This is a genomic window from Streptomyces vastus (assembly GCF_039532825.1).
Taxonomy (GTDB): domain Bacteria; phylum Actinomycetota; class Actinomycetes; order Streptomycetales; family Streptomycetaceae; genus Streptomyces; species Streptomyces vastus.
On the sequence record NZ_BAAASJ010000022.1, the window covers coordinates 277,016 to 328,686 of the forward strand.

Here is a 51,671-nt window from a genome sequence, read left to right on the forward strand (position 1 = left end):
CGTTCCATTGCTGGTTGTTCTGGCCGTTGCAGTCCCAGATGATGACCGGGGTGCCGTTGGTGGTGCCGCGTCCGCTGGCGTCGAGGCACTTGTCGCCGGAGACGGTCAGTTGTTTGCCGGCGGTGTAGGTCCAGGTCTGGCCGGCCGCGCCGGTGCAGTCCCAGAGTTGGGTCTGGGTGCCGTTGGTGGTGCCGGCGCCGGGGACGGTCAGGCAGCGGCCGGACTGCGCGCCCACGATGGGGGCGCTCTGCCCCGGCTCGATCGGTGCCGCCACCGCGGTGGCGCCGACGGCGACAAGCACCAGGGCGGTGCCCAGCGCGGACAGCCGTCCGTACCGGCGGGGCCGAGGTATCCGAAACCTCATGGGGGTTCCTCACCTGTTCGTAGGGAGGGATGCCCGGCGCGCGACCGCGCCGGGCATCCCGTTCGGACGGGCTATACGGCGGTGAACCGCCACTGTTGGTTGGTGCCGCTGTGGCAGCTCCATTGCAGGAGTCGTGCGCCGTCGGCCGTCGAGCCGCCGTTGACGTCGACGCACAGTCCACTGGGGAGGCTTTTCACCGTGTACACGCCCACCGTGGTGGTCGGTGTGACGAGGAACTTCTGCGGATTGCTGTTGTCGCAGGTGGACTGCTGCAGGAACGCGCCCTGGGCGGTGGACCCGCCTGTGACGGCGAGGCACTTGCCGCTGTGCACCGCCTTCAGGTGGACGGCGCCGCCACCGGCGTCGACGGCCTGCCACTTCTGGTTGTCGCCGCCGGTGGTCGGCCACTGGACGATCTGGGCGCCGTCAGCGGTCGAGGCGTCGCTGACGTCCATGAATTTGCCGCTGTGCTGCGCTGCGACAGACCAGGTCCGACCGGCCACGCCGTCACCGTCGCCGCTGCCCGGTTCGCCGACCCCGTTGCCGCCGAAGGTGAGCGAGTCGAGGTCGAACCAGTTGTTCGAGGTGCCCTTGAACACCAGGTAGAGCCGGTGCGAGCCCGCGAGATCGGCAGTGTTCACCGCCGGCGTGGACTGGTAGTTGTTCCAGCCGCCGGTGCTGGGCACCGGTGTCCTGGCCAGGAGTGTGCCGGTCGGGGAGTCGGCGCGCAGTTCGATCGATCCGCCGCCGCTCGGCGACGACAGGCGGTAGCTCACGCTCGTGATGCCCGACAGGCTCATCGGGTCGAACGCGATCCAGTCGTTGTCGGAGATGTCGCCGACCCGCTTGCCGCTCTCCGCGTCGGCCTGCTCGACGACCCGCACACCCGACTGGTCCGTGTAGAACTCGGCCTGCTTGTGCTTGGGCTGGAGTATCGCGTGAGCGTAGCCGGTGAGCGGGGCCGCACCGCCGGGGCCGCCGTCGTCGGTGTAGCGGGCGTTGAGGACGTAGTACAGGTTGGCGCCGTCAGGGTGCCCGCCGAGCAGCGTCGTGTCGATGGTGCCCGAGCACCCCGGGTAGTCCGTGGTCTCATGCTGGTGGTCGTCGTGGCCGAGGGCGGGGTTGACGAACACCTTGGTGCAGTCGATGGGCGCGCCGCCGGGGTCCGAGACGGACACCTTGTACGGGACGCGGTCGCCGAAGTCCAGCATGCCGCCGTCGGGCGGAATCGTGATGGTGACCTTCGGTGCGGTGTTGCCCACGGTGATCGGCACGTTGGCGAAGGCTGTCTTGCCGGTGTTGTCGGTGACCTTGAGCTGGGCGGTGTAGTTGCCGTTGGCGGTGTAGGTGTGTGACGGATTGGCCGCCGTGGACGTGGTGCCGTCGCCGAAGGTCCAGTGGTAGCTGAGCGTGCTGCCGGGATCCGGGTCCGTGGAGCCCGCGCTGCTGAACTGTACGGTCAGCGGCGCGTTCCCGCTGGTGGGCGTTCCGGTGGCTTTGGCGATCGGCGACCGCCCGCCCTGGTTGTAGTCGATGCGGTAGAGCCCCGAGTCGTTGTTGCCACCGAAGAAGTTGGTACCCCACTCGAGCAGGTACAGCGAGCCGTCCGGCCCGAACTCCATGTCCATCGGCTTGAGGAACTTGCCGGCGGGCATGAAGGCGTTGGTCCGGGTGACCGCGGTCGCGGAGTCGAAGTGGACCTCCTTGATGGTGTGGCGCGACCACTCGTAGAAGAAGTGGACCCCGTCGTAGTAGGGCGGGAACTTCGTCCCGGAGGGGTTCGCGGCGTCGTAGCGGTAGACCGGTCCGCCCATCGGCGCCGAGCCGCCGGAGCCGAGCTCGGGGAAGTCCGGTGAGACGTCGTAGCCGTACCACATGTTCGGCGCGACGATCGGCTTGAGGCTGGTCAGGCCGGTGTTGTTCGGCGAGTTGTTGACCGGCGCGTTGCAGTTGAACTTGGCGCCGACGACGCGGGTGTCCGGGTTGTAGGGCGCGTAGGCCTGGTTGTCGCCGTGGCAGAACGGCCAGCCGTAGTTGCCCGGGGCCTTGATGACATTGAGCTCGACGAGCCCTTCGGGGCCGCGGTTCGTCGCGGGGGCGCCCCGGTCCGGGCCGTAGTCGGCGAGGTAGACCCACCCGTTGTCCGGGTCGATCGAGAAGCGGAACGGGTTGCGGAAGCCCATCGCGTAGACCTCCGGCCGGGTCTTCGCTGTGCCTTGCGGGTAGAGGTTGCCGGCCGGGATGGTGTAGCCGCCGTCGGCCGATGGCCGGATGCGCAGCAGCTTGCCACGCAGGTCGTTGGTGTTGCCGGCGGTGCGGGCGGCGTCGAGGTTGGCCTTGCCCGGCCGCCAGTCAAGCGGGGCGTAGCCCTGCCAGTTGGAGTCGAGGTTCGGTGGGACGTCGTCCCCGGTGCCGATGTAGAGGTTCCCGTCGGGGCCGAACTCGATGTACCCGCCCGTGTGCCCGGGCTCGGCGAACGTGCGGTCCCGGGTCGCGGGGATGTCGATGATCGTCACCTGGCTCGACATGTTCAGGGTGTCGCCGGTGAGCGTGAACCGGGAGACCCGGTTGATGTCGTTCGGGACTCCGGCCGGGGAGTGATACAGGTACACGTAGCCGTTGTCGGCGAAGTCGGGGTCGAGCGCCAGTCCGGTGAGGCCGTCCTCGCCACCGGTGTAGACGCTGAGCGTGCCGGCTGTCACGGTTTTGTTCGTGGTCGGTTTGAAGATCTTCAGCTGCCCGGCCCGCTGGACGTAGAGCACCCGCCCGTCCGGGGCGACCGCGAGGGCCATCGGGTCCGCGGTGTTGTCGTCGAGGGTGCGCTTCTCGAAGTTGCTCCACACGGTGCCGCCGCAGTCGCCGGGCTCCTTGCCGGCCGCCCACTTGACGCCCCCGAGGACATGGTTGCGGAAATGGGTCTCGCTGTAGGCCGCGCTGGTGTGCCCCATGGCGGTGGCCCACACGCGGCCGCCGCCGGTGTTGCGGCACCAGGAGATGGGGTGGTCCGGCCCCATGGCGCGGGAGCCCGGGTTGTACGTGCGCTCGTCCGCGGTGACCAGGACATGGACGTCGCCGCGGGGGTTGCGGTCGAAGTTGTACCACTCCTCGCTACGGTTCCAACGGTCCGGCAGGTTGGCCGTCGACGGGTGCTTCTTGTCCGCGACGACGGCGGTGCCGGGCAGCACGCCGGGGGAGTGCTCCGGCATGTGTGCGCCGCCGTTGATGGTCTGGTCCCACCACGGGTACTCGTTCTCGATGCCCATGTCTGTGGCGTTGTGGATCGCGACGATGCCCTTGCCGCTGGCGAGGTAGCCTTCCACCGCCTGACGTTGGGCCGCCGTGTTCCACACCATTCCCGAGGTCTGGAACATGATGAGCACGTCGAAGGTGGCGAGGTTTGCCGGGGTGAAAACGCTCGAGTCCTCGCTGTGGACCAACTCGAAGTCATTGGCCGCCGCCTGCTCCCGAAGCATGGTGAGGCCGGCGGGGATCGAATCGTGCCGGTAGCCGGCTGTCTTCGTGAAGACCAGGGCTCGGAAGGCCGGCGCCGCTGACGCCGGTTGGGCTACGACGAGCGACAGGAGCACGCTCGCGATCGCCCCGAAAATTAATATGATGCGACGCATGCCGTCTCCTATTTCGGCGGAGCAACAATGGCATGACCACGGGCACGCGTCGGCCGCACCTCCGATGCGCCAAAGTGCCTGAGCGCGTCGTAGGCACGCGTGTGCCGTCAGCTCGTCATCCCGTCGTCCGCCGTGACGGGCCGTCAAGTCCCTACGGAAGAAAGGGGGGCGTCACACCGGATGCGACCGTCTCCCGTGGTCTGCCGGCCAGCATGCAGCGGCGTATCGCAACAGTCAATATGGCTCGGGTGCGGTCGATTCCATAACACTTTTTGCGCATCAAATCGTCGTGGGTTTGGCGCGCGACTGTCGTCGGGCCGATTCCATAACACATTCTGCGCATCAGCCGTCGTGGATTGTCGGGCGACTGTGGACGAACCGATTCGATAACAGATTTTGGCGTATCAATCGCTGTCGACTGTGATGTCCGGTGGTATTGCCAGGCGCTCATCGAGGCATTTACTCTCGGGGCCGCGATGTCGCCATCGCGTCCGGCGAAAGTTCGCGGCTATTCGATGACAGCTCGCGGGCGGGAGCTGTCATTCCATGCCGGCCGTACCCAAAAGATTCAGCTATCGGTGACTCAGTCCTGCTGACGACGCGAATGTAGAGGGTCCCACGATGTCTGCCCTGCCGCCGTCGCCGCTGCTCGCTCTGCGAGGCATCGGCAAGTCGTTCCTCGGCGTGCGGGTGCTCGATGGCGTCGACCTCCAGGTCCGGCCGGGCGAGGTGCACGCGGTCGTCGGCGAGAACGGCGCCGGCAAGTCCACGCTCATGAAGGTGGTGTCCGGCGTCCACCAGCCCGACCAGGGAACGGTTGAGTTCGCCGGCGCACCGCGGACGTTCCGCAGCCCGCGTGAGGCCCAGCAGGCCGGTATCGGCATCGTCTACCAGGAGCTGACCCTGCTGCCCGAGCGCACCGTCGCGGAGAACGTCTGGCTGGGTCGCGAGCCCCTGCGCCGCGGGCTCGTCGACCGCAGGGCGATGCTCAGCCACACCGCGGGGCTCCTCGCCTCGATCGGGGAGGGCTCGTTACCGCCCGACACGCGTGTGGGACGACTCGGCGTGGCGCAACAACAGGTGGTCGAGATCGTCAAGGCGCTCGCCCTCGACGCCCGGCTGCTCATCATGGACGAGCCCACCGCGGCTCTCGCCGACCACGAAGTCGACCAGCTCTACGCGCTCGTACGGCGGCTGCAGGAGCACGGGATAGGCGTGCTGTACGTCTCGCACCGCCTCAAGGAGGTCTTCGACCTGTCCAGCCGGATCACCGTGCTCAAGGACGGCCGGGCGGTGGCCACCCTGGACACCGCGGACACCAGCGCCGATCAGCTGGTGCGCCACATGGTCGGCCGCGAGCTGTCGAGCTACTACCCCGACCCGGCGAAGCCGCAGGAGCTGGGCCCGGTGCGGCTGACTGTCCGGGGCGGAGGCAACCGGAAGCTGCGCGGCATCGACCTGCGGCTGCGCGCCGGCGAGGTGCTCGGCGTCGGCGGCCTGCAGGGCTCCGGCCGCTCGGCGCTGGCCCGCGCGCTGTTCGGTGCCGCACCGTTCAGCACCGGCCAGGTGACCGTCGACGGAGAGCGCGTCCGGCTGCACTCGCCCCGCGCCGCGATACGGGCCGGTATCGCCTACGTCTCCGAGGACCGCAAGGGCGAGGGGATCGTCGCCGAGCAGTCGGTGCTCGACAACGCGCTGCTGGCCGGCCGCGCCGTCCGCCCGGGCCGGCTCGGCCGCGGTGCCCGCACCGCGCGGGTCCGGGAGCTGCTCGCGGCCGTTGAACTTCGCGCCGCGGGGGAGGACCAGGAGATCCGTTTCCTGTCCGGGGGCAACCAGCAGAAGGTCGTGTTGGCCAGGTGGCTCGCGCTCGCCCCGAGGATCCTGCTCTTCGACGAGCCGACCCGGGGCATCGACGTGGGCGCCAAGTCGGCGATCCACGATCTTGTCCGTCGGCTGGCCCGCGACGGCGCCGCCGTGCTGATGGTCTCGTCCGAGCTGCCCGAGCTGCTCGGCATGAGCGACCGGATCATCGTCATGCGCGACGGCCGGATCGCCGGCGAGCTACCCGCCGGCGCGACGGAGGAGGAGGTCGTCGCCCTGGCGGTCGGCACCGTGGGGGAGGCGGCCGGATGAGCGGCGCGCTGTCCCTGCCGGCCCGGCGGACCCCGCCCGGCGTGTTCGTCGCCCTGGTCCTCACCCTGGCGATCGGCTGGCTCATCGTCACGGTCGACGGCGGCCGGCTGTTCAGCCAGCCGACGACGGTGAGCCTGCTGCACGTCGCCGCCGGTCTGGGCCTCGTCGCGGTCGGCCAGACGCTGGTCATCATCGGGGGCTCGCTGGACCTGTCCGTGGCGTACGTGGTCAGCCTGAGCACCCTCGTCGCCGCCGAGACCATGGCCGGTGACGACGGTGCGCTGCTGCCGGCGATCGGCCTGACGCTCGCCGTCAGCGCCACGATCGGCCTCGTCAACGGCCTGCTCGTCACCACAGCGCGGATCAACCCCTTCATCGCGACCGTCGGCGTCGGACTGCTGCTGAAGGGATACCTCGACAACGGATACGACGGCCCGGCCGGCAAGACCGCACCCGCCCTGGTGCAGGGCCTGGGGTACCAGCGCATCGGCCCGGTGCCGCTGTCGTTCCTGCTGCTGCTCGCCGTCGCCGCCGCGGCCTGGTTCGTGCTGGCGCGCACCCGCTTCGGCCACCACCTGATCGCCGTGGGCGGTGACCCGGAGGTCGCCCGGCTCTCCGGCGTACGGGGCAGCCGGGTCCTCGTCACCGCCCATGTGCTGTGCGCCCTCTGCGCCGGCCTCGCCGGGGTCTACCTCGCCAGCCGGCTCGGCGCCGGCGCACCGAGGGTGGGCACCGAGGGACTGTACGACCTGGAGTCGATCGCCGCGGTGGTGCTCGGCGGCACCGCCCTGGCCGGCGGGCGCGGCGGCGTTGCCGGCACGGTCGGCGGCGTGCTGCTGCTCGCGAGCATCGACGCCATCTTCAACCAGCTCGAGGTCGACGTGTTCTTCAAGCAGGTGATCCGTGGCGTGATCATCATCGCGGCGGTCGCCGTCTACGCCCGCCGGGCGATGCGAAAGGCGTCATAGCATGCGGATCGCGCGCCCACTGCGGCTCCTTGATTTCCGCTCCGGCAGTCTCGCCCCGATCATCGTGATCCTGGCGGTGTTGCTGGTTCTGCTGACCGCCCGCCAACCCGACTTCCTCTCGCCGCCGTCGCTGATGTCGTTCCTCGGCCGCTCCGCGCCGGTCGTCCTGCTCGCCGCCGGCCAGTACTTCGTGATCGTCTCCGGCGAGTTGGACCTGTCCGTCGGCTCTCTGGTCACCGCGCAGGTGGTCATCGCCGCCCGGCTGATCGACGGCGATCCGTCGGCCGGCTGGCCTGTCGTCGTGCTCCTGCTCGCGTTCGGCATCGCCGTCGGCCTCGTCAACGGCCTCGTCACCACACGGCTGCGGGTGCCGTCGTTCATCACGACTCTCGGGATGTTCCTGATCCTCGTCGGTGCCGTGTACCTGTGGTCCGACGGTGCCCCGAAGGGCGGCCTCTCCGAGGAGTTCCGCCGGCTCGGCCGGTCGGCGTTCGAGGACGTTCCCGCGCTGGGCCGGATCCCGTACGCCCTGGTCATCCTGCTGGCGGCGGCCGCTCTGGCGCTGGTGCTGACGCGTTCGGACTTCGGCCGCACCCTGGTCGCCGTCGGCGGCAACCCGCGGACCGCCGAGCTGAGCGGCGTGCGCGTGTGGCGCGCCAAGACCATGGCGTTCGTCCTCAGCGGACTCGCCGCCACGCTCGCGGCGGTCCTGATCGGCGGGTACAGCGGAGTGTCGTTCCAGGCCGGTGCCGGCCTCGAGTTCGGCGCGATCACCGCGGCGGTCCTCGGCGGTGTCGCTCTGGGCGGGGGCCGCGGTTCGGTCGTCGGCGCGATGCTGGGCGCGCTGACCCTCGAGACGCTCTTCACGCTCATGAACTTCTACGGCGTCTCCGGCGCCCTCAAACCGACCGTCCAGGGCGCGATCATTCTGTTCGCCGTGGCGGCGTCGTCCTTCCGTTTCCCGTCCAGATAAAGGGGACTCAGTGAGGCATTCCATGACGGTGCTGGCCGTGAGCACCTTACTGGTGCTGGCCGGCTGCGCCACCGACGAGCCCACCACCGGCGCATCGGGTTCGCCCTCGGCGGGCACCGGGTCGGGCACCGGGGAGCAGTCGAAGTTCTTCGTGCAGGCCGACTACGACAAGCAACTCGCGCTCCTGGACGCCGCGCCCACCGGGCCGGCCGGCAAGCCCTGGGAGCAGGCGCTCAACCCGGCGATGGTGGAGACCGCGAAGTTCACGAAGCCCGGACCGTACAAGATCTGCTTCTCCAACGCGGGGCTGAACAATCCCTGGCGCCAGGTCGGTTTCAAGACCATGCAGGCCGAGGTCGACACGCACCGCGGCCGGATCTCCCAGTTCGTCCACGTCGATGCCGAAGGCAAGGATCAGAAACAGATCGCCGACATCAACGACCTGCTCGGCAAGGGCTGCCACGCGCTCATCGTCTCGCCGAACACCACCGCGACGCTCACCCCGGCCGTGGAGGCCGCCTGCCGGAAGGGCCTGCCGGTCATCATCTTCGACCGCGGCGTCGACACGACCTGCCCGGTGACGTTCATCAACCCGATCGGCGGCTACGGATTCGGCCACGTCGCGGCGGAGTTCGTCACCCGGGAGATGAAGCGCGGTGGCAAGGTGCTCGCGCTGCGCATCCTGCCCGGCGTCGACGTGCTGGAGACCCGTTGGTCCGCGGCGAAGGTCGCCTTCGACAAGGCGGGCGTCGACGTCGTCGGCGTCGAGTTCACCGACGGTGATCCGGCCAAGACGAAGAAGATCGTCAACGACTACATCCAGCGGTACGGCACGATCGACGGCGTCTGGATGGACGCCGGGGCGGTCGCCGGCGCGGCGGTCGAGGCGTTCGAGGACGCCGGCAAGCCGGTGCCGCCGATCAACGGCGAGGACCAGCTCGACTTCCTCAAGCTGTGGAAGGACAAGAAGCTCACGGCGATCGCCCCGACCTACCCGACCTACCAGTGGCGCACCCCGATCATCGCCGCGCTGAAGATCCTCGACGGCGAGCAGGTGCCGAACCCGTGGAAGCTGCCACAGCCGACCATCACCCAGGACAACCTGGACGAGTACGTCGACGCCACCATGCCGCCGCTGCACTATGCGATGTGCGGCTGCACCGACCTGCCCGGTTACCCGCGGCGCTGGAAGTAGTCCGGTGTACACCATCGGTGTCAACCCGTGGGTCTGGGCCTCGCCGGTCGACGACGAGGCCATGGCCGAGCTGGTGCCGCGGATCGCCGCGTTCGGTTTCGACGCGGTCGAACTGCCGATCGAGCAACCCGGCGACTGGGACCCGGCCCGCACCCGCGACCTGCTGGCGGCGTACGGCCTGCGCGCGGTCGGCGTCTGTGCGGTCACCTCGCCCGGACGTGACCTCGTGAACGCCCCGCCGGAGGTCGTCGCCTCCACCGTGGCGTACCTGAAAACGTGTGTGGACAGTGCGGTGGCCGTCGGCGCGCCCTGCGTCGGCGGCCCGGTCTACGCCGCGGTGGGGCGGACCTGGCGCATGTCACCGCCTGAGCGCGCGGCCTGCTACGCGGACGTCCGCCGCGCCCTGCGGCCAGTGGCCGACTACGCGGGGGAGCAGGGCGTGAGCATCGGCGTGGAGGCCCTCAACCGCTATGAGACGAGCGTCGTCAACACGGTCGAGCAGGCGGTGGAGCTGATCGACGGCCTGCCCGCGAACGTCGGTCTCATGATCGACACCTATCACATGAACATCGAGGAGGCCGACCCCTACGAGGCGCTCGTCACGGCGGGTCCGCACATCAAGCACGTCCAGGTCAGCGGCACCGACCGCGGCACCCCGGGCGCCGACCACTTCGACTGGCCACGCTTCCTCGCCTGCCTGGCCACGACCGGCTACGGCGGCGCGGTGTGCATCGAGTCGTTCACCGCGCAGAACGAGGCCATCGCTACCGCGGCCTCGATCTGGCGGCCGCTTGCCCCGTCGCAGGACACCCTCGCCCGTGACGGGCTGTCCTACCTCCGAACCGTCCTCCGCGGACTGGAAAGCACTCCTTGACCGGGTGACAGGCCCGGTCGCGCCGTCATCCCCTTCCGCCCGGGAACCGCCATAAGGAGAAAACGTGTTCACAACTCTCACGATACGAAGGCGGCTTCTGGCCGCAGCCGCCACAGTCGGTTTAGCCGCGACCGCCGTGACGGCGTTCCCCGCGCCCGCATCCGCAGCTCCCCGCACCGTGTACGTCTCGCCGTCCGGCACCGGCACTGACTGTTCCAGCGCGCAGCCGTGCTCACTGACAGCCGCGCAGGCGGCGGTGCGATCGCTCAACGACGACATGTCGGACGACATCGTGGTGCAGTTGGCCGACGGTGTGTACCGGCTGGCCCAACCCTTCCGGCTGACGGCGGAGGACTCCGGCTCAGGCGGTCACACGGTCGTGTGGCGGGCCGCCCCGTCGGCGCGTCCGGTGATCACCGGTGCCCGGGCGGTCACCGGCTGGTCGGTGGCCGACGCGGCCAGGAACATCTGGCGGGCCGACGTGCCCGCCGGTCTCGATGCCCGGCAGCTCTATGTCGACGGCGCCGTCGCCACCCGGGCACGCACGCAGGTGAACAGGGCCGATTTCACGGCCTCCAGCGCCGGAATGAGGTTCTCGGGCGGTGCGCTGAGCTATCTGAACAACCTGGCCGACCAGAGCCGGATCGAGGTGGAGAGCGTCAACTCCTTCACCGACCGGTACTCGCCGGTGCAGAGCATCAGCGCGAACTTCATCACGATGCAGCAGCCGGCGTGGAACAACAACAACTTCGGCTACGACACCCTCATGCGGCCACACCGGGCCGGTCCGTTCTACCTGTCCAACGCGTACGAGTTCCTGGACTCGCCCGGCGAGTGGTACCTCAACCCCACGGCCGGAGACTTGTACTACATCCCCCGGGCCGGGCAGAACATGAGCACCGTCAGCGTGGAACTGCCGGCGCTGCAGTCGCTGGTGAACCTCGGGGGCACGTACGGCGAGCCGGCGCACCACATCACGTTCAGCGGGATCACCTTCACCGGTACGAGCTGGCTGGGCCCCAGCAGCAACCAGGGTTACGTAGACCAGCAGACCGGCGCGTACCTCGCCGGCAACCGGAGCTGGCCGGGCTTCGACTCCTGCCACAACGGCTGCGCGCAGTTCGAGGCCGCCCGGCCGCACTGGCTGCAGATGCCGGCCGCCGTGCAGATCTCCGCCGCCAACACCATCACCTTCAGCGACTCCAAGTTCGTCAACCTGGGCCAGACGGCCATCGGTATCGGCAACGACGCCAACGCGCACGCCAGCGGCGTCGGCCTGGGCGCCGGCAACATCACGGTGACCCGGTCGGAGATCGCCCGGAGCTCAGCCGGGGGCATCCTCGTGGGCGGCGTGCGCGCCGACGCCCACCACCCCAGCGACCAGCGCATGGTCAACAGGGACATCACGATCAGCAACAACCGCATCCACGACCTCGGGGCGGACTACCGGGGCAACGTCTCCGTCCTGACCACGTACGTCACCAACAGCACCGTCGCCCAGAACGAGGTCTACAACATGCCGTACTCCGGCATGTCGATCGGGTACGGCTGGGGCGCCAACGACGCGGGCGGCAGCAACCACTATGCCAACCGCGGCCTGTACGACTACCAGCCGCGCTACACGACGCCGACCACCGCGTCCAACAACCGGCTCATCGGCAACTACATCCACGACGTCATGCAGCAGATGAACGACGGTGGCTGCATCTACACGCTCGGATGGAACCCGAGCGCGCAGATCAGCCGGAACCACTGCCTGCGGACCAACGGACACTTCGGGCTGTACTTCGACGAGGGCTCGAAGTACTACACGGCCACCAACAACGTCTTCTCGAACACCGGTACGTGGGCGACGGCCAACTACTGGGGTGGCGAGAACATGGGGAACTGGACCGTCACCAACAACTGGTCGACCAACGGCAGCACGAACGTGACCAACGGGGACCGCGGCAACGTGGTCTCCGGCAATGTCACGGTCACCAATGGCAACTGGCCTGCCGGTGCCCGGGACGTGATGGCGTCCGCCGGGCCGCGGGACACCACCCCACCGCCGCCCAAGCAGCAGATCGTGGGCGCGCAGTCCGGCCGCTGCCTGACCGTCCCCGGCGCCGGCACCACCAACGGCACCCAGACCCAACTCTGGGACTGCACCGGCGCAACCGGCCAGACCTGGACCTACACCGCCGACAAACAACTGACCGTCCACGGCGACAAGTGCCTCGACGCCGACGGACGCGGCACCACCAACGGCACCCCGGTCGTCATCTGGGACTGCAACGGCCAGAACAACCAACAGTGGAACATCAACCCCGACGGCACCATCACCGGCGTCCAGTCCGGACTGTGCCTCGACGCCAACGCCGCCGGCACCGCCAACGGCACCAAGGTCACCCTCTGGTCCTGCCACAACGGCACCAACCAGCAGTGGGCACTGCGATAGCGGAATCGACGCCTGTCCGCTCCTTTGGGACAGGAGCGGATGCTCCTCGCTCGCGGCAGGACCCGTCAGTCGCCTCTAACGCCGCAGCCGGGTCGGCTCGCCCGGCCCGCTGCGGCGCACCACCCACGCTTCGGTGATGTGGGTGAACATCGCCTCGGCCGCACCTTTGGGGTCGTGCGCGGCGATCCGCTCGTAGATGCGCCGATGGCCGTGGTTGGACGCGACGCAGAAGGCGCGGCCGGTTCGGCCCATGTACCGGGCGGAGTTGATGACCTGGCGCTCCAGCGAACGGACCACGGCACGGCCGATGCGGTTCCCAGACGCCTGCATGACGGTGTCGTGGAACGCCCGGTCCTCTTCGTTGTATGAAGCGGGATCGTCGACGAGCTCATCCATCCGCTCCACCAGACTGCGTAGCTGGTCGATCACCTCGGCGTTCGCCAGGCGGGCGGCGACGTTGGCCATATCGGACTCCAGCACGCGGCGGGTCGCTACGAGGTGATCGAGGATGGCCAGGCTCTCGTCCTCGGCGATGGTCGCGCCGAGGACCAGCTCGTCAAGCATGTTCCACATCGCCGGCGGGGTAACCATCGTGCCGGCGCCTTGGCGGACCTGCACCAGCCCCTTCTCCTGAAGAATCTTCACCGCCTCGCGGACCACGGTGCGGCTGACCGAGAAGGTCTCGCAGAGCACGGGCTCGGGAGGCAGCGGCGAACCGGACGGATGAACTCCACGGACGATCCGCTCCACCAGCTCAGCTGTGACCGCTGCGGCAAGGTTCGCCGGGCGTCGGCTCCAGGTGGGGGCCTCGGAGGCCTCTGCGGATGACTGCGGTACTGCGGTCATGACACCCCCCGGGACCCGTGCCGTACCACGGATGCTCGCCAACTATACGGCATCCGGTTGACGTCATACGTCATACGAGTTAGATACGTCATACGAGTTGCGTTCTTCCTCAACCTCAATTGCCGGACAGCCGGCCACCTCAGGAGAGTGGGGCAGCAATGAAGCAGCGAACACTGTGGTCGGCGACCCTGGTTGCCGGGCTCGTTGTCTTAGCCGGCTGCGGAAGCGCCTCCGCCCCGGATTCGGCGTCCGGTGGTTCGAAGGGCAAGCTCGTCGTCTGGGACTGGAAGTCCGGCGACGCCGCAGCGTCCTCATACATCAAGAAGGCCAAGGCCGACTTCGCCGAGCGGCATCCCGGCGTGACGGTCGAGTTCGTCGCGCAGCCGTTCGAGCAGTATTACACCCTGCTCGGGGCCGCCATCCAAGCCGGCAAGGGGCCGGACGTCATGCTCTTCAACGGCGGCGGGCAGATCCGTGACCGGGCGGACTCCCTTCTGCCGTTGGACGATTACGTCCGTGATGACAAGAAGAGGCTGGCCGGGTGGGAGGCCTTCACCAAGGACAGCAAGACCTACGCCGCTCCGGTGACATTGCAGGGTCACCCGATCTACTACAACAAGTCGCTCTACCGGAAGGCAGGACTGGACCCGGAGCAGCCGGCCACCAGCTGGGACGAGTTCGTCGCCAACTGCCGGACCATCGCCAAGGCGACCGGTGCCAGGTGCTTCGCGCAGGGCAACAAGGAAGGCATCGGTATCCAGTTCTTCCTGTCCGGGCTCGGCTCGGGCGTCCTGCCGCCCACGGAGTACGACGACTGGATCGCCGGCCAACGAGACTGGTCTTCGCCGGCGGTCAAGCGGGTCTTCTCGCTCTGGAAGGAGGCCGATGACAAAGGCCTGAACAACGACGGGGCGAACTCGACGGCGATGTTCAACGACGCGTTCGCGGTGTTCCAGTCCAACAAGGCCGCCCACGTCATCGGGTTGATGTCGGACGTCGGGCACTGGAAGGACTTCGCCGAATTCCTCGACGCCGGCGATGTCGGCGTCATGAAGTCACCGGTCGTCACGGCCGGCGCCACGCCGAGCCTTCCCTACGACGGCGGCATCGGCTACGCCGTGGCGAAGTGGACGAAGGACCCCCAGGTCGCCGCCGACCTGGTGCGCTCCCTGACCTCGACCGACGCACTGAAGTCGTTCTACGCCGACGCGGGCGCCATCGCGGCCGACCGCACCGTGGACGTCTCGAGCGGTGGACCGGCCGTCGCCACCATCGTGTCCGCGGTCGACGGTGGCAAGCCCGCCCTCCACGTGGCCCTGTCGTCCAAGACCGTGGACCTGATGGGGCGGCTGTCTCAGCAACTGCTGAGCGGATCGGTCACGGTCGACGCGGCGGTCAAGCAGCTGGCGGCGTCCGACCAGGTGGGCTGAGGCCATGTCACCCGTTGGTTCGTCGGTCCGCGCTGCTCAAGGGGCGCGAGCAGGTGAGGCGGTAGGTGGCCGCGGCCCCGCGTCGAAATCTCCGCGAGTCCCAAAGGGCCGTCGCGCCGAACGCCTCGCCCCCTACGTCCTGGTCGCTCCCGCTGTCCTGATCATCGTGGTGCTCCGGCTGTGGCCGCTGGGGTTGGGAGTCAGCTTCTCCTTCACCGGTGACGGCGAACGCAACGGCAGCACGGTGGGGCTCGACAACTACGCAGAGCTCATCGACGACCCGCTGTTCCGCACCGCGCTTCGCAACGTCGGACTGCTGGTGCTGCTGCTGCCGGTCGCGGTCGCGATCCCGGGACTGCTCGCCACCTTCATCTACCTGCGGGTGCCAGGACACTCGTTCTTCCGGAGCGTCTACTTCTTCCCGGCTGTGCTCTCACCGGTGATCGTCGGCGCGATCTTCAACCTGCTCCTGGCCTACGACGGTCCGCTGAACGCCGTGCTCGGCGGCTCAGGGGTCGGGCCGGTGGACTGGCTCGGCGATCCCGACGTAGCCATCTTCGCCGTCGTCGGCGTGCACATCTGGGCGACGTCAGGGATGGCGCTGGTGGTGTTCCTGGCCGGGTTCGCGACCCTGGACTCCGCACTTCTGGACGCCGCCCGGGTCGACGGCGCCTCGCTCGCGCGAATGATCTGGCACGTCATCATCCCGGGTCTGTCCCGCACCATCCAGTTCGTCGTCGTCACCACGATGATCGGGATGCTGACCTCGATGTTCGGGCTGCTCTACGTCATGACCAGTGGTGGCCCGGAAGGGTCGACCTACCTGCCGGAGTACTACATCTGGGTCCAACAGGGGCAGATGAGCCTCCCGGCGCTCGCGTCGGCCGCGTCCACAGTCCTCTTCCTCATCATGCTGGTCGTGGGCCTGCTGCAGGTCGGCCTGCTGCGCCGGGCGGGGAGGGAGGACTGATGTCCCGCCTGGGGCCGGGCAGATGGCTGGTGGCCGTGCCGATGGTGCTCCTCGCCCTGGCGACGATCTACCCGCTGCTGTTCACCGCCAACGTCGCGATGAAGACCCGCCGGGAGTACATCCTCGACCGGTTCTCCCTGGCGAGCACTCTCCAGTGGGACAACCTCAGCACCGCGTGGAACAGCGTCGGCATGGGACGGTACTTCCTCAACTCCGTGATCGTGGTGGCCTGCGCCGTAGCGCTGTTACTGCTCATCGGGTCCATGGCCGGGTTCGCGCTGGCTCAAGTGCGGTTCCGTGGCTCGTCCGTGCTGGCCCTGGTCTGCCTCGCGGCACTGTTCATCCCGTTCCAGGTGATCATGGTGCCGCTGGCCAGGATGATGGCCGACGGCGGTCTCATCGACACCTATCCGGGGCTGATCCTCGCCTACGTCGCGCAGTTCCTGCCGTTCACCGTCTTCCTGATGACGAGCTACTACCGAGCGGTGCCCACCGAGCTCGTCGACGCCGCACGGATCGACGGAAACACCCTGTACGGCGTCTACCGGCGAATCATGCTGCCGATGGGTGCTCCGGCCCTGCTGTCGGTGGGCATTCTCGACGCGCTGTTCTGCTGGAACGACGTGCTCATCTCGCTGCTGATGATGCCGTCGGCAGAACATCGCACCCTGATGGTGGGCATCACCTCACTGCGCGGCCAGTACTCCGCCGACATCCCCACTTTCGCAGCCGGTGTCCTGATCGCCGGGCTACCCGTGTTGGTGACCTACCTGTTCTTGCAGCGCCAGATCGCCGACGGCGTGACGGCCGGCGCGACGAAGGGCTGACGCATGCGCATCACCGGGTACAGAACCCTGACGACGGTGCAGCAATGGGGTCGACCTGTCGGTGACGCCAACGGCGTCCACCTCGACGGTGTCGTGCCCGTGCCGGTCGTCATCGTCGAGACCGATGAGGGGATCACCGGAGTCGGCCTGGGACCACACGTGGAAGCTGAGATGATTTTCGCCGCCCTCGACGGCCAGGACCCGCGCGCGGTGACCGCCCTCTACGACCGCATGCTGCGGCACACCTTCAAAGCCGGGCATGCCGGCGTGGTGTTCGGCACGATCGGTGCGTTCGACACGGCGTTGTGGGACATCAAGGCACAGGCCGTGGGTGAGCCGCTGTGGCGGTTGCTCGGCGGCGACGACCGCACGGTCCACGCCTACGCCTCCGGCCTGGACATCGGCCTCACCGACGATGAGCTCGTCGCCGCCTACCAGGTCTATGCCGAACGCGGGCTGAGGGCCGCGAAGCTCAAGGGCGGCCTGGACATCGAGCGTGACCGGCACCGGCTGTCGCTCGTACGCGAGGTATTGACCGAGGCCGCGCACGGGACCCGGCCAGGGCTCATGCTGGATGCGAACGAGTCCTGGAGCCGCAAGCAGGCGGTACGCCACGTCGGTGAACTGGAACGCACACTCGACCTGACCTGGATCGAGGAGCCGGTCCGGCGCTGGGACGCCGACGGCCTGGCCGCTGTCAGCCGTGGCGTACGGACGGCGGTCGCCAGTGGCGAGAACCTCACCGGCCTCGAGCAGTTCCGCCCGCTGATCGCGGCGGGAGGCGTCGACATCGTCCAGACGGCCGCGGTCTGGGGAGTCACCCACTTCTTGCGTGTCGCCGCGCTGGCGCACGCCTACGACCTGCCGGTCAGCCCGATCGGCAACACGCCTGTCGCGCTGCTGCACGCCGCGACGTCTGTGCCCAACCACCTCGTCAGCGAACTGCAGGGCCTGCGGCCGCCGATCGGCGTCGTGATGGACCTGCACGTCGAGGACGGCGCCTTTGTGCTCGGCGACACGCCGGGCCTGGGCATCCGGATCGACGAAACGGTGATGACCGCGGCCCGTCAGCGAACGGCACACGCACCCGACGGACCGCACATACGGCCGGAGCGGGCCGGCCGGCGGCTGCTCGCGGTCACCCCTGGACCATGCAGATCCACCGCGGAAGGGACGTCCGACACCATGGGTATGGAGGATCGATGAAAGCGGTTGTCTACCGCGGGGCCCGCACCCTCGAGATCGAGAGCCGGGTCGCCGAGGCGCCGGCCCTGGCGAAGGAGTGGGGCGGGCGCGGCGTCAACGCCATCGCACCGGGCTGCATCGCCACCGACAACACCGAGGCGTTACGCGCGGACCCCCAGCGCGACCAGGCGATCCCTGGCCGGATCCCGGCCGGTCGCTGGAGACGCACCGACGATCTCGCCGGGGCCACGGTTTTCCTCGCCTCCCCGGCGTCGGACCGTGTCGACGGCAATGTTCTTGCCGCTGATGGCGAATGGACGGGGCGATGATGGGCCGCCCAGCATTACCAGCCGGCCGCACCCGAGTCGATCGTACGTGCGAACCCGAGGGTGGCGACGTGCGCGGCACCTGGGGCGGCCCTGCCCGAGGCAACATGTACGGGCTCGTGATGCGAGCCGGCCGACCCGACGAGACGAGCCTGGTCGTCGCCGCGCAGGCCGGCGATCCACGAGCGCTCGACGACCTGGCCGCGACGTACCTGCCGCTGGTGTACGCGATCGTGCGCAGGGCACTGGGTGAGCTCGCGGACGTCGACGACGTGGTGCAGGAGACGATGCTGCGGGCACTTCCCGAGCTGCGCACGTTGCGCGCCCCGGAGTGCTTCCGGCCCTGGCTGGCCACGATCGCGACACGACAGATCAGCACCCATCTGCACCGGCGGCAGGCGGACGCCGAACGGACGGCCCCCCTCGACGAGATGACCGACCCGCCGGACGCCGACGCCGAGAACCTGGCTCTGATCCACGTCGAGCTGTCCGGTCATCGCCGAAAGATCGTATGCGCCAGTCGATGGCTCGACCCGGACGCCCGTGCGCTGCTGTCGCTGTGGTGGCTGGAGACCGCGGGCCGGCTGACGAGGGCGGAGCTCGCGGCGGCGCTGGGAACGAGCGTGGCTCACGCGGGTGTGCGCGTCCAGCGGATGCGCAACCAGCTGGAGCTGAGCCGGTCACTCGTCGCCGCGCTGGAAGCCGGCCCCCGGTGCCCACAGCTGACCGCCGCGCTGGGGGGCTGGGACGGCCTACCGAGCACGCTGTGGCGTAAGCGCATCACCCGGCACACCCGATCCTGCGCGGACTGCTGCCGGGCCGCCGACGAACTGGTACCCCTTGAGCGGCTGATCGTCGCCTTGGCGCTGCTCCCCGTCCCGCCGACGCGGTCGGCCACGGTGCTCGACAAACCTGCGCTCGCCGGGGCGACCGAGAATGCCGTCGTGATGGGAGCCGAGCCGGCCGAGGTCGGCTCCGGGCCGGTTGCCGGCGTCAAGGCTGGGTTACTCGGCCAACTCGTCTGAGGGCTGCTCGAGTCGGCACCCAAGTCTTCGCGTTCGGCGACGGGCCGTGCTTTTCGGCACTACGGCGACTGCGACTGTTCAAGCCGGCCGCCGATAACGAAAACTGCCACGAATTACACGCGTCCGTCACTCTAATTCGCCGCCTGAAATGGTTATGAGAGGTGGCTGTCAATAGTCCCGCTTCTCCGGTTGGTTGCACGACGGCTCAGGCCCACATATATCGACGGTCCCCTCTTGAATGGACCATGACAATCTGTCAATCTTCTAGTCGTCGACGCGTAGCGTTCCCCATTCATGACCTGTGAAAGCGGAAGCCAAAAGCGATCTACGGATTGCCGGCGCCAACACAGTGCGGTGGCTCCGACTTCGAAAGGTGCCGGTGATGAACGAATTCGTGCACATCTCCCTGCCGTGGCGGATGGGGCTACTCACCCAGACCAACTCCACCTGCTGACCGGAGATCCGGGCGAAGCCGGGGAGCGAGGCTTTCCAGGCGCCACGGCAGCGGCATGACGCTGACATGCTCGCTGCGCGAGCGATCTGGGAGGGGGCCGGCGCGGAGAGGGCAAGCTCCGCGCCGGCTCGGCCGGCTGCCGGCAGGCGGCCAACGTCAACAGATCCTGCACAGCGCAGACGTGACCACACCGCCAACCGGGAAGGCACGACCATGCCCCACACCCATCGCCGGCGCTACCTCGCCCGGGCGCTCGCCTGCATCCTGACCGCTCTCAGCGCGGTCGCGGTCGTCGAGCACCCGAGCGCCTCGTTGGCCGCCGCCGACACCGCCCAGTTCCGCGGCGTCAACTGGGCCCGGCTCGGTGACAACTTCCACGGTGGACCGCTGGTCCTGCACGGGTTGAGCGGCTCCGACAGCTACCAGACGGTCGTGGCGAAAGCCAACGCCATCTACACCGGCTTTGAGAACAACCTCGGCGCCAACACCGTTCGGCTCCCGATCAACACCTACACAGTCGGGACGAGCTGGTGGAGCGCGTACACGGGCGCGATAGACGCAGCCACCGCGAAGGGATTCAAGGTCGTCCTCTCCTACTGGGACGACGGGGTGGCCGCCCGCGGCGGTCGCATCGTCAACCCGAGCGCCTTCGACACCATGTGGAACACCGTGCTTGCCCGGTACGGCACCAACAGCCTCGTCCACTTCGAGCCGATGAACGAACCGGGGGGGCACAGCGCCGGTGAGTGGGCGAACGTGGTGAGCAACTGGATCAGCAGCCACCCGTCGATTCCGCGGAACCGCATCTTCGTCAGCGGCGCCGGCCTGAACACCGACATCAGATCCATGTGCGCCGACCGCCGCCTCGACGGGACGTTCCTGTCGCTGCACCACTACACGTTCTTCAGCGGCGCGAAGACCTACGACCAGTGGGTGGCGTACCTGCGGAACGCGATCGGCTCCTGCGCCGACCGCACTGTCGTCGACGAGTTCGGCGCGCCGATGGATACCGGGCTCAACTACCACGACGCCGGCAGCACCGACAACTTCGTGCGCTACTTCCGGGCCACCACTACGGTGCTCCGGGAACTGCGGATCGGCTCCATCTACTGGCCTGGGCTGGGCGGGAAGATACGCGCCGGCCAGGGCGACGACTGGTATGCCATGCAGAAATTGCACGGGACCGGTACCAACCTCACGCTCAGCACCCCCAGCGCCAGCGGCCGCGAGCGCCTCAGATACGGCTGGGGCTTGGATGGCGACGCCCCGGCCCCGACCAGCCTGCTGCGCAACGTCAGCACCGGGCGCTGTCTGGACATCCCCGGCGGGACCACGGCGAACATCCAGGTCCAGGTGTACACCTGCGCCAACACGGCTGGCCGGCAGTGGACCTTGACGGCCGGCGGACAGATCACCGCACTTGGGGGCCAGAGGTGCCTGGATGCGTACAGCAGCGGGACGACGAACGGCACCGTGGTCGGCACGTGGGCGTGTAACGGCGGCGACAACCAGCGTTGGACGGTGGGCGCTGACGGCACCATCCGCAGCGTTCACTCCGGCCTCTGCCTCGACGTGAACACCGCCACCTTCAAGGTGCAGCTGTGGGCGTGCTGGGGCGGCGACAACCAGAGATGGCAGATCCAGAACAGTGACGCGCGACGCGACGCCCGACTCGGCGTACACGGTGGACGGTGACCGCCGGCCGCGGTCGAGCCGATGGCGACAACGACGCCACAGCAGACGGTCTGCCGGCAGCTCAAGGGTCGAACCGGCGTGGGGCCGGTGGTGATCGGATGCCGCTCCCACCTGCCCTGGGCCGACCTGCGGCGGGGATGGGACTTCGGCTCCACCGGCCACGGCGACGTGCCCTGGGAGGACTGCTTCCGCGCGCTGAACGCGATCGGCTACGACGGGCCGACCTCAGCCGAGTGGGAGGACGCCGGCATGGACCGGCCGATCCGAGCGCCCGAGGCGCTGGCGTTCGTTCGGAAGCCGGCGCTCGACGCGCCGGCCGCCCCGCGTTCGACGCCGCATTCGCGAGGAAGGACCGAGGCCGGCGCAGGGCCGGTCACCCAGCCGGTGGCCGGCCTGCGGCTCGTCGCCGAAGACAGCGTACGGCCGTCGCTTTCTCACCGGCGGTTTGTCATCACCAAAGTCACTGATCTGCTCCAGTCCGTGAAGGGAGAACGACATGTCCGAGGTGACACGCAGACGGTTTCTCGCCGCCGGGGCGGCGGCTGGAGCAGGAATCGTGCCGGGTGGGTGGACGGCCATGGCCAGGGCCGGCTCGGCCGCGCCGCCGGAGGTTCTGGCCGCCAACGACCTCGCCCTGTGGTACGACAAGCCGGCCGGCGCGGACTGGCTGCGGGCACTGCCGATCGGCAACGGACGCCTCGGCGCGATGGTGTTCGGCAACGTCGACACCGAACGGTTGCAGCTCAACGAGGACACCGTCTGGGCCGGCGGTCCGTACGACTCCGCCAACACCCGCGGAGCGGCCAACATCGCGGAGATCCGGCGGCGGGTCTTTGCGGATCAGTGGGGGCCGGCGCAGGACCTGATCAATCAGACGATGCTGGGCAGCCCGGCCGGACAGCTGGCCTACCAGCCGGTCGGAAACCTTCTGATCTCCTTTGGCAGCGCTACCGGTGCGTCGCAGTACAACCGGACGCTCGACCTCACCACCGCCACGGCCATCACGACCTACGTGCTGAACGGCGTGCGGTACCAGCGTGAGGTGTTCGCCAGCGCACCCGACCAGGTGATCGTGGTCCGGCTGACGGCCGACCGGGCCAACTCCATCGCCTTCAACGCCACATTCGACAGTCCACAACGGACTACGGTGTCCAGCCCGGACGGGGCCACGATCGCCCTCGACGGCATCTCCGCCGCCATGGAGGGCATCGCCGGGCGGGTCCGGTTCCTCGCCCTGGCCAACGCCGCCGTGACGGGCGGCACGGTCAGCAGCTCGGGCGGTACGCTGCGGGTCTCCGGCGCCACCAGCGTGACGATGCTGGTGTCGATCGGCTCCAGCTACGTCAACTTCCGGAAAGTCGACGGCGACTACCAGGGGATCGCGCGGAGCCGCCTCAACGCTGCCCGCAACGTCGGCATCGACGAACTACGCAGTCGGCATCTCGCCGACTACCAGGCGCTGTTCAACCGGGTGTCGGTCGATCTGGGACGTACGACGGCGGCCGACCAGCCGACCGACGTACGGATCGCACAGCACGCGCAAGTGAACGACCCGCAGTTCTCCGCCCTGTTGTTCCAGTTCGGCCGGTATCTGCTCATCTCGTCCTCGCGGCCGGGCACCCAGCCGGCGAACCTGCAGGGCATCTGGAACGACCAGATGGCTCCGTCCTGGGACTCGAAGTTCACCATCAACGCCAACCTGCCGATGAACTACTGGCCCGCCGACACGACGAACCTGTCCGAATGCTTCCTCCCGGTCTTCGACATGATCAACGACCTGACCGTGACCGGCGCCCGGGTGGCCCAGGCGCAGTACGGCGCCGGCGGCTGGGTGACGCATCACAACACCGACGCGTGGCGGGGCGCCTCGGTCGTCGACGGGGCGCAGTGGGGGATGTGGCAGACCGGCGGCGCATGGCTGGCCACCCTGATCTGGGATCACTATCTGTTCACCGGTGACATCGACTTCCTCCGCTCGAACTATCCGGCCCTGAAGGGCGCCGCCCAGTTCTTCCTCGACACCCTGGTCGCCCACCCGACGCTCGGACACCTGGTCACCAACCCGTCGAACTCTCCCGAGCTCACTCACCATGCGAACGCCACCGTCTGCGCGGGACCCACCATGGACAACCAGATCCTGCGCGACCTTTTCAACAGCGTCGCCCGCGCCGGCGAAATCCTCGGCGTGGACGCCGCCTTCCGCGCTCAGGCAGCGGCGGCCCGGGACCGGCTGGCGCCGATGCGGGTCGGCTCCAGGGGCAATATCCAGGAGTGGCTGGCCGACTGGGTGGAGACCGAGCGGGCTCACCGGCACGTCTCCCACCTGTACGGTCTGCATCCGAGCAACCAGATCACCAAGCGCGGGACACCCCAGTTGCACGAGGCCGCGCGGCGGACGCTGGAGCTGCGCGGTGACGACGGGACGGGATGGTCGCTCGCGTGGAAGATCAACTTCTGGGCACGGATGGAGGACGGTGCCCGGGCCCACAAGCTGGTCCGGGACCTGGTGCGGACGGACCGGCTCGCGCCCAACATGTTCGACCTGCACCCTCCGTTCCAGATCGACGGCAACTTCGGCGCCACCTCGGGCATCGCGGAGATGCTGTTGCAGAGCCACAACGGCGAACTGCACGTGCTGCCGGCGCTGCCGTCCGCCTGGCCCACCGGGCGCGTGAGCGGACTGCGCGGCCGCGGCGGATACACCGTCGGCGCCGAGTGGAGCAGCGGCCGGATCGAGTTCGTCGTCACACCCGACCGAACCGGTGCCGTCCGGGTGCGCAGTCGGATCTTCGCCGGCGACTTCACGCTGCAGGACGATGCCAGCGGCGAGCCGGTCCAGCCGAAGCGGCTCGAGGCCGATCTCATCGAGTTCGCCTGCCAGGCCGGCAACACCTACCGCGCGTCCGCACTCAGGTCGGGGCCGGTGGAGGCCGGCGTGCCCTATCGGCTGGTGGCCCAGCACAGCGGCAAGGCTGCCGACATCAACGGTGCGTCCACGGCCCCCGGTGCGCGGCTGATCCAGTGGCAGATCACCGCCGGTCTCAACCAGCACTTCGAGTTCCTGCCCTCCGACGGCGGGCACTACAAGATCCGGGTCGGGCACAGTGGTCTGGTCCTGCACGTCGCCAGTAGCAGCAGCGGCGCCGACATCACCCAGCAGCCGGATACCGACGCCGCCGGCCAGCAGTGGCGGGCAGTCGACCACGGCGGTGGCGTGATCAGTCTGGTCAACCGGCAGAGCGGCCTCGCCCTGGACGTGTGGGAGGCCTCCACCGCCGACGGAGCCCGCATCTCCCAATGGGCAGCCACTGGTAACACCAACCAGCGATTCCAACCCCACCGCATCTAGGGCCAGGGCGAACTGCGGCCCGACCAACCAGGAAGAGCCATGTCACCGAGCAGCGAGGGAGTCGCATGATGTCGATCCGCAGATTGTTCTTCGGGCGAGCCGTGGTAGCGGCACTGCTCGTTCTCGCCATGGTCGGCGTGGCAGGAGTCAGCGCTGCGGCCGGCACGTCGCCCACCGCCGGGGCCACACTTGCGGGGACTGCCGGATGCGGACGTGCCCCCACACTGACGAACGGTACGCACACGATTCAAAGCAGCGGTAAGAATCGCTCCTTCATCCTGAGCATCCCCGAAAACTACGACAGCACCCGCCAACATCGATTGGTCTTCGGATTCCACTGGTTGGGTGGCACCGCCGGGCAAGTCGCCGGCGGCGGAAGCGATGGCGATGTCTATGCCCACTACGGACTCCGGCGACTGGCGAACAACAGCGCGATCTTCGTTGCTCCGCAGGGCATCAACAACGGCTGGGGCAACTCCGGCGGCGAGGACGTAACCTTCGTCGACGACATGATCAGACGTATCGACAACGACCTCTGCGTCGACACCACGCAGCGCTTCGCCCTCGGGTTCAGCTACGGCGGAGCCATGAGCTACGCACTCGCATGTGCCAGGCCGAACGTCTTCCGTGCGGTCGCCGCGATAGCCGCGCCTGGGGGGATCAGCGGGTGCAGCGGGGGCACCCAGCCCTTCGCGTACATGGGAATCCACGGCATCAATGACAACATCGGCGCCGGTCGCGGGATGCGGGACAGGTTCGTCAGGAACAACGGCTGTACTCCCCAGAACCCGCCGGAGCCCGCGCCGGGCAGCCGCACCCACATCACCACCGCCTACTCGGGCTGCCGAGAGGGGTATCCGGTCGTCTGGGCCGCGTTCGACGGAGGTCACCAGCAAGGCCCCGTGGACGGGTGCGCCGGCTGTGAGAGCGGCGCCCGGAGCTGGGTCAAGGAAGAGATCTGGAGCTTCTTCACGGGTGCTGACCCGACACCGAACCCGACCACATTCCGGCTGCGGAGCCAGTCCGCCGGCCGATGCCTGGACGTCAGCGGTGCCAACTCGTTCAACGGCGCCCAGATGATCACCTGGGACTGCCACACCGGCACCAACCAGCAGTTCACTCGGACCGGACAGACCCTGCGGGTGATGGGTAGATGCCTGGACGTGCCGAGCAACGCCGCCTCCGGCGCCCGAGCACGGATCTGGGACTGCACCGGCGGCGCGAACCAGCAATGGAATGTGAACACCGATGGAACCGTCAGCAACGTCCAGACCGGGCTCTGCCTGGACGTCGACGGCGGCAGCACCGCCAACGGCGCTGCGGTGATCGTGTGGAGCTGCCACACCGGCGTCAACCAACGCTGGGCCCGAGCGTAAGCAGAGGTGTGAAGGCGGCCGCAGTAGTCGCGGCCGCCTTCCTCTCCAGTCGGCCCAGCCTTTCGGAAGTCTGTCTCGGCCTGACCGCACTTTGGGCCCAGCGGGCTCGTTGCCGTCGGCGCCATGGCCGTCATCGAGTCTGACCGCGCCATGCCAATAGCTGGGCGAGCCAGAACGTCACACATCAGGCGAGACGAGTCGGCGGCCCGGCCGGTGTGCAGCACGACGGCCACTGCCACTAGGACGCCGCTGAGCCCGAGCCTGCCCACGGTGAGGTGCCGCGCGGCAGCCGCGCCCTGGCGCTGACTACTCCAGCGGTGGCGGCGCGGCCGACGCCCCAGCCGAGCGGCACCAAGCGCGTTACGTGGGCAGAGTTCGTCGAGGCCGGGTTGCTCAGGCAGTACGGTGCCATTCCCGTCCCTCGCGGATGGCGATGGCGGCTTCGGCGCGTTGTGTGTGGGCGTGCCGGTGCAGCTCCTCGGTGCTGTGGGCGTCGAGGGCGATGGTGCGGCGACTGGGCTCGACCCGGCCGGCACCGGGCCGTCGGCCGGGTCGGCCGGCAGCCGGCCGACCCGGCGGGGTTGACCGCGTTACCCTGCGCCAGCGCTGCACCGACCGGACGCTGACCCGCAGGTCGTGCGCGATGACCGCGTTCTCGTAGCCCTGGGCGAACCGCTCGGCCGCCTCCACCCTCGACTTCTCGCGGAAGGCCCGCCGCTCGTCGGTCAGCCCGCCCCCTTGCGCATACCTCATGCAGTCTGCATACCGCAGGGATCATGAGCCGTCAGCCCTTGCCGACACCACGCGCTGAAACTCAGTAGATGTGTGCCGAGGAGGGCGCCTGAAAAGTGTCCGCCCAGGTCAGGCGCCCTTTCTGCGCCTAGAAGAAGCCCAGCTTCTTCGGCGAGTACGACACCAGCAGGTTCTTCGTCTGCTGGTAGTGCTCCAGCATCATCTTGTGGTTCTCGCGGCCGATGCCGGACTGTTTGTAGCCGCCGAACGCCGCGTGTGCCGGGTACGCGTGGTAGCAGTTCGTCCATACCCGGCCTGCCTGGATCGAACGGCCCGCGCGGTACGCCGTGTTCATGTCCCGCGTCCATACGCCGGCCCCGAGCCCGTACAGCGTGTCGTTGGCGATCTTGATGGCGTCGTCGAAGTCGGCGAACGACGTGACCGAGACGACCGGGCCGAAGATCTCCTCCTGGAAGATCCGCATCCGGTTGTCGCCCTGGAAGATCGTCGGCTGGACGTAGTAGCCGCCGGCAAGCTCGCCGTCGTGCTCGATACGGTGACCGCCCGTCAGTACCTTGGCGCCCTCCTGCTGGCCGATGTCCAGGTAGGAGAGGATCTTCTCCAGCTGGTCGTTGGAGGCCTGGGCGCCGATCATCGTCTCGGTGTCGAGCGGGTGACCGGTCTTGATCTGCTCGGTACGCGCGACGGCCGCGTCGAGGAACTCGCTGTAGTGGCCCTGCTGCACGAGCGCCCGCGAAGGACAGGTGCACACCTCGCCCTGGTTGAGCGCGAACATCGTGAAGCCCTCGAGCGCCTTGTCGCGGAAGTCGTCGTCCTGGGCCCAAACGTCGTCGAAGAAGATGTTCGGGGACTTGCCGCCGAGTTCCAGCGTCACCGGCTTGATGTTCTCGGAGGCGTACTGCATGATCAGCCGCCCCGTCGTGGTCTCCCCGGTGAAGGCGACCTTCGCCACGCGCGGGCTGGACGCGAGCGGCTTGCCCGCCTCGACCCCGAACCCGTTGACGATGTTCACCACGCCCGGCGGCAGCAGATCCGCGATCAGGCTCATCCAGTAGTGGATGGACGCCGGAGTCTGCTCGGCGGGCTTGATGACGACCGCGTTGCCCGCGGCGAGCGCCGGGGCCAGCTTCCACACCGCCATCAGGATCGGGAAGTTCCACGGGATGATCTGCGCGACCACACCCAGCGGCTCATGGAAGTGGTACGCGACGGTGTCGTCGTCCAGCTCGCCGAGCGAGCCCTCCTGGGCACGGATCGCCCCCGCGAAGTAGCGGAAGTGGTCGATGGCGAGGGGGATGTCGGCGGCCAGGGTCTCGCGCACCGGCTTGCCGTTCTCCCAGGTCTCGGCGACCGCCAGCTTCTCCAGGTTCGCCTCCATACGGTCGGCGATCTTGAGGAGGACATCGGCGCGTGCGGTCACCGAACTGCGGCCCCAGGCCGGGGCGGCCGCGTGTGCCGCGTCAAGCGCGCGCTCCACGTCCTCCGCCGTGCCCCGCGCGATCTCCGTGAACGCCTGCCCGTTCACCGGGCTCGGGTTCTCGAAGTACTGCCCGCGGGCCGGCGGCACATATTCGCCGCCGATGAAGTGGTCATAGCGCGCCTGGTAGGAGACGATCGCGCCGTCGGTGCCGGGCGCTGCGTAACGGGTCATGCTCTTCTGCCTCCCGGGGAAGGACCGCCCGCCGTTGGGCGGCTCTCGGCGCGAGGGTAGAAGCGGAGACGTTGCAGATACGTTGCGCGGATCACGAACCGCTGGGGCGGGTCAGTGTCCTGCCCACCCGGGCGGCGCCGACTGCTCGGACTCCAGTTCCTTGAGGCGAGCCCGTACGGGCGCCGTCGGGCGTATCGCGGCGAGCGTCCGCCATACGTCGAGGTCCTCCTCGCCCCACGGGGCGTGCGCCCAGTCCGCCAGCAGGTCCGGATCGCGGCGGGCGACGAGTGCCGCGCGCAGCCCGTCGGCGAGCCTCCGGCGCAGCCGCACCACCTCCGGTGCCTGCGAACCGGGCAGTAGCGGACCCGCGTACGCCCTCGCCGCGGCCGTGACCGCCCCAGTGCCGAGCCCCCGCTCCACGACCGCGATGTCGGACTCCACCGGAACCGCCAGCCGGTACGGCCGTGAGCCGAGCAGCCCCGCGCCGAGGAGCCGCCGCAACCTGGCCAGCTCCGCACGCAAGGTCACCGGCGTCACCGACTCGTCCTCGTACAGCGCGCACAGCAGCTCATCGCCGGTCAGGCCTTCCGGGTGCCGGGACAAGAGCACCACGATCTCACTGTGCCTGCGGCTGAGGCGCAGCTTGCGGCCGCCCGCCATGAGAAGCGCCTCATCACGGCCCAGGGTGGTCAGCCCGAGCGTGTCGGTGGTGGTCGGGGCCGGTGTCAACAGAGCCAGTTGGGACTCCGCTGCCCGTGCCACGGCCTGCACGAAACCCAGGCTGTGAGGATGTGCGAGCCAGTCCCCACCGGTGATGTCGACCGCGCCCAACAGCCGCCCCGTGCGCGGATCGTGCACAGGAGCCGCCGCGCACGTCCACGGCTGCACACGCCGGATGAAGTGCTCGGCCGCGAACACCTGCACCGGCCGGTCGAGAGCGACCGCCGTACCCGGAGCGTTCGTACCGACCGCCGACTCTGCCCAGCGTGCACCCGGTACGAAGTTCATGCCATCCGCCTTCTGGCGGGTCCCCGCGTGGCCCTCGACCCACAGAAGCCTGCCCTGCGCGTCGCACACCGCGAGGAGATGCTCGCCGTCCGACGCGAACGTGCCCATGAGCTCACGGAACAGCGGCATCACCCGGGCCAGTGGGTGCTCCGCACGGTAGGAGCCCAGGTCGCCGTCTGTGAGCTCCACGGATGCGGTGCCGTCCGGTCCCACACCGGCCCGTGCCGAGCGACGCCACGAGTCGGCCACCACGGAACGCACCGGCCGTGGCACCGTGCCGGCCTCCGTGAACGTTTCGTGGGCGCGGCGCAGCACCCGCACCCTCTCGAGGGGATCGGACCCCGGTTCCAGGGCCACCCATGGATCGGACAACTCGGCCTCCCCGGAATGCGATGCGGTCGGGGACATCGTCACTCCGGTGACGAGCGCGGACAAGCGCCACGACCAGGCTTGGTACGGGCGCTGTACGGGCTCGTCCCGGGCCCCGGTTGCCTTCCGGCCTCAAGGGCCCTTCCCTCAGGCGGAGTTGACAAGTCTCATATACCGTGTCCAGTCCCAGTGCGGCCCCGGGTCGGTGTGGTCCGAGCCCGGCACCTCATAGTGCGCGAGGACGTGCGATCGGTCCTTGGGGATGCCGTACTTGGCGCAGATCGCCGCGGTCAGCCTCGCCGACTCCTCATACATGGCGTCGGTGAAGTATCCGGGCTTGTCCACCCAGCCTTCGTGCTCGATGCCGATGCTGCGTGTGTTGTAGTCCCAGTTGCCCGCGTGCCAGGCGGTGTCGCGCTCCCGCACCATCTGCGCGACACGGCCGTCGGCCGACCGCACGACGTAGTGCGCGGACACGTTCTTCTCCCGGTTCTGGAAGATCCGCAGAGCGGTCGTGTAGGACGCCTGCGTCACATGAATGATCACGAAGTCGATGGGATGGCTTCTCGGACGGTCGGAGACCGTGTAGTTGGAGGGGCTCGCCGGGATCCACTCGGCGGGCGGGTAGTCGAACGCCGGGGTCCTGGCGCCCGCCCGTGTGCTGGGCAGTAGCGCGGTGGAGAGTGTGGCGAGGGCGGCTGTCTGCAGGACGCGTCGCCTGCTCGGAAGTGACTTGGGCCAGAAGCCGGCACGGTTCAAGGAAGAACTGCCTTTCGGTGGTCAGTGGTGGTGAGCCGTTTCGCGCAGCCGAGCGTGCAGCCCGCGAGATATCTCGCGTTGAGACAGCCACTCCCTGCGGAGCTTGGCCACGCCCGGGAACTCGCACACCACCGACCCGTTCCGGCACCGCAGCAGCGCTACTCCTGACATGTGAATCCCCGATCCCCCGGTCCTTGGGCACACGGTCCATGGAAATGCCTCCGCCGCCCGGACATCGGGCGCCTCGCGTGAATTACGGTACGGCGCCTGCTGGTTGAGGCGGAAGTGGGTAGGCCGAGTCCGTGGACAACACTCGAATTGTGGATAACTCCCTCACCCACAAGGGGGATTGGGGCAGGAGATACGGCCGGCGGAGGGGGCTGGAACAGGCTCCACACGGGTGATCAGCCCGGTCTATGCCCGGCTCGCCACCGCCGCCGGATCATCGAGCACAGCACGCACCACCGAGTGCGCGGCGCCCAGCAGCGGACCCTCGGGCCCCAGCCTGGAGACGGCCACCGCGCACGCGGGACCGGCCGTGCGGCGCGCCAACTCCCGTTCCAGCGAGGGCAACAGCCACGGCGCGAGTTCGGACAGGGCCCCGCCCAGCACCACGGCTTCGGGATCCAGCAGATTGACCGCGCCGGTCAGCGCGATGCCCAGCGCGGTTCCGGCGTCGTGCAGAGCCCGCCGTACGTCCTGGTCATCCTGCGCGGCGCGCTCGGCCAGCAGCCCGACGCGGTCCTCGCCCGGTTCCAGCCCTGCCGCGCGCAGTACGGCCTCCTCGCCCGCGTACTGCTCGAGACAGCCCCGCCCGCCGCACGCACAGGCCGGCCCGTCGGGACGTACCGGCACATGCCCCAACTCGCCCGCGAACCCGTGCCTGCCGCGCAGCAGCCGGCCGTCCACGACCACCGCTCCACCAATACCGATCTCCGCCGAGACATGCAGAAAGTCGCGCGGGGCGGCCTCGTTGAGCCAGAGTTCGGCGAGCCCGCCGAAGTTCGCCTCGTTGTCGACCGTCAGCGGGAGTTCACCGGGCAGCAGCGCTCCGAGGTCCGTGTCCTGCCAGTCGAGGTTGGGGGCCCGTACCACCGTCCGGGCGTCGCGGGCCACCAGTCCGGGCACGGCGACGGCGAGACCCGCAGGCCACAGGCCTTCCCGGTCCGCGTCGGCGACGACCTGGCGTACCAGTGCGGTCAGGTCACTCAGCACCGGTTCGGGTGACCGGCCCCGGTTGGCGCCGTGGCGCACCGCCCGCGCCCGCACCGCGCCGCGCAGATCCACCGCGCACACGGCGAGATGGTCGACGCCCACCTCGGCGCCGATCCCGGCGGGACCGTGCCCGCTGACGGCCAGCGCCGAGCCTGGCCGCCCCACCCGGCCTGGGCGCTCGGGGCCGAGCTCTTCGAGGAGCGCCGAGCGGATCAGTTCGTCCACGAGGGTGGAGACGGCCGCCCGGGTCAGCCCGATGCGGGAGGCGACGGCGGCACGGGACAGCGGCCCCTCGGCGTTGACGGTGTGCATCACGCGGGAGAGATTGCGGCGGCGCATGCCCTGCTGGGTGTCGGGCAGTCGGCGGCCGGGACTGCTGGGGTGGGCCTCGTGCAGTGGTGCGGTCATGCCTCCGTCAGTCCTCGTCCGTCCGGCCCTGTCAGGGCTGTCCTGGTCAGTGCGGGCCGACGCCCGCGGAGGTGGGTCTCGTCAGCGCTGATCCGGTCGGCGTTCCAGCAGCGGGGCCGCGTCGGAGAGTACCCCGGCGATGCGCGCCAGTGCCGCCTCGTCCCGCTCCACCGCCTCGAGCACCGGTCCGCGCGCGGTGTCCCAGCGTCGGGCCACCGCCGCCGGGTCCTCGCCGGTCAGTACGCCCGCGGCCTGTGCGGCGGCCCCGAGCGCGACCAGCTCCTTGGCCTCGGGCACTTGAACGGGGCGCCCCGACAGACGGCGTACGGTCTGCTGCCATGCTGTTCCGCGCGCGCCCCCGCCGATGAGCAGGATGGGAGCCGAGCGGTCAGCGTCCGCGTCGAGCACCAGGTCGAGGGCGCCGAGCAGCGAGTGGACCGCTCCGTCGTACGCGGCCTGCAGCAGCTGACCGGGCGTCGTGTCGTGGCGCAGTCCGTGCAGCAGCCCCGAGGCGTGTGGCAGGTCGGGGGTCCGTTCGCCGTCCAGGTAGGGGAGCAGGGTCACGCTCGTGCCCGGCTCGACGGCCTCGCGATCGATGCCCAGCAGAGTGGCGACGCGGTCCACGGCGAGCGTGCAGTTGAGGGTGCAGGCCAGCGGCAGCCAGTCGCCGCGCGCGTCGGCGAAGCCCGCCACGGTCCCGGTCGGATCGGTCGGGCGGCGCGTCGAGACCGCGTACACCGTGCCGGACGTGCCGAGGCTGAGCACCGCGGTGCCCGGCCGCAGCCCGAGCCCGAGCGCAGCGGCGGCATTGTCCCCGGTGCCCGGAGCAACCAGCGTGCCCTTGGAGAAGGGCAGGTCACCGCTGTCGCGTACGGTTCCGACCACCTCGCCGGGCCGGACCACCCGGGGCAGCATCGCCGGATCGAGGCCTACGTGGCGGAGGATCTCCTCGTCGTACGCCTCGGTCCCGGACGCCCACCAGCCCGTACCGGACGCATCGCCCCGATCGGTCGTCCCCAGACCAGTGAGGCGCTCGGTGAGGTAGTCGTGGGGCAGCCGCACGGCCGCGGTCGCGCGGAGCGACTCGGGCTCGTTCTCGGCGAGCCACGCCCACTTCGTGATCGTGAAGGAAGGGCCCGGCACGCTGCCCGTGCGCTCGGCCCAGGCCTTCGGGCCGCCCAGTTCTTCCACCAGGCGCCGGGCCTGCGGGGCCGACCGCACATCGTTCCACAACAGAGCAGGACGCACCGGAACGCCCCGGGCGTCCAGCGTGACGAGCCCGTGCTGCTGGCCGCCCACGGACACCGCCGCGGCCTCGTGCGCCGCGTCGCCGCACTGGTGCAGCGCCTCGCACAGCGCCTCCCACCACTGCCCTGGATCACTCTCCCGGCCCGCTCCGGAGGAGACGGTGTGCGGCGCCTGTCCGCTCGCCACCACCTCTCCGGTGGCCGCGTCCACGACCAGCGCTTTGGTGGACTGGGTGGACGTGTCCACGCCGACGACGAGCGGACCCTCGGCTGCTGACATCGGGCTCTCTCCCTCTTTTCCGCGGCTCCGCGGGATACGGCCTGCTTCCGGGCGCCCGGACCGACACAGTCCGGCTTTCACACCTGGTCTCTTCCCAGAGATGCCTCCGCATACTAATTTGTTAAGCGCCATGACGAAATAGTCGGAGCGAGCTAGGAGCCGCGGCATGAACTACCAGCCCACCCCCGAGGACAGGTTCACCTTCGGCCTGTGGACCGTCGGCTGGCAGGGAAGGGACCCGTTCGGCGATGCCACCCGGCGTGCCCTTGACCCGGTCGAGACGGTGCAGCGCCTGTCGGAACTGGGTGCTCACGGAGTGACCTTCCACGACGACGACCTGATCCCCTTCGGGTCCTCGGACACCGAGCGCGAGTCGCACATCAAGCGCTTCCGTCAGGCGCTCGACACGACCGGTATGACCGTGCCGATGGCCACCACGAACCTGTTCACGCACCCCGTCTTCAAGGACGGCGCGTTCACCGCCAACGACCGTGACGTGCGCCGCTACGCACTGCGCAAGACGATCCGCAACATCGACCTCGCGGTCGAGCTGGGCGCCAAGACCTACGTCGCCTGGGGCGGCCGGGAGGGCGCCGAGTCCGGTGGCGCGAAGGACGTACGCCTCGCACTCGACCGCATGAAGGAGGCCTTCGATCTCCTCGGCGAGTACGTGATCTCCCAGGGATACGATCTGCGCTTCGCGATCGAGCCCAAGCCGAACGAGCCCCGCGGCGACATCCTGCTGCCGACGGTCGGCCACGCCCTGGCGTTCATCGAGCGCCTGGAGCGGCCGGAGATGTACGGCGTCAACCCCGAAGTGGGTCACGAGCAGATGGCCGGGCTGAACTTCCCGCACGGCATCGCCCAGGCCCTGTGGGCGGACAAGCTCTTCCACATCGACCTCAACGGCCAGTCCGGCATCAAGTACGACCAGGACCTCCGCTTCGGAGCAGGCGATCTGCGGGCGGCGTTCTGGCTGGTGGACCTCCTGGAGAGCGCCGGTTACGCGGGACCGAGGCACTTCGACTTCAAGCCCCCGCGCACCGAGGACCTCGACGGCGTGTGGGCATCGGCCGCGGGCTGCATGCGCAACTACCTCATCCTGAAGGAGCGTTCGGCCGCCTTCCGTGCCGACCCGGAGGTCCAGGAGGCTCTGCGCGCCTCACGCCTGGACGAACTGGCACAGCCCACCGCCGCGGACGGCATTCAGGCGCTGCTCGCCGACCGCGCGGCCTTCGAGGAGTTCGACGTGGAGGCCGCTGCCTCGCGCGGGATGGCGTTCGAGCGCCTGGACCAGCTGGCCATGGACCATTTGCTGGGCGCGCGGGGCTGATCCGCCTCCGCTGATGTGACCCCTGCGCGGAATTCTGCGGAATCGTGCCATCCATGCCATGAGTCCGTATCAAGTTCCGCGCAGGGCTCGCATGGTGACCGGTTCGAGGCGACTCTTGTCGGTATGGCCATGCCGCCCTTACCGCCCCAGCCGCCGGACGACACGCCGCCTCCAGGCAACGGCGGCTTCGGCCCGCTGCCCGAAGGCTTCGGTCCGCCTCCCGAGGGTTACGGCACGCCTTCCGGGGGCTACGGCACGCCTCCTGGGGGTTACGGGCCGCCGCCCGGCGGCGGTGGCCCGCCATGGCAGGGCGGAGGGGACTGGCAGCAACCGCCGCCCCCTGGCCCGCCCGGCCGTCCGGGAAGGCGCCGCAACACGCTCTTCATCGTTCTCGCCGTGATCGTGGCGATCGGGGCCGTCGCCGCGGTGGTGCTGGTGGCCACCAGCGACGACGGCTCGCCGGGCAAGCAGTCACCTGCGGAGAGCAGCGACACCACAGGGAGTACGCCCACGCCATCGCTGAGCATCCCGTCGGAACTGCCCAGCGAACTGCCCTCCCTGCCCTCCGGAGTGCCCGATCTGCCGACCGACCTGCCCAGCGGCCTGCCCACCGACCTGGAGTCACTGCTCCCGACGCCCGCGGGCAACGAAGTGCCGTACTACATGCTGAAGGCCGGTGACTGCTTCAACGTCGACAACAGCAAACCCGGCCAGGCCGCGAAGCGGTCGTGCCGTACCGCGCATGACGCCGAAGTCGTCAAGGTGACCGAGCTGACAGGCAATTACTCGACCGATGCCGCCCTCAAGAAGGCGGCAACGGACCTGTGCGAGAAGCCCCTGCAGGCCAAGGCGGTCAAGCAGCCGGCCGGGACTGTGCGCGGCACCCTGGTGCAGTATCCGGACTCCACCGGCTTCAAGCTCGGCATCGACAACGTCGCGTGCAGCCTGGCCGCGGACCCTGGCGGGAACCGCAAACTCACCAAGCCGCTGACGTGAGCCACGCGCGCTAGAGCATGAACGTCGGCTACGCGCGCGTAACCGGATGAAAACGCGAGCCGGGCGTTCAGATTCCGCTTCCGCGCGGCAGCCGCAGGTACGTCACTGTCGTCTCGACTCCACTGTCCACCAGGCGTCCCTGGTCGTCGAACGCGCCCTCGCCGTCCGTCATCCCGAAGTCGTTGTCGTTGATCAGGGCGAGCGTGTCGTGATCCACGCGCGCGACGCCCTCGATCTTCCCTGGCACCCCCTCGACCTTGCCGAGGTCGACGACGAGGCGCTTGCGCAGCACCGGAACACCGGAGGCGGCGGGATCGTCGAGCTGCTCCAGGGACGGGGATGTGGTGTCGTCGTCCCACTTGTCAGCGAGGATGTCCGCGCCCCGGCTCAGCTTCACGACCTGCAACCTGGCGGCCTTGTCGGTGCGCTCCTCGACGAGCAGCCGGTCACGGCCGACGGCGACCAAGGAGGAGATCTTCAGCTCGGATGTGTCGTCCTCGCCCGGGTCGACCACGTTCACCGGGTAGAAGCGGTACGCGTACTCGGCGGTGACGGCCCGCTTCTTCGGTGAGAAGCGCAGCAGGCGCGTCGTGAGTGATGCCTCACCCGAGTCCTTGTCCGGTACGGACAGCGGGCTCTGCACGGCCATCACCAGGTCCCCGCCCGGGAGTTGGGCGAGCCCTTCGAAGCCCCGGTTGGCCTTCCGGTGCAGCAGGATCGAGGGCAGTGCCTCGACGACCGGGTAGTCCGTGCCGGTCAGATTCAGCCCCTTCGGCACGTAGCGGGTGAGGACCTTCCCGCGCGCGGAGACATTGATCAGCGAGGGCCCGTACTCGTCCACGAGCCAGAAGCTGCCGTCCTTCGCGCGCACGATGCCCTCGGTGTCCACACCGTTCGGGTTGTACGAGAGCGGCGTCTTCGCGTCGTACGAGTACGGCGCCTCGTCGCGCCCCTTCTGGTTGGACAGACCTGTGACAGGCTTCCCGGAGGAAGTGGTGATCGGGATCGCGTCCAGCACCTTCACGGTGTCCCCGGACACGCAGATCTTCACGATGGCCGGGTCGAAGCCGGGCACGGGGAACGTACGGCGCTTCTTGCCGGCCACCGTGATCTGGCCGTTGGGGCCCCGATCGGTGACCGTCCAGAACTCGCCGTTGCTGCCCGTCGGGTAGATATCGCTGCCGATGCCACCGAGGTCCACACCGCAGTCGTTCTCCACGCTGCCCGGCAGCGACGCGTTGCTGAACGCGCCGAGCGGGATGTCGCCGAGCGTCGCCGTGCGCGTGACCCGCGCGTCCCCAGAGGGGGTGCCGACAGCCGTGCCGGCCGCCACGAGGGTGGCCAGCAGGGCCAGTGGCACGCCCAAGGCGACGGAGCGGTGTACGTGGCGCCGACCGACGGCGTGCGGGGACATCGGGCCTGCTGAGGCACAGGTGCGTGGACAGCGGCCAGATTCCGCCCCCGCATCGAACGCCGTACGGCCGACAGGTGAACGCCGAGCGTCAACCACTCATCCACTGGGCGGTGTTGGGATCATTCGCGGCCTTCCGCCAGAGCGAGGGCCGTCGCCGGATCCTGTGCGGCCGGGCCCACGGGAGCCCATCGTCCCCGTTCCTTGCGATAAGGCCACCAGCGGCCGTCGCGCCCCAGTCGCAGTTGCGCCTGCCCATCGACGACGGTCCAGCGATTGCGGGACGCCCGCAGTCGAGGCCGCTCGTCCTCCTCCCAGGCCGACTCAAGGGCGGCACGCGCGCGTGCGAGCGTTTCCGCCTCCACCGTCCACTCCGCCTCGAGCACGTCGAGCGCCGCCACGCCCCCGTACTCCCAGGCACGGATGCCGAGCTCCAGCCCCTCACGGTCGCGGCCCGACCCTTCGCCGAGCCGAGCGGTGACCGGGAACTCCGGGGATTCGGCGGCGCCCAGGGCCAGCCGCACCGCATCCTGCGCGGCCGTCAACTCCGCCTCCACGGGATGCGCTTCGTGATCGGACCGGAGCGCCTCTGCGAGCAGCCGGTGGGCCTCGCGAGCCGTCTGCGTCGCCAAGAACGCCAGCGCGGTCGGATCGACGTCGGCTGCGGGCCCTGCCTCCGTGTCCAGCGAGGGCGGCTGTCCCGGCTCTCCGGGCAGCACAGGCGCGGCAGGCAGCGGGGGCAGGATGTCCGCCGCCGCATACGCCTCAGCGGCGTCCACGCCCTCGTACGGCTCATCCCGCACGGGGGCCACTTCGGCCCGTGGGACGCTGCGCACCTGCAACTCGTCCAGCAGCTCACGCTCTGCCCGGCCGCGCATCAACAGCAGCACGAACGGGTCCTGGTCCAGCAGCCGTGCCATCTGGTAGCACAGCGCTGCCGTGTGGCCACAGTGGTCCCAGGCACCGCAGTCGCACTCGGGCTCCAGATCGCCCAGCCCCGGCAGGAGTTCGACGCCTGCGGTCTCCGCGTCCTCGACCAGATGCGGCGGCATCTCACGGTCGAGCAGCGCCGCGATATGCCCGGCCCGCTCGACGGCCATGTCCAGGAAACGGTCCCACTGGTCCTCGGACAGTTGCTGAAGCAGGACATCGGCGCGATGCGGAGTACGGTCGCGGCCCTGGACCACCGCGGTGATGCGTCCGGGACGCACCGACACGGCTCCCACGGCTCCCGCGCGCGCGAGCCTGCGGCCCGTCTTCACCTGCTCCGAGTCCAGTGCCGCGTCCTCCAGTGCCTTCAGCCAGGCCTGCCCCCACCACGTCTGTGCGAAGCCCCGTCCGCGCGCGGGCGGCAGCGCGTCGAAGGTGCGTTCCGGGCTGTCTTCGTACGGATCGCTCATCGGGCGCCTCCTCGCAGCTCCACCAGGTCGGCCAGCTCGGTGTCGGTCAGTTCGGTGAGCGCCGCCTCCCCGGCGCCGAGCACCGAGTCCGCCAGCTCCTGCTTGCGCGCCAGCATGTCCGCGATGCGGTCCTCGATCGTCCCCTCGGCGATCAGCCGGTGCACCTGCACGGGCTGGGTCTGACCGATGCGGTACGCGCGGTCGGTCGCCTGTGCCTCGACGGCCGGGTTCCACCAGCGGTCGTAGTGCACGACATGCTCGGCCCGCGTCAGGTTCAGGCCCGTGCCCGCGGCCTTCAACGACAACAAGAAGACCGGCACTTCGCCCTCCTGGAAGCGATGCACCATGGCTTCCCGCTCGGCGACGGGCGTGCCACCGTGCAGGAACTGAGAGGGCACCCCACGCGCTGCCAAGTGGCGTTCGATGAGCCGCGCCATCCGCACGTACTGGGTGAACACCAGAACGGCCGCTCCCTCGGAGAGGATGGTGTCGAGCAGTTCGTCCAGCAGTTCCAGCTTTCCGGAGCGACCCGCGATCTTCGGACTGTCCTCCTTGAGGAACTGCGCCGGGTGATTGCAGACCTGCTTCAACCCGGTCAGCAGCTTCACGATCAGGCCGCGCCGAGCCATGCTGTCGGCACTCGAAATCTCCGCCAGAGTCTCGCGGACCACCGCCTCGTACAGGCCTGCCTGCTCCTTGGTGAGCGACACGGCACGGTCGGTCTCGGTCTTCGGCGGCAGCTCGGGTGCGATGCCCGGGTCCGACTTGCGGCGGCGCAGCAGGAACGGCCGTACGAGCTGGGCGAGCCGGTCCGCCGCGCCGGGATCCTGCCCGCCCTCGACGGCCTGCGCGTACCGGGTGCGGAACGTGCCGAGCCTGCCGAGCAGCCCCGGAGTCGTCCAGTCGAGAATCGCCCACAGCTCGGAGAGGTTGTTCTCCACCGGAGTCCCGGTGAGCGCCACGCGCGCGCGTGCGTCGATCGTCCGCAGCCGGCGTGCCGTGTCCGAGTACGGGTTCTTCACGTGCTGCGCCTCGTCCGCGACGACCATGCCCCACGACGCCCCGGCCAGCTGCTCGGCGTCGAGCCGCATCGTGCCGTACGTCGTGAGGACGAACTCTCCGTCGGCCAGGTCCTCCAGGCTCCGTCGCGGCCCGTGAAAACGGCGCACAGGGGTGCCCGGAGCGAACTTCTCGATCTCGCGCTGCCAGTTGCCCATCAGGGACGTCGGACAGACGACGAGAGTGGAACCCGCTGCCGACTCGTCGCTCTGCCGGTGCAGATGCAGGGCGATCAGTGTGATCGTCTTGCCCAGGCCCATGTCGTCGGCCAGGCAGCCGCCCAGCCCCAACGAGGTCATCCGGGCAAGCCAGTTGAGGCCCCGCAGCTGGTAGTCCCGCAGGGTTGCGGCGAGCGCTGCGGGCTGGCCTACCGGCTCCTGCCCCTCCGGGTCCGCGAGCCGCTCCCGCAGCGTCGCCAGCCACCCCGTGGGCCGGACGTCGACCGGGCGGCCGTCGACCTCCGTGGAGCCCGTGAGAGCGGCGCTCAGCGCGTCGATGGGTGTGACCTTGTGGTCCTGCTGCGCACGGGCGCGGTGCACCTCCTGCGGGTCGACGAGCACCCACTGGTCGCGCAGCCGCACCATGGGCCGGTTCGCCTCGGCGAGCCGGTCCAGCTCCTGCCGCGTCAGCTGCTGATCATCCAGCGCGAACGACTAGTTGAAGGCCAGCAGCGCGTCGGCCGACAGGAACGACGGCACGTCCGACGACAGCCGCCCCGGGCCTTGCTCGTCATCCGGCGGTCCGATGACCGCGCGGGCCGTCAGCTTGCGGGCCAGCTCCTTGGGCCAGTGCACCTCGACCCCGGCAGCCGCGAGCGTCCGCGCACCTTCGCCGAGCAGTTCGGTGACCTCCTCGTCGGCGAGTTCGATCGCGTCGGGCACGGCCGCCGACAACAGGGGCGTGAGCGGAGCCCAGGCCCGTGCGGCCCGGCGCAGGGCGAGCAGGGAGTCCAGACGCGCGCGCGGACCGAAGGCCGGACCCGACGCGCCCGTTTGGACCCACACTTCGGCGGCGTCCGCGATCAGAGCCGGGTCGCTCACACTGTGCAGCTGGAGCACCGCACGGAAGGGCAGCCGTGGCTCCTCCGCCACGGCCGACTCCAGGCCCGGAACCTCGATGCGCAGCGAGATCCGTACGCCCGCGTCGTGTCCCGCGGCGACATCGGCGGCCCAGGCGCGCTGCTCGGGGATGTGCTGCGGTGCGGGCGCCGCGAAGGCCGCGCCACCCGTTGCGAGCGGCGCGGCAGCGGACCGGGGGAGGGCGTCGGCGACCGCGTCCAGGAAGACACGCACCAGCCGTTCCGGGTCGGGCAGACGCAGCGGTTCGGTCTCGTCGACCGGCACCGCATGCGCGTGCGGCGGCATCGCGGCGGCAAGTTCGCGGATCCGTTCCACGTCCTCCGCCCGCAGCGGACCGACACGCCAAGCGTCATGGTCTGCGGTGCTCAGGCCGGGCAAGAGCAGGCCACGCGCTGCCAGTTGAAGCGCGAGCACGGCCGCCGCGCCCCAGAACGCGGCTGCCCTGTGCGCGTATGCGGCGGCACGCGCGCGCGTGAGGACCGGCAGCGCGGTTCGTACCGGCAGCAGCAGGGCCGGCACGGTGACCAGCTCGACGCCCGCCTCGCCGGGCAGGACGACGGTCAGCTCCTCGTCGGAGCCTGATCCAACGACAGGAGGACTGTCGCCGTCGGGGTGCCAGAAGGCGACACTGCCGGTGCGGGCCGGTTCGGCGGGCACGAACACGGCGCAGCAGTGGGCCAGTTCGGAGATCTCGGAGGGAGTCGCCGCGGGATTCCTCTGCACAGGAATAACTTATTCCTCAAATTTGACTACTGGAAGGCAAGATTGCCGAGGATACAGCACCGAGGGCGCTTGGTGAGAGGGCAAGGGTGTGTCGTGGGTCACTTTCCCGGGGGGTGTCGTCAGGTCCACCTGAAGGCGGGTGGGTTCCCCAGGGCGAACACGGGTGGTGCCGCCATGGTCGCCCAAGGTCACTGATCCGTACGTTTCTTCAGGCCAGCCCGTTCCCGGAGAGACCGGAGACCACCATGCCCCAGACCGCCGCAGCCGTCGCGGAACACCCTCCCGGAGCTACCATCGGAAGCGAGTTCACGCCGCTCCTGCGCACCGTCAAGGGCCAGGGTCTCCTCGGCCGGAGGCACGGCTGGTACGCGCTGCGCATCACCGTCAACGCACTGGCCCTGGCCGCTGCCGCAGTCGGCATCGTCCTGATCGGCCACTCCTGGTGGGTGCTTCTCCTGGCCCCAATACTCGCCCTCCTGTCCGCCCGGACGGCCTTCATAGGTCACGACGCGGGCCACTCCCAGATCACCGCCAACCGGTCCATGAGCCGCCTGATCGGACTCGTCCACGGCAACCTCCTGCTGGGCATGAGCTACTCGTGGTGGAACGAGAAGCACAACCGCCACCATGCCAACCCCAACCACATCGACAAGGACCCCGACGTCGCCGCCGACGTCCTGGTCTTCACCAGCGAACAGGCGAGCAGCCGGGCCGGCTTCCGTCGCTGCCTCACCCGCAACCAGGCCTGGCTCTTCTTCCCGCTCACCCTCCTCGAAGGCGTCGCTCTCAAGATCCACGGCTTCAGGGACCTGCGTCGGCAGACTCCGCGCGAGCGCACGGTGGAGGGCTTGCTGCTGATGGTCCATGTCGCCGCCTACGCGACGCTGCTGCTCATCTCCATGCCGATCGGTCAGGCCCTCGCCTTCGCCGCACTCCACCAGGCACTCTTCGGCCTCCATCTGGGCCTGGCCTTCGCGCCGAACCACAAGGGCATGGAAATGCCCGACCCCGAAGGCGAGCGCTGGGGCCATCTTCGCCGCCAGGTGCTCACCTCCCGTAACATTCGTGGCGGCGCTCTGACCGACTGGTTCCTCGGCGGCCTCAACTACCAGATCGAGCATCACCTGTTCCCGAGCATGCCGCGCCCCCACCTGAGGCTGGCCCGGCCCCTGGTGCGCGCCCACTGCCGAGAGTTGGGTATCCCCTACGTGGAAACGGGCATCGTGGACTCCTACCGTGAGGCCCTGCGCCACATGTACGAGGTCGGGGAGCCCCTCAGGGGCGAGTAGGGGTCGCGACTCAGGGTCGTATCAGGGTCGCGTCCTGGAACCGCGAAGGGCATGGACCCGTTCTCAGGACAGAGAGCGGCAGTGGCCGCGAAGGAGGCGACACAAGATGTCGAAGAACGCGAAGATCGCCGCGGGAGGCGTGGCGGCCGGGCTCATCCTGTTGATCTGGCTGCCCTGGTGGGCCGCCTTTCTGATCATGGTGGGGGTGCCGGCGGCAGCGTATCTGACGCTGGACCCCTCACAGCGGCGCAGGCTGCGCCGCGTCACGCGCAAGGAACTCGGCCGCTGAGACTTCACCGGCCGGGTCAGTTCCCTTCCAGTGCACAGGAGTTGACCACACCGCCGCTCGCGGACCTGCCGACGGCACGGTTCGCGAGCGGCGCTCCAATCCGGCTCTGAGCGCGCACGAGTCAGAGCGGGCGTACGGCCATTTTGTCCAGTGCGGCCAGCAGGCCGGGCAGCTCCGGGCCGCGACCCACGGGCAGGATCTCTCCCGGCTTCTCGTCGAGCAGTACGAACGCGATGTCGTCGGTCCTGGCCACCATCGACCAGCCCGGACCGTCGGCTCGCAGAGTCCGGGCGCCACCGGGTGCGAAAGACGAGCGCACGCGACCGAGGGGCGGTGGCGTGTCCACGTACGCGCGGACCTCCGCGAGGACCCGCCGGACACCGCTGCGCGGCTCGCTCCCGCCGTCGCCGCCCACCTCGGTGTCGTCGTCGCTCTGCGCTGCCGCCTCGTCGGCAGGCTCGCCGCCCGGACGCACGAACTCCTCGTCGTCGATCTGCTCCCGCCAGGCCGCCCACTGGAGCGCTATCTCATCGGCCCCGAGGCGCCGTTGGGCCGGACCCCAGACCGAGGTGTCCGGCGGGGACAGCGGTTCCTGTTCGGCGATTTCGGGCGAGGGGTCGTGCGGGGCGGGCACATGGGGTGCCGCGACGGCCACGGCCAGCGGCCACCCGGGCAGCGCCGCGACCATCGAGCGCTCGTCGGGCGAGAGGTCGTACTCCATACCGCAGTCCCACGACGCGATGGCGACGGCGACCAGCGACACGTCGTCCACGACGACCGTCCACCGCGCTCCGTCCCCGTCCTGCCCGAGCACCAGGCCGTATCCGTCGGCGAGAGGTGCCAGTCCGAGCGCCGCGCAGGCCTCCGGGTAGTCGTCCCCCAGCACGCTGGGGAACTGCGCGGGCGTCAAGAGCACCGCCGTCAGCACATACAGCGCGTCGTCGTCCACGGCGGCGACGGTGGTCTCATCCGTCCCGGCCATCCCAGCCTCCCCAATTGCTACGTCCGTCGGCGCACCTTAGTGCGAGTGCTCGGCGGTTGTCACGGCTCCCGGGTGCGCGCGGAGCTGCAGGTGTCCGGCTGGACGGGGCGGAACGGCCGCTCGTCACGGTTTGGATCGGCCGTCCGCCACGCCCTGGGCACCTCCGGTACAACCAGTACAGGCAGCCGGCGTCAGACGGCAGGCAGGCCGAGGAGCGTCCGCGCCACCGCCGTGGGCGACTCGTCGCGTTCCCGCGCGAGGGCGATGACCGCCCTGCACGCCAGCTCGTTCACTCCGAACGACAACGCCTCCGGCGACACCCAGGCCGCGGCCTCGTCGATCCGGTCCTGGTCATCGTCGGCGCACGCCGACACATAGGCCGCTGCCGCCTCGAACAGGTTGTGAGTGCGCTTCTCCGGACGCCGGTCCTCCTGAGACCGCGCCGCTTCCGGGCGCGAAAGGAATTTGCGGAGTCTGGCTGACATGCCGGTCATGCGGGCCACCTTCCCCCTGTGTGAGTGCCATCGCTGATCGCTCACCTGCTGGTACTCAACGTAGAGTTGAAGTCCCGGCACCAGAAGAGGGACGGTGCGGTGAACCGGCACGGCACCGCAACCCGGGGTTACCTGCCCAGCCTCTCCGGAGCGTCCTCAGGAGCCTCGTACAGCGAGTGCGAGGAACCGGGCGTCCTCGTCGACGTACGACGTCATACGCCAGCCGGAGCCGGACAGGAGCGGGCCGAGGCTGGCCTCCGCACGCAAGTCGGACGCTGTGATCTGCCGTCCCTGGCGGGCCGCGAGGGCCGCCCGGCCGATGGGATGGAAGAGAGCCAGCTTCCCGCCGGGCCGTACGACGCGCGCCAACTCCCGCAGATTCTCCGCAGGGTTCGGCAGGTGCGCGACGAGGCCCGCCGCGAAGACGGCGTCGATCGAGGCCGTGCGCAGGGGAAGCGCGGCCACATCGGCCAGCAGCAGCCTTCCCGCACCGTCCCGTCCCGCACGCGCCGCGGCGTCCAGCATCGCGGGAGTCAGGTCCGCACCCAGAACCACTCCGGAGGGCCCCACGGCCTCCCTCAGCGGCGGCAGGGCCCGTCCAGTGCCGCAGCCCGCGTCCAGTACGTGGTCGCCCTCCCGCAGGCCCAGTTCGGCGACCGCCGCGGCGTACGCCGGACCGTCGTCGGGAAACCGGGCGTCCCACTCGGCCGCGCGGGCCGAGAAGAACTCCTGCACGTGTGCGTGGTCGTCGCTCATGCTTCGCATGATCTCGCACCGCCGTTGAACCGCGAGGCGGTGTACACGTTCGAGCGTGACGCGATCGTTCAGGTACACCTTCGCGTCATATTCCAACAGCTTTCGAAACGCGCCCCCTTTGTGCGCTCTGGGCCGGGCTAGCGTCCCGGAGCCATGGGACACCTGGACCACGCCACCTTCGGCTGGCTGACCCCCGCGCTGTCGTACGTGATGGCCTGCATAGGCGCTGCCCTGGGGCTGCGCTGCACGGTCCGTGCGCTGGGCGCCTCGGGGCGGTCGCGCCGCAACTGGCTGCTCACCGCGGCCTCCGCGATCGGTACGGGCATCTGGACCATGCACTTCGTGGCGATGCTCGGCTTCAGTGTCAGCGGCACCGAGATCCGCTACGACGTACCGCTGACCATCCTCAGCCTGATCGTCGCCATGGTCGTCGTCGGCGCGGGTGTCTTCGCCGTCGGCTACGGCCGTGACCGAGGCAGGGCACTGGTCCTCGGCGGCCTCACCACCGGCATCGGCGTGGCGAGCATGCACTACCTGGGCATGGTCGCCCTGCGGCTGCACGGTGACGTGAACTACGACCCGGTACTGGTCGGGATCTCTGTCGTGATCGCCGTGGTCGCGGCGACCGCGGCACTCTGGGCGGCACTGAACATCAAGTCACCCGTCGCGGTCGCCGTCGCCTCCCTCGTCATGGGCGTGGCGGTGAGCAGCATGCACTACACCGGGATGATCGCGGTCAGTGTGCGTGTCTCTCCTTCGGGCGAGGCCCTGCCCGGGGCCACGGCGATGCAGTTCATCTTCCCCCTCGCCGTCGGCCTCGGGTCCTATCTCTTCCTGACATCGGCGTTCGTCGCGCTCTCCCCGACCGCCGGAGAACGCGAGGCCTCCGCATCGGCCCAGCGACCCGTCGAGAGCGCTGCCCACTAGCGCAGAGGACCGCGACCTGCAGGCGCGCCCCCGAACCACTCCGAGCGAGGAGGCCATGCGTACACCCCGTAGGACCCCAGCAGGCGGCTCCCAGCCGCCGCCCCCGACTCCCGCACGGGGCCGCCGCGCGCACGCCGGGCCACCGGCCGACGAAGGCTCCGCCCCGGAAGAGCAGGCCGGCGCCGCGCCGGGTGAGATACCCACGCGCGTGAGACGCTGGAGTCCGCGCCCCCGCACCGTACGGGCGAAGATCGTCTGCCTGCTGATGGTGCCCGTCATCTCCTTGCTCGCGCTGTGGGCGTACGCCACCGTCACCACGGCCCAGGACGTCGCACGGCTGCGGCAGTTGCAGCGGGTGGACTCCCAGGTGCGTGCCCCGGTGGCCGCCGCCGTCGCCGCGCTCCAGGCCGAGCGCACCGCCGCCGTACGCCGTGCCACCGACCCCGCCGCCGAGAAGGAGAGCGCCCTCAAGCAGCTTGCGGCACGCACCGACCGGGCCGTGGCGACGCTGCGGCTCGGGGAGCACAACACCGTCGCCGACAGCCAAGAGCTGCCCTCCGGAGTGGCACAGCGCCTCGAAACCTTCGTAACCCGGGCCGAGCAACTGCGTTCCCTGCGGACCGCGGTGCTCGAACGGCGGACGGGATGGAAGGAGACGTACGCGCAGTACACGCAGACCATTTCGACGGCCTTCTCGGTCGGCGGCGCGCTCACCGGCATCCAGGACGCCGATCTCGGCTCCGACGCGCGCGTGGTGCTCGAGTTCGCCCGCGCGGGGGAGGCCCTGGCGCAGGAGGACGCCGTGCTCGCCGGCGCCCGGCTGACCGGGGTCCTCGACGGGGAGCGGCTGCGACTGTTCAACGGTGCCGTCGAGACGCGCCGGTTGCTCACCGAATCCGCCGTTCCGGACCTGCGCGGGCCCGAGCAGGTCGCGTGGGGTGCCCTCGCCGAGGGCAGCGCGTACGCCGAACTGCGCGCTGCCGAGGACAAGGTGCTCGCGAGCCGACACGGCCGCAGGGCCGTCCAGGCCGCGCCCGAGGAGAACTGGAAAGCAGCGCACGCGCGCGTGCAGGACGACATGCGGACGATCGAGGCAGGCGGGGGCCACGGCGTCGCGGACCGCGCCGACCCGTTCCGGCGTGGCCTGCTCTCACCGGCTGGTGCCGCGGTCCTCCTCGGCCTCATCGCTGTGGCGGCGTCCCTCGTCATCTCCGTACGCATCGGACGCGGCCTCGTCGTCGAGTTGGTGAGCCTGCGCAACAGCGCACTGGAGATCGCCCGCCGCAAACTCCCGCATGCCATGCGCAGACTGCGGGCGGGAGAGGAGATCGACGTCCGTGCCGAGGCTCCTCCCGGCCTGCCCGCGGAGGACGAGGCAGGCCAGGTCGCGGAGGCCCTGGGCACCGTGCACCGCGCCGCCTTGCGCGCCGCGGTCGAACGCGCGGAGCTCGCGAGCGGCATCTCCGGAGTCTTCGTCAATCTCGCCCGCCGCAGCCAGGTCCTCGTGCACCGCCAGCTGAACCTGCTGGACAGCATGGAGCGCCGGTCCGAGGACCCGGACGAACTGAGCGACCTGTTCCGGCTCGACCACCTGACCACGCGTATGCGCCGGCATGCGGAGAGCCTGATCATCCTCTCCGGAGCCGCTCCCGGCCGGGCCTGGCGGATGCCGGTGTCGCTCTCGAACGTGGTCCGTGCCGCGGTATCCGAAGTGGAGGACTACGCGCGCGTGGAGGTGCGGCACCTCCCGGAGACGTCGGTCGTCGGAGCCGCGGTCGCCGACCTCACGCACCTCCTTGCCGAAATCGTCGAGAACGCCGCCCAGTTCTCGCCGCCCCACACCAAGGTGCGCATCACCGGCGAGCCGGTCGGCAACGGCTACGCGCTGGAGATCGAGGACCGGGGCCTCGGCATGGGCAAGGAGGCCCTCGTCGAAGCGAACCGCCGCATCGAGCAGTCCGAGGCTCTCGACCTGTTCGACAGCGACCGGCTCGGGCTCTTCGTTGTGAGCAGGCTCGCCGCCCGGCACGGCATCAAGGTGCACCTGCGGACCTCGCCCTACGGCGGCACCACCGCGGTGGTCCTGATGCCCACCGCACTGCTTCAGACAACCGCGGCGGAACGTTCCGGTGCCCACCGGGCGGAGAGCGGACCGCCTGCGGCACGCGAGTACGCGCGCGTGCCCACCGCCGCCCCGCAACACGACTCCGTAGAGTCCCTGGGCGAACGGCCCGCTCTGGTGGCCCCCATGCAGGCGGCCATGCAGGCGTCCGGAGACCGGCCGGGGACCGACGGGAACGGCCCGCACGACGCCCCACCGCCCGGCGTCACGACCCTGCGGCTGCACCGCCCGGCCGACGACGCCCAGGAATCGGACGGGCTTCCACGGCGCGTACGACAGGCGAGCCTCGCCCCGCAGCTGCGCGAGGAGCGCCCCGCCGAGCCCACGGCAGCGGCGGACCCTCAGGGCGACGAGGAGCGCACCCCTGAGCTGGTACGGGACCGTATGGCGGCCTACCGCGCAGGCTGGGCCCGCGGCGGCGGTCGCTCGCCCGGCCGCGGCGCAAATCCCGACCCCGCACCGGGCGGCGATGGCAGTGAAGGAGACCTCGCATGATCCACGACCAGGGTATGGGGACTACTCAGCGGACCGGTGAACTCGACTGGCTGCTGGACGACTTGGTGACGCGTGTCGGTGAGGTACGGCATGCCGTGGTGCTGTCCAACGACGGGCTCGCGATGGGCGCGTCCGGCGGCCTCACGCGGGAGGACGCCGAGCACCTCGCCGCGGTCGCCTCGGGCTTCAACAGCCTGGCCAAGGGTGCGGGCCGGCATTTCGGCGTCGGCGGCGTGCGCCAGACCATGGTGGAGATGGACGACGGCTTCCTGTTTGTGGCCGCCGCAGGCGACGGTTCCTGTCTCACCGTCCTCAGCGCCGTGACGGCCGACATCGGGCTGGTCGCCTACGAGATGGCGCTCCTGGTCAAGCGGGTGGGCGAGCACCTGTCCACGGCGCCGCGGGTCGCCGCGGGACCGGCCGCGTCCGGGTGAGCGAAGGGCGACTGACATGAGCGAGGACAGAGCCGGCCTCTCTGAGCAGCCGGGCAGCCAGTGGTACGACGACGAGGCCGGGCCGCTCGTCCGCCCGTACGCGATGACAGGCGGGCGCACCAAACCCGGAGTCACAGGGGTGCGCTTCGACCTGATCGCGCTCGTCACGCTGGACACGGGCGCCCCGGACGTCGGCGACGACACCTCGCTCGGCCCGGAACACCTGGCTCTCATCGACCTCTGCCGGGCGGAGACCCAGTCCGTCGCCGAACTGGCCGCGGGCGCCGACCTGCCCGTCGGCGTGGTCCGGGTGCTCCTCGGAGACCTGCTGGAGCTGGGCAGCGTCACCGTCAGCCGCCCGGTGCCACCCGCTCAACTGCCCGACGAGCGCATCCTGCGCGAGGTCATCGAAGGACTGAGAGCGCTGTGATGACGGACCCCAACCCACACCGGCCGTGGCCGGCACTCCCGAGAGAAGTGATCGATGGTCTCCGAGCAGTCCGACGCCCCGAACGGCGAGACAGCCCCACTGGCCTTGAAGATCCTGGTCGCCGGCGGATTCGGCGTGGGCAAGACCACGCTCGTAGGAGCCGTCAGCGAGATCAGGCCGCTGCGCACCGAGGAACTGCTCAGTGAGGTGGGCCAGTCGGTCGACGACACCGACGGTGTGGACAAGAAGGTCACGACTACCGTCGCCATGGACTTCGGCCGCATCACCATCAGGTCCGGTCTGTCGCTCTATCTGTTCGGCACACCGGGACAGGACCGGTTCTGGTTCCTGTGGGACGAACTGTCGCAGGGCGCCCTCGGTGCCGTCGTCCTCGCGGACACCCGGCGGCTCGGGGACTGCTTCCCCGCGGTCGACTACTTCGAGCACCGGCGCATCCCGTTCGTCGTGGCCGTCAACTGCTTCGCGGATGCGCGTACTTACGGCGCCCACGAGGTGTCACGCGCCCTCGACCTCGACCGGGGCACACCCGTGGTGCTCTGCGACGCCCGTGACCGCGACTCGGGGAAGGAGGTGCTGATACGTCTCGTCGAGTACGCCGGGCGGATGCACACCGCCCGGCTGCTCGACTCCGTCGGCTGACGCTGCGGCTCGCTCAGTCCGAGACAGCGGCCTGCGCGAGGACCTTCTCGATGCTCACCCGCACGAGGAGTTCGCCCGGCACGCCGTTGCGGGCGGCGAACTCCTCGGCCCGGTCCTCACCCATGTAGCGCGCCCCTATCCGCCCGGCCCATACCCGGACCTCGTGTAGATCCTCCGAGATCCGGGCGCGCCCCCGCAGGACCACGAAGGCGTACGGGGGCCGGTCGTCGTCCACGCACAGGGCGACCCGGCCGTCCCTGGCAAGGTTCCGCCCCTTGACGCTGTCCTTCCCGGTGTTGAAGACAAGGTCGTCCCCGTCGAGCACGAACCAGATCGGTGCCACATGCGGACTTCCGTCCGCTCGAACAGTCGACAGCTTGCCGGTGCGGGTGCCGTCCGAGACGAACGCCCGCCATTCCTCATCGGTCATGTTCTTTGCCATGCACCCATCCTGCTTGCCCGTACGGCGGCTGTGGGGAAGGCTGGCTCGTCAGATCCTCAGGCCAGAGGTGACTCACAACACGGGGAGACGGAATCATGGAGCCGAACCAGGGACTCGGCTGGCTGCTGGACGACCTGACCGAGCGCGTCGAACACGTACGACATGCGCTGGTGCTGTCCAACGACGGGCTGGTCACGGCGGCCAGTACGGGACTCAGGCGCGAGGACGCCGAACACCTCGCCGCCGTCTCCTCGGGGCTGCACAGTCTGGCCAAGGGCTCGGGTCGGCACTTCGGCGCAGGCCAAGTCCGGCAGACGATGATCGAGTTCGATGACGCGGTTCTGTTCGTCACGGCGGCGGGCACGGGCAGCTGCCTGTGCGTGCTCAGCGCGGCGGAAGCGGACATCGGCCAGGTCGCCTACGAGATGACGCTTCTCGTCAACCGCGTCGGTGAACACCTCGACATCGATGCGCGACAGCCGGAACACGCACCCGTGATAGACCTCTGACGCGTAAATAGATGCAGGTCAGGGTGGGCGTGGGCAGGGCTGGGCTGGGTGCCCGGTGGCCGTGGGGTCGCCGGGTGTCCGGAGCTGCCGGTCAG

Annotated in this window: 39 protein-coding genes and 3 pseudogenes; 26 read left to right on the plus strand and 16 right to left on the minus strand. The window is 69.6% G+C overall.

Features of this window, described 5'->3' with window-relative positions:
* Together ABD357_RS11020 and ABD357_RS11025 are read right to left on the minus strand one after the other, a co-directional pair.
* The coding region (locus tag ABD357_RS11020; RefSeq protein ID WP_344389366.1) for a ricin-type beta-trefoil lectin domain protein at positions 1-364 on the minus strand (364 nt) is incomplete at its 3' end.
* Between the two features lie 71 nt (positions 365-435).
* Positions 436-3,990, minus strand: coding sequence for a ThuA domain-containing protein (locus tag ABD357_RS11025; protein WP_344389368.1), 3,555 nt, complete (start codon positions 3,988-3,990; stop codon positions 436-438).
* Between the two features lie 621 nt (positions 3,991-4,611).
* On the opposite strand from ABD357_RS11025, the gene ABD357_RS11030 reads away from it, so the two are divergent.
* From ABD357_RS11030 to ABD357_RS11055, 6 genes are all read left to right on the plus strand, one after another.
* Positions 4,612-6,123 (plus strand): sugar ABC transporter ATP-binding protein, encoded by a 1,512-nt coding sequence (locus ABD357_RS11030; protein WP_344389369.1) that lies wholly within the window; start codon positions 4,612-4,614, stop codon positions 6,121-6,123.
* Positions 6,120-7,091 (plus strand): ABC transporter permease, encoded by a 972-nt coding sequence (locus ABD357_RS11035; protein WP_344389371.1) that lies wholly within the window; start codon positions 6,120-6,122, stop codon positions 7,089-7,091. The genes ABD357_RS11030 and ABD357_RS11035 overlap by 4 nt, the downstream gene beginning before the upstream one ends.
* Position 7,092: 1 nt before the next feature.
* Complete coding sequence (locus ABD357_RS11040; RefSeq protein WP_344389372.1) at positions 7,093-8,064, plus strand: ABC transporter permease; 972 nt, start codon at positions 7,093-7,095, stop codon at positions 8,062-8,064.
* Between the two features lie 22 nt (positions 8,065-8,086).
* Entirely contained in the window at positions 8,087-9,259 is a 1,173-nt protein-coding gene (locus ABD357_RS11045) for a substrate-binding domain-containing protein (RefSeq protein WP_344389446.1), read from the plus strand.
* Between the two features lie 4 nt (positions 9,260-9,263).
* The gene (locus ABD357_RS11050; protein ID WP_344389374.1) at positions 9,264-10,133 is read left to right on the plus strand and encodes a sugar phosphate isomerase/epimerase family protein; all 870 of its coding nucleotides are present in this window, start codon (positions 9,264-9,266) and stop codon (positions 10,131-10,133) included.
* A 136-nt stretch (positions 10,134-10,269) separates the two neighbouring features.
* The gene (locus ABD357_RS11055; RefSeq protein WP_344389376.1) at positions 10,270-12,573 is read left to right on the plus strand and encodes an RICIN domain-containing protein; all 2,304 of its coding nucleotides are present in this window, start codon (positions 10,270-10,272) and stop codon (positions 12,571-12,573) included.
* 75 nt (positions 12,574-12,648) lie between these two features.
* On the opposite strand, the gene ABD357_RS11060 is transcribed toward ABD357_RS11055, so the two are convergent.
* Complete coding sequence (locus ABD357_RS11060) at positions 12,649-13,419, minus strand: FadR/GntR family transcriptional regulator (RefSeq protein ID WP_344389378.1); 771 nt, start codon at positions 13,417-13,419, stop codon at positions 12,649-12,651.
* Between the two features lie 158 nt (positions 13,420-13,577).
* Here ABD357_RS11060 and ABD357_RS11065 point away from each other — a divergent pair, with 158 nt between their 5' ends.
* The 10 genes and pseudogenes from ABD357_RS11065 to ABD357_RS11110 all read left to right on the plus strand — a co-directional run bounded on the left by ABD357_RS11065 (position 13,578) and on the right by ABD357_RS11110 (position 26,056).
* Complete coding sequence (locus tag ABD357_RS11065; protein ID WP_344389380.1) at positions 13,578-14,849, plus strand: ABC transporter substrate-binding protein; 1,272 nt, start codon at positions 13,578-13,580, stop codon at positions 14,847-14,849.
* A gap of 169 nt (positions 14,850-15,018) precedes the next feature.
* Positions 15,019-15,819, plus strand: coding sequence for a carbohydrate ABC transporter permease (locus tag ABD357_RS11070; RefSeq protein ID WP_344389448.1), 801 nt, complete (start codon positions 15,019-15,021; stop codon positions 15,817-15,819).
* Complete coding sequence (locus ABD357_RS11075; RefSeq protein WP_344389382.1) at positions 15,819-16,646, plus strand: carbohydrate ABC transporter permease; 828 nt, start codon at positions 15,819-15,821, stop codon at positions 16,644-16,646. The genes ABD357_RS11070 and ABD357_RS11075 overlap by 1 nt, the downstream gene beginning before the upstream one ends.
* Before the next feature lie 3 nt (positions 16,647-16,649).
* Positions 16,650-17,852 (plus strand): mandelate racemase/muconate lactonizing enzyme family protein, encoded by a 1,203-nt coding sequence (locus ABD357_RS11080; RefSeq protein ID WP_344389384.1) that lies wholly within the window; start codon positions 16,650-16,652, stop codon positions 17,850-17,852.
* Complete coding sequence (locus ABD357_RS11085) at positions 17,849-18,160, plus strand: SDR family oxidoreductase (protein WP_344389385.1); 312 nt, start codon at positions 17,849-17,851, stop codon at positions 18,158-18,160. Before ABD357_RS11080 ends, ABD357_RS11085 begins: the two co-directional genes overlap by 4 nt.
* A 68-nt stretch (positions 18,161-18,228) precedes the next feature.
* On the plus strand, positions 18,229-19,182 hold the full coding sequence (locus ABD357_RS11090; protein WP_344389387.1) for an RNA polymerase sigma factor: 954 nt from the start codon (positions 18,229-18,231) through the stop codon (positions 19,180-19,182).
* A 667-nt stretch (positions 19,183-19,849) separates the two neighbouring features.
* Positions 19,850-21,331, plus strand: a complete 1,482-nt coding sequence (locus tag ABD357_RS11095; RefSeq protein ID WP_344389389.1) for an RICIN domain-containing protein — start codon at positions 19,850-19,852, stop codon at positions 21,329-21,331.
* Positions 21,332-21,385: 54 nt separating this feature from the next.
* Positions 21,386-21,672 (plus strand): annotated as a pseudogene (locus tag ABD357_RS11100) (TIM barrel protein); the annotation flags it as partial.
* Between the two features lie 155 nt (positions 21,673-21,827).
* Positions 21,828-24,680: a glycosyl hydrolase family 95 catalytic domain-containing protein gene (locus tag ABD357_RS11105; protein ID WP_344389391.1), complete on the plus strand. Its 2,853-nt coding sequence runs from the start codon at positions 21,828-21,830 to the stop codon at positions 24,678-24,680.
* A gap of 65 nt (positions 24,681-24,745) precedes the next feature.
* Complete coding sequence (locus ABD357_RS11110) at positions 24,746-26,056, plus strand: RICIN domain-containing protein (protein WP_344389392.1); 1,311 nt, start codon at positions 24,746-24,748, stop codon at positions 26,054-26,056.
* Positions 26,057-26,641: 585 nt separating this feature from the next.
* Here the strand turns inward: ABD357_RS11110 and ABD357_RS11115 are convergent.
* From ABD357_RS11115 to xylB, 6 genes and pseudogenes are all read right to left on the minus strand, one after another.
* Positions 26,642-26,809: pseudogene (locus tag ABD357_RS11115) on the minus strand (helix-turn-helix domain-containing protein); the annotation flags it as partial.
* A gap of 127 nt (positions 26,810-26,936) precedes the next feature.
* The gene (gene exaC / locus ABD357_RS11120; protein ID WP_344389393.1) at positions 26,937-28,460 is read right to left on the minus strand and encodes an acetaldehyde dehydrogenase ExaC; all 1,524 of its coding nucleotides are present in this window, start codon (positions 28,458-28,460) and stop codon (positions 26,937-26,939) included.
* 111 nt (positions 28,461-28,571) lie between these two features.
* Positions 28,572-29,876 (minus strand): GAF domain-containing protein, encoded by a 1,305-nt coding sequence (locus ABD357_RS11125; protein ID WP_344389395.1) that lies wholly within the window; start codon positions 29,874-29,876, stop codon positions 28,572-28,574.
* A gap of 108 nt (positions 29,877-29,984) precedes the next feature.
* Positions 29,985-30,596 carry an N-acetylmuramoyl-L-alanine amidase gene (locus tag ABD357_RS11130; RefSeq protein ID WP_344389397.1) on the minus strand — a complete coding sequence of 204 codons (612 nt, stop codon included), beginning with the start codon at positions 30,594-30,596 and terminating at the stop codon, positions 29,985-29,987.
* A gap of 414 nt (positions 30,597-31,010) precedes the next feature.
* Entirely contained in the window at positions 31,011-32,219 is a 1,209-nt protein-coding gene (locus ABD357_RS11135) for an ROK family protein (RefSeq protein ID WP_344389399.1), read from the minus strand.
* Between the two features lie 81 nt (positions 32,220-32,300).
* Positions 32,301-33,746, minus strand: coding sequence for a xylulokinase (gene xylB / locus ABD357_RS11140; RefSeq protein WP_344389401.1), 1,446 nt, complete (start codon positions 33,744-33,746; stop codon positions 32,301-32,303).
* Between the two features lie 166 nt (positions 33,747-33,912).
* Here xylB and xylA point away from each other — a divergent pair, with 166 nt between their 5' ends.
* On the plus strand, positions 33,913-35,079 hold the full coding sequence (gene xylA / locus ABD357_RS11145; RefSeq protein WP_344389402.1) for a xylose isomerase: 1,167 nt from the start codon (positions 33,913-33,915) through the stop codon (positions 35,077-35,079).
* 123 nt (positions 35,080-35,202) lie between these two features.
* Positions 35,203-36,075 carry a hypothetical protein gene (locus tag ABD357_RS11150; protein ID WP_344389403.1) on the plus strand — a complete coding sequence of 291 codons (873 nt, stop codon included), beginning with the start codon at positions 35,203-35,205 and terminating at the stop codon, positions 36,073-36,075.
* 67 nt (positions 36,076-36,142) lie between these two features.
* On the opposite strand, the gene ABD357_RS11155 is transcribed toward ABD357_RS11150, so the two are convergent.
* The 3 genes and pseudogenes from ABD357_RS11155 to ABD357_RS11165 all read right to left on the minus strand — a co-directional run bounded on the left by ABD357_RS11155 (position 36,143) and on the right by ABD357_RS11165 (position 41,747).
* On the minus strand, positions 36,143-37,489 hold the full coding sequence (locus ABD357_RS11155) for an esterase-like activity of phytase family protein (RefSeq protein WP_344389405.1): 1,347 nt from the start codon (positions 37,487-37,489) through the stop codon (positions 36,143-36,145).
* 119 nt (positions 37,490-37,608) lie between these two features.
* Positions 37,609-38,886: an SWIM zinc finger family protein gene (locus ABD357_RS11160; protein WP_344389406.1), complete on the minus strand. Its 1,278-nt coding sequence runs from the start codon at positions 38,884-38,886 to the stop codon at positions 37,609-37,611.
* Positions 38,883-41,747: pseudogene (locus ABD357_RS11165) on the minus strand (DEAD/DEAH box helicase). Before ABD357_RS11165 ends, ABD357_RS11160 begins: the two are co-directional and overlap by 4 nt.
* A 245-nt stretch (positions 41,748-41,992) precedes the next feature.
* Between ABD357_RS11165 and ABD357_RS11170 the strand changes: the two are divergent.
* Complete coding sequence (locus tag ABD357_RS11170) at positions 41,993-43,036, plus strand: acyl-CoA desaturase (RefSeq protein ID WP_344389408.1); 1,044 nt, start codon at positions 41,993-41,995, stop codon at positions 43,034-43,036.
* 106 nt (positions 43,037-43,142) lie between these two features.
* On the plus strand, positions 43,143-43,325 hold the full coding sequence (locus tag ABD357_RS11175; protein ID WP_344389410.1) for a hypothetical protein: 183 nt from the start codon (positions 43,143-43,145) through the stop codon (positions 43,323-43,325).
* 121 nt (positions 43,326-43,446) lie between these two features.
* Here ABD357_RS11175 and ABD357_RS11180 read toward each other — a convergent pair whose 3' ends face one another.
* From ABD357_RS11180 to ABD357_RS11190, 3 genes are all read right to left on the minus strand, one after another.
* On the minus strand, positions 43,447-44,307 hold the full coding sequence (locus tag ABD357_RS11180; protein WP_344389411.1) for a hypothetical protein: 861 nt from the start codon (positions 44,305-44,307) through the stop codon (positions 43,447-43,449).
* Between the two features lie 191 nt (positions 44,308-44,498).
* A complete protein-coding gene (locus ABD357_RS11185; protein WP_344389449.1) occupies positions 44,499-44,792 on the minus strand; it encodes a hypothetical protein in 294 nt (97 codons plus the stop codon).
* Between the two features lie 165 nt (positions 44,793-44,957).
* The gene (locus ABD357_RS11190) at positions 44,958-45,557 is read right to left on the minus strand and encodes a class I SAM-dependent methyltransferase (RefSeq protein WP_344389413.1); all 600 of its coding nucleotides are present in this window, start codon (positions 45,555-45,557) and stop codon (positions 44,958-44,960) included.
* 153 nt (positions 45,558-45,710) lie between these two features.
* Here ABD357_RS11190 and ABD357_RS11195 point away from each other — a divergent pair, with 153 nt between their 5' ends.
* Genes ABD357_RS11195 through ABD357_RS11215 form a run of 5 tightly spaced genes read left to right on the plus strand, consistent with a single transcriptional unit; the run spans position 45,711 to position 50,625 of the window.
* Positions 45,711-46,484 carry an MHYT domain-containing protein gene (locus ABD357_RS11195; protein ID WP_344389414.1) on the plus strand — a complete coding sequence of 258 codons (774 nt, stop codon included), beginning with the start codon at positions 45,711-45,713 and terminating at the stop codon, positions 46,482-46,484.
* Between the two features lie 55 nt (positions 46,485-46,539).
* Complete coding sequence (locus ABD357_RS11200) at positions 46,540-49,101, plus strand: sensor histidine kinase (protein WP_344389415.1); 2,562 nt, start codon at positions 46,540-46,542, stop codon at positions 49,099-49,101.
* Positions 49,098-49,535 (plus strand): roadblock/LC7 domain-containing protein, encoded by a 438-nt coding sequence (locus tag ABD357_RS11205; RefSeq protein WP_344389417.1) that lies wholly within the window; start codon positions 49,098-49,100, stop codon positions 49,533-49,535. Before ABD357_RS11200 ends, ABD357_RS11205 begins: the two co-directional genes overlap by 4 nt.
* 16 nt (positions 49,536-49,551) lie before the next feature.
* Positions 49,552-49,965, plus strand: a complete 414-nt coding sequence (locus ABD357_RS11210; RefSeq protein ID WP_344389419.1) for a DUF742 domain-containing protein — start codon at positions 49,552-49,554, stop codon at positions 49,963-49,965.
* 54 nt (positions 49,966-50,019) lie between these two features.
* A complete protein-coding gene (locus tag ABD357_RS11215) occupies positions 50,020-50,625 on the plus strand; it encodes a GTP-binding protein (RefSeq protein WP_344389421.1) in 606 nt (201 codons plus the stop codon).
* Between the two features lie 13 nt (positions 50,626-50,638).
* Here ABD357_RS11215 and ABD357_RS11220 read toward each other — a convergent pair whose 3' ends face one another.
* On the minus strand, positions 50,639-51,067 hold the full coding sequence (locus ABD357_RS11220; RefSeq protein WP_344389423.1) for a PPOX class F420-dependent oxidoreductase: 429 nt from the start codon (positions 51,065-51,067) through the stop codon (positions 50,639-50,641).
* A gap of 95 nt (positions 51,068-51,162) precedes the next feature.
* Here ABD357_RS11220 and ABD357_RS11225 point away from each other — a divergent pair, with 95 nt between their 5' ends.
* Positions 51,163-51,576 (plus strand): roadblock/LC7 domain-containing protein, encoded by a 414-nt coding sequence (locus ABD357_RS11225; RefSeq protein WP_344389424.1) that lies wholly within the window; start codon positions 51,163-51,165, stop codon positions 51,574-51,576.
* The last annotated feature ends 95 nt before the right edge of the window (positions 51,577-51,671 follow it).

Coding starts and splice junctions, on each gene's coding strand:
- ABD357_RS11025 (WP_344389368.1), bottom strand. CDS start 3,990: ATGCGTCGCATCATATTAATTTTCGGGGCGATCGCGAGCGTGCTCCTG.
- ABD357_RS11030 (WP_344389369.1), top strand. CDS start 4,612: ATGTCTGCCCTGCCGCCGTCGCCGCTGCTCGCTCTGCGAGGCATCGGC.
- ABD357_RS11035 (WP_344389371.1), top strand. CDS start 6,120: ATGAGCGGCGCGCTGTCCCTGCCGGCCCGGCGGACCCCGCCCGGCGTG.
- ABD357_RS11040 (WP_344389372.1), top strand. CDS start 7,093: ATGCGGATCGCGCGCCCACTGCGGCTCCTTGATTTCCGCTCCGGCAGT.
- ABD357_RS11045 (WP_344389446.1), top strand. CDS start 8,087: ATGACGGTGCTGGCCGTGAGCACCTTACTGGTGCTGGCCGGCTGCGCC.
- ABD357_RS11060 (WP_344389378.1), bottom strand. CDS start 13,419: ATGACCGCAGTACCGCAGTCATCCGCAGAGGCCTCCGAGGCCCCCACC.
- ABD357_RS11065 (WP_344389380.1), top strand. CDS start 13,578: ATGAAGCAGCGAACACTGTGGTCGGCGACCCTGGTTGCCGGGCTCGTT.
- ABD357_RS11075 (WP_344389382.1), top strand. CDS start 15,819: ATGTCCCGCCTGGGGCCGGGCAGATGGCTGGTGGCCGTGCCGATGGTG.
- ABD357_RS11080 (WP_344389384.1), top strand. CDS start 16,650: ATGCGCATCACCGGGTACAGAACCCTGACGACGGTGCAGCAATGGGGT.
- ABD357_RS11085 (WP_344389385.1), top strand. CDS start 17,849: ATGAAAGCGGTTGTCTACCGCGGGGCCCGCACCCTCGAGATCGAGAGC.
- ABD357_RS11095 (WP_344389389.1), top strand. CDS start 19,850: ATGCCCCACACCCATCGCCGGCGCTACCTCGCCCGGGCGCTCGCCTGC.
- ABD357_RS11105 (WP_344389391.1), top strand. CDS start 21,828: ATGTCCGAGGTGACACGCAGACGGTTTCTCGCCGCCGGGGCGGCGGCT.
- ABD357_RS11110 (WP_344389392.1), top strand. CDS start 24,746: ATGATGTCGATCCGCAGATTGTTCTTCGGGCGAGCCGTGGTAGCGGCA.
- exaC (WP_344389393.1), bottom strand. CDS start 28,460: ATGACCCGTTACGCAGCGCCCGGCACCGACGGCGCGATCGTCTCCTAC.
- ABD357_RS11125 (WP_344389395.1), bottom strand. CDS start 29,876: ATGTCCCCGACCGCATCGCATTCCGGGGAGGCCGAGTTGTCCGATCCA.
- ABD357_RS11135 (WP_344389399.1), bottom strand. CDS start 32,219: ATGACCGCACCACTGCACGAGGCCCACCCCAGCAGTCCCGGCCGCCGA.
- xylB (WP_344389401.1), bottom strand. CDS start 33,746: ATGTCAGCAGCCGAGGGTCCGCTCGTCGTCGGCGTGGACACGTCCACC.
- xylA (WP_344389402.1), top strand. CDS start 33,913: ATGAACTACCAGCCCACCCCCGAGGACAGGTTCACCTTCGGCCTGTGG.
- ABD357_RS11150 (WP_344389403.1), top strand. CDS start 35,203: ATGGCCATGCCGCCCTTACCGCCCCAGCCGCCGGACGACACGCCGCCT.
- ABD357_RS11155 (WP_344389405.1), bottom strand. CDS start 37,489: ATGTCCCCGCACGCCGTCGGTCGGCGCCACGTACACCGCTCCGTCGCC.
- ABD357_RS11160 (WP_344389406.1), bottom strand. CDS start 38,886: ATGAGCGATCCGTACGAAGACAGCCCGGAACGCACCTTCGACGCGCTG.
- ABD357_RS11170 (WP_344389408.1), top strand. CDS start 41,993: ATGCCCCAGACCGCCGCAGCCGTCGCGGAACACCCTCCCGGAGCTACC.
- ABD357_RS11175 (WP_344389410.1), top strand. CDS start 43,143: ATGTCGAAGAACGCGAAGATCGCCGCGGGAGGCGTGGCGGCCGGGCTC.
- ABD357_RS11180 (WP_344389411.1), bottom strand. CDS start 44,307: ATGGCCGGGACGGATGAGACCACCGTCGCCGCCGTGGACGACGACGCG.
- ABD357_RS11185 (WP_344389449.1), bottom strand. CDS start 44,792: ATGTCAGCCAGACTCCGCAAATTCCTTTCGCGCCCGGAAGCGGCGCGG.
- ABD357_RS11190 (WP_344389413.1), bottom strand. CDS start 45,557: ATGAGCGACGACCACGCACACGTGCAGGAGTTCTTCTCGGCCCGCGCG.
- ABD357_RS11195 (WP_344389414.1), top strand. CDS start 45,711: ATGGGACACCTGGACCACGCCACCTTCGGCTGGCTGACCCCCGCGCTG.
- ABD357_RS11200 (WP_344389415.1), top strand. CDS start 46,540: ATGCGTACACCCCGTAGGACCCCAGCAGGCGGCTCCCAGCCGCCGCCC.
- ABD357_RS11205 (WP_344389417.1), top strand. CDS start 49,098: ATGATCCACGACCAGGGTATGGGGACTACTCAGCGGACCGGTGAACTC.
- ABD357_RS11210 (WP_344389419.1), top strand. CDS start 49,552: ATGAGCGAGGACAGAGCCGGCCTCTCTGAGCAGCCGGGCAGCCAGTGG.
- ABD357_RS11215 (WP_344389421.1), top strand. CDS start 50,020: ATGGTCTCCGAGCAGTCCGACGCCCCGAACGGCGAGACAGCCCCACTG.
- ABD357_RS11220 (WP_344389423.1), bottom strand. CDS start 51,067: ATGGCAAAGAACATGACCGATGAGGAATGGCGGGCGTTCGTCTCGGAC.
- ABD357_RS11225 (WP_344389424.1), top strand. CDS start 51,163: ATGGAGCCGAACCAGGGACTCGGCTGGCTGCTGGACGACCTGACCGAG.